The sequence below is a fragment of the Cypionkella sinensis genome (genome assembly GCF_042646385.1).
GTDB classification, from domain to species: domain Bacteria; phylum Pseudomonadota; class Alphaproteobacteria; order Rhodobacterales; family Rhodobacteraceae; genus Cypionkella; species Cypionkella sinensis.
The window spans coordinates 1,958,210-2,014,131 of the sequence record NZ_JBHRTO010000001.1 but is presented as its reverse complement, the minus strand read 5'-3'; the positions used below and the strand labels follow the sequence as shown (position 1 = coordinate 2,014,131).

51 protein-coding genes, 2 tRNA genes and 1 other RNA gene (2 of these 54 running past the window's edge) are annotated in these 55,922 nt (G+C 62.2%); 23 read left to right on the top strand and 31 right to left on the bottom strand.

The annotated features are described in order from the left end of the window. Positions 1-631: the 3' portion of a DUF1523 family protein gene (locus ACFOGH_RS10010; RefSeq protein ID WP_380072927.1), read on the top strand. The gene continues 44 nt to the left of window position 1, outside the view; only the last 631 of its 675 coding nucleotides appear in the window; its start codon lies beyond the left edge, outside the window; its stop codon occupies positions 629-631. Between the two features lie 39 nt (positions 632-670). Here the strand turns inward: ACFOGH_RS10010 and pheT are convergent, their stop codons facing one another. Further along, the gene (gene pheT / locus ACFOGH_RS10005; RefSeq protein ID WP_380072926.1) at positions 671-3,079 is read right to left on the bottom strand and encodes a phenylalanine--tRNA ligase subunit beta; all 2,409 of its coding nucleotides are present in this window, start codon (positions 3,077-3,079) and stop codon (positions 671-673) included. A 93-nt stretch (positions 3,080-3,172) separates the two neighbouring features. Between pheT and ACFOGH_RS10000 the strand changes: the two genes are divergently transcribed. Further along, on the top strand, positions 3,173-3,388 hold the full coding sequence (locus tag ACFOGH_RS10000) for a hypothetical protein (RefSeq protein ID WP_380072925.1): 216 nt from the start codon (positions 3,173-3,175) through the stop codon (positions 3,386-3,388). A 1-nt stretch (position 3,389) separates the two neighbouring features. On the opposite strand, the gene pheS is transcribed toward ACFOGH_RS10000, so the two are convergent. The 6 genes from pheS to pyk form a co-directional block, all read right to left on the bottom strand. After that, on the bottom strand, positions 3,390-4,472 hold the full coding sequence (pheS, locus tag ACFOGH_RS09995) for a phenylalanine--tRNA ligase subunit alpha (protein ID WP_380072924.1): 1,083 nt from the start codon (positions 4,470-4,472) through the stop codon (positions 3,390-3,392). 70 nt (positions 4,473-4,542) lie between these two features. Next, on the bottom strand, positions 4,543-5,559 hold the full coding sequence (locus ACFOGH_RS09990) for an acyltransferase family protein (protein WP_380072923.1): 1,017 nt from the start codon (positions 5,557-5,559) through the stop codon (positions 4,543-4,545). A gap of 124 nt (positions 5,560-5,683) precedes the next feature. Next, positions 5,684-6,049 carry a 50S ribosomal protein L20 gene (gene rplT / locus ACFOGH_RS09985; RefSeq protein WP_380072922.1) on the bottom strand — a complete coding sequence of 122 codons (366 nt, stop codon included), beginning with the start codon at positions 6,047-6,049 and terminating at the stop codon, positions 5,684-5,686. Positions 6,050-6,061: 12 nt separating this feature from the next. Beyond that, a complete protein-coding gene (rpmI, locus tag ACFOGH_RS09980; RefSeq protein ID WP_284325642.1) occupies positions 6,062-6,262 on the bottom strand; it encodes a 50S ribosomal protein L35 in 201 nt (66 codons plus the stop codon). Positions 6,263-6,379: 117 nt separating this feature from the next. After that, on the bottom strand, positions 6,380-6,604 hold the full coding sequence (locus tag ACFOGH_RS09975; RefSeq protein WP_380072921.1) for a hypothetical protein: 225 nt from the start codon (positions 6,602-6,604) through the stop codon (positions 6,380-6,382). Positions 6,605-6,648: 44 nt separating this feature from the next. Continuing rightward, positions 6,649-8,097, bottom strand: coding sequence for a pyruvate kinase (gene pyk / locus ACFOGH_RS09970; protein ID WP_380072920.1), 1,449 nt, complete (start codon positions 8,095-8,097; stop codon positions 6,649-6,651). A gap of 132 nt (positions 8,098-8,229) precedes the next feature. On the opposite strand from pyk, the gene ACFOGH_RS09965 reads away from it, so the two are divergent. Together ACFOGH_RS09965 and ACFOGH_RS09960 are read left to right on the top strand one after the other, a co-directional pair. Further along, positions 8,230-8,967, top strand: a complete 738-nt coding sequence (locus ACFOGH_RS09965) for an N-formylglutamate amidohydrolase (RefSeq protein WP_380072919.1) — start codon at positions 8,230-8,232, stop codon at positions 8,965-8,967. Between the two features lie 131 nt (positions 8,968-9,098). Next, on the top strand, positions 9,099-10,160 hold the full coding sequence (locus ACFOGH_RS09960) for a calcium-binding protein (RefSeq protein WP_380072918.1): 1,062 nt from the start codon (positions 9,099-9,101) through the stop codon (positions 10,158-10,160). A 39-nt stretch (positions 10,161-10,199) separates the two neighbouring features. Here the strand turns inward: ACFOGH_RS09960 and ACFOGH_RS09955 are convergent, their stop codons facing one another. Next, positions 10,200-11,060, bottom strand: coding sequence for a D-amino-acid transaminase (locus ACFOGH_RS09955; RefSeq protein ID WP_380072917.1), 861 nt, complete (start codon positions 11,058-11,060; stop codon positions 10,200-10,202). A 314-nt stretch (positions 11,061-11,374) separates the two neighbouring features. Between ACFOGH_RS09955 and ACFOGH_RS09950 the strand changes: the two genes are divergently transcribed. Further along, positions 11,375-12,334, top strand: a complete 960-nt coding sequence (locus ACFOGH_RS09950; protein WP_380072916.1) for an L-malyl-CoA/beta-methylmalyl-CoA lyase — start codon at positions 11,375-11,377, stop codon at positions 12,332-12,334. 207 nt (positions 12,335-12,541) lie between these two features. Here the strand turns inward: ACFOGH_RS09950 and ACFOGH_RS09945 are convergent, their stop codons facing one another. Then, positions 12,542-13,375 carry an AraC family transcriptional regulator gene (locus ACFOGH_RS09945; RefSeq protein ID WP_380072915.1) on the bottom strand — a complete coding sequence of 278 codons (834 nt, stop codon included), beginning with the start codon at positions 13,373-13,375 and terminating at the stop codon, positions 12,542-12,544. A 151-nt stretch (positions 13,376-13,526) separates the two neighbouring features. On the opposite strand from ACFOGH_RS09945, the gene ACFOGH_RS09940 reads away from it, so the two are divergent. Next, a complete protein-coding gene (locus ACFOGH_RS09940) occupies positions 13,527-14,486 on the top strand; it encodes an acetyl-CoA carboxylase carboxyltransferase subunit alpha (RefSeq protein ID WP_380072914.1) in 960 nt (319 codons plus the stop codon). Between the two features lie 95 nt (positions 14,487-14,581). Here ACFOGH_RS09940 and ACFOGH_RS09935 read toward each other — a convergent pair whose 3' ends face one another. The 6 genes from ACFOGH_RS09935 to ACFOGH_RS09910 all read right to left on the bottom strand — a co-directional run bounded on the left by ACFOGH_RS09935 (position 14,582) and on the right by ACFOGH_RS09910 (position 19,736). Next, the gene (locus tag ACFOGH_RS09935) at positions 14,582-16,285 is read right to left on the bottom strand and encodes a calcium-binding protein (RefSeq protein WP_380072913.1); all 1,704 of its coding nucleotides are present in this window, start codon (positions 16,283-16,285) and stop codon (positions 14,582-14,584) included. A gap of 142 nt (positions 16,286-16,427) precedes the next feature. Continuing rightward, positions 16,428-17,039 (bottom strand): MSMEG_1061 family FMN-dependent PPOX-type flavoprotein, encoded by a 612-nt coding sequence (locus ACFOGH_RS09930; RefSeq protein WP_380072912.1) that lies wholly within the window; start codon positions 17,037-17,039, stop codon positions 16,428-16,430. Positions 17,040-17,108: 69 nt separating this feature from the next. Then, positions 17,109-17,444 (bottom strand): TfoX/Sxy family protein, encoded by a 336-nt coding sequence (locus ACFOGH_RS09925; protein WP_380072911.1) that lies wholly within the window; start codon positions 17,442-17,444, stop codon positions 17,109-17,111. Beyond that, a complete protein-coding gene (locus ACFOGH_RS09920; RefSeq protein WP_380072910.1) occupies positions 17,441-18,166 on the bottom strand; it encodes a lysophospholipid acyltransferase family protein in 726 nt (241 codons plus the stop codon). Before ACFOGH_RS09920 ends, ACFOGH_RS09925 begins: the two co-directional genes overlap by 4 nt. Continuing rightward, positions 18,166-19,068, bottom strand: coding sequence for a cell division protein FtsX (locus tag ACFOGH_RS09915; protein WP_380072909.1), 903 nt, complete (start codon positions 19,066-19,068; stop codon positions 18,166-18,168). The genes ACFOGH_RS09920 and ACFOGH_RS09915 overlap by 1 nt, the downstream gene beginning before the upstream one ends. Further along, on the bottom strand, positions 19,065-19,736 hold the full coding sequence (locus tag ACFOGH_RS09910; RefSeq protein WP_380072908.1) for a cell division ATP-binding protein FtsE: 672 nt from the start codon (positions 19,734-19,736) through the stop codon (positions 19,065-19,067). The genes ACFOGH_RS09915 and ACFOGH_RS09910 overlap by 4 nt, the downstream gene beginning before the upstream one ends. A gap of 162 nt (positions 19,737-19,898) precedes the next feature. Here ACFOGH_RS09910 and ACFOGH_RS09905 point away from each other — a divergent pair, with 162 nt between their 5' ends. The 5 genes from ACFOGH_RS09905 to ACFOGH_RS09885 all read left to right on the top strand — a co-directional run bounded on the left by ACFOGH_RS09905 (position 19,899) and on the right by ACFOGH_RS09885 (position 23,830). Next, positions 19,899-20,735, top strand: a complete 837-nt coding sequence (locus ACFOGH_RS09905; RefSeq protein WP_380072907.1) for a zinc-ribbon domain-containing protein — start codon at positions 19,899-19,901, stop codon at positions 20,733-20,735. A gap of 63 nt (positions 20,736-20,798) precedes the next feature. Then, positions 20,799-20,896, top strand: an RNA gene (gene ffs, locus ACFOGH_RS09900) — signal recognition particle sRNA small type. 163 nt (positions 20,897-21,059) lie between these two features. Then, a complete protein-coding gene (locus tag ACFOGH_RS09895; RefSeq protein WP_380072906.1) occupies positions 21,060-22,055 on the top strand; it encodes a sugar phosphate isomerase/epimerase family protein in 996 nt (331 codons plus the stop codon). An 18-nt stretch (positions 22,056-22,073) separates the two neighbouring features. Then, a complete protein-coding gene (locus ACFOGH_RS09890; RefSeq protein ID WP_380072905.1) occupies positions 22,074-22,952 on the top strand; it encodes a MurR/RpiR family transcriptional regulator in 879 nt (292 codons plus the stop codon). An 11-nt stretch (positions 22,953-22,963) separates the two neighbouring features. After that, positions 22,964-23,830, top strand: coding sequence for a PfkB family carbohydrate kinase (locus tag ACFOGH_RS09885; protein ID WP_380072904.1), 867 nt, complete (start codon positions 22,964-22,966; stop codon positions 23,828-23,830). Between the two features lie 35 nt (positions 23,831-23,865). On the opposite strand, the gene ACFOGH_RS09880 is transcribed toward ACFOGH_RS09885, so the two are convergent. The 8 genes from ACFOGH_RS09880 to ACFOGH_RS09845 all read right to left on the bottom strand — a co-directional run bounded on the left by ACFOGH_RS09880 (position 23,866) and on the right by ACFOGH_RS09845 (position 32,831). After that, positions 23,866-24,567 (bottom strand): DUF3726 domain-containing protein, encoded by a 702-nt coding sequence (locus ACFOGH_RS09880; RefSeq protein WP_380072903.1) that lies wholly within the window; start codon positions 24,565-24,567, stop codon positions 23,866-23,868. Continuing rightward, on the bottom strand, positions 24,564-26,243 hold the full coding sequence (locus ACFOGH_RS09875) for a hypothetical protein (protein WP_380072902.1): 1,680 nt from the start codon (positions 26,241-26,243) through the stop codon (positions 24,564-24,566). The genes ACFOGH_RS09880 and ACFOGH_RS09875 overlap by 4 nt, the downstream gene beginning before the upstream one ends. Further along, entirely contained in the window at positions 26,240-27,256 is a 1,017-nt protein-coding gene (locus ACFOGH_RS09870) for a membrane dipeptidase (RefSeq protein ID WP_380072901.1), read from the bottom strand. The genes ACFOGH_RS09875 and ACFOGH_RS09870 overlap by 4 nt, the downstream gene beginning before the upstream one ends. Next, positions 27,253-28,704 (bottom strand): aldehyde dehydrogenase family protein, encoded by a 1,452-nt coding sequence (locus ACFOGH_RS09865; RefSeq protein WP_380072900.1) that lies wholly within the window; start codon positions 28,702-28,704, stop codon positions 27,253-27,255. The genes ACFOGH_RS09870 and ACFOGH_RS09865 overlap by 4 nt, the downstream gene beginning before the upstream one ends. Before the next feature lie 22 nt (positions 28,705-28,726). Next, entirely contained in the window at positions 28,727-29,743 is a 1,017-nt protein-coding gene (locus ACFOGH_RS09860; RefSeq protein WP_380072899.1) for a quaternary amine ABC transporter ATP-binding protein, read from the bottom strand. A gap of 3 nt (positions 29,744-29,746) precedes the next feature. Beyond that, complete coding sequence (locus ACFOGH_RS09855) at positions 29,747-30,619, bottom strand: ABC transporter permease (protein WP_380072898.1); 873 nt, start codon at positions 30,617-30,619, stop codon at positions 29,747-29,749. Between the two features lie 63 nt (positions 30,620-30,682). Beyond that, positions 30,683-31,690, bottom strand: coding sequence for an ABC transporter substrate-binding protein (locus tag ACFOGH_RS09850; protein ID WP_380072897.1), 1,008 nt, complete (start codon positions 31,688-31,690; stop codon positions 30,683-30,685). 112 nt (positions 31,691-31,802) lie between these two features. Next, a complete protein-coding gene (locus ACFOGH_RS09845) occupies positions 31,803-32,831 on the bottom strand; it encodes an Ldh family oxidoreductase (protein WP_380072896.1) in 1,029 nt (342 codons plus the stop codon). Positions 32,832-32,930: 99 nt separating this feature from the next. Between ACFOGH_RS09845 and ACFOGH_RS09840 the strand changes: the two genes are divergently transcribed. Then, the gene (locus tag ACFOGH_RS09840) at positions 32,931-33,839 is read left to right on the top strand and encodes a LysR family transcriptional regulator (RefSeq protein ID WP_380072895.1); all 909 of its coding nucleotides are present in this window, start codon (positions 32,931-32,933) and stop codon (positions 33,837-33,839) included. 141 nt (positions 33,840-33,980) lie between these two features. Here ACFOGH_RS09840 and ACFOGH_RS09835 read toward each other — a convergent pair. The 3 genes from ACFOGH_RS09835 to ychF form a co-directional block, all read right to left on the bottom strand. Further along, a tRNA-Ser gene (locus ACFOGH_RS09835) sits at positions 33,981-34,070 on the bottom strand. 301 nt (positions 34,071-34,371) lie between these two features. After that, positions 34,372-35,196, bottom strand: coding sequence for a formylglycine-generating enzyme family protein (locus ACFOGH_RS09830; RefSeq protein WP_380072894.1), 825 nt, complete (start codon positions 35,194-35,196; stop codon positions 34,372-34,374). Between the two features lie 234 nt (positions 35,197-35,430). After that, positions 35,431-36,528: a redox-regulated ATPase YchF gene (gene ychF, locus ACFOGH_RS09825; protein ID WP_380072893.1), complete on the bottom strand. Its 1,098-nt coding sequence runs from the start codon at positions 36,526-36,528 to the stop codon at positions 35,431-35,433. Between the two features lie 230 nt (positions 36,529-36,758). On the opposite strand from ychF, the gene trpA reads away from it, so the two are divergent. From trpA to ACFOGH_RS09805, 4 genes are all read left to right on the top strand, one after another. Beyond that, positions 36,759-37,550, top strand: a complete 792-nt coding sequence (trpA, locus tag ACFOGH_RS09820; RefSeq protein WP_380072892.1) for a tryptophan synthase subunit alpha — start codon at positions 36,759-36,761, stop codon at positions 37,548-37,550. Positions 37,551-37,678: 128 nt separating this feature from the next. Continuing rightward, positions 37,679-38,251: a TMEM175 family protein gene (locus tag ACFOGH_RS09815; protein WP_380072891.1), complete on the top strand. Its 573-nt coding sequence runs from the start codon at positions 37,679-37,681 to the stop codon at positions 38,249-38,251. Between the two features lie 358 nt (positions 38,252-38,609). Further along, complete coding sequence (locus tag ACFOGH_RS09810) at positions 38,610-39,776, top strand: alpha-hydroxy acid oxidase (RefSeq protein ID WP_380072890.1); 1,167 nt, start codon at positions 38,610-38,612, stop codon at positions 39,774-39,776. Between the two features lie 95 nt (positions 39,777-39,871). Further along, positions 39,872-42,076, top strand: a complete 2,205-nt coding sequence (locus ACFOGH_RS09805; RefSeq protein ID WP_380072889.1) for a calcium-binding protein — start codon at positions 39,872-39,874, stop codon at positions 42,074-42,076. Here the strand turns inward: ACFOGH_RS09805 and ACFOGH_RS09800 are convergent. Continuing rightward, on the bottom strand, positions 42,073-43,212 hold the full coding sequence (locus ACFOGH_RS09800) for an MFS transporter (protein WP_380072888.1): 1,140 nt from the start codon (positions 43,210-43,212) through the stop codon (positions 42,073-42,075). The genes ACFOGH_RS09805 and ACFOGH_RS09800 overlap by 4 nt on opposite strands. Before the next feature lie 223 nt (positions 43,213-43,435). Here ACFOGH_RS09800 and ACFOGH_RS09795 point away from each other — a divergent pair, with 223 nt between their 5' ends. Further along, positions 43,436-44,032, top strand: coding sequence for a 50S ribosomal protein L25/general stress protein Ctc (locus ACFOGH_RS09795; protein ID WP_380072887.1), 597 nt, complete (start codon positions 43,436-43,438; stop codon positions 44,030-44,032). Positions 44,033-44,574: 542 nt separating this feature from the next. Here ACFOGH_RS09795 and ACFOGH_RS09790 read toward each other — a convergent pair. Beyond that, entirely contained in the window at positions 44,575-45,609 is a 1,035-nt protein-coding gene (locus ACFOGH_RS09790; protein ID WP_380072886.1) for a glycosyltransferase family 2 protein, read from the bottom strand. 278 nt (positions 45,610-45,887) lie between these two features. Here ACFOGH_RS09790 and pth point away from each other — a divergent pair, with 278 nt between their 5' ends. Together pth and ACFOGH_RS09780 are read left to right on the top strand one after the other, a co-directional pair. Further along, a complete protein-coding gene (gene pth, locus ACFOGH_RS09785) occupies positions 45,888-46,571 on the top strand; it encodes an aminoacyl-tRNA hydrolase (protein ID WP_380072885.1) in 684 nt (227 codons plus the stop codon). After that, positions 46,568-47,623: a DUF2332 domain-containing protein gene (locus tag ACFOGH_RS09780; protein WP_380072884.1), complete on the top strand. Its 1,056-nt coding sequence runs from the start codon at positions 46,568-46,570 to the stop codon at positions 47,621-47,623. Before pth ends, ACFOGH_RS09780 begins: the two co-directional genes overlap by 4 nt. Here ACFOGH_RS09780 and ACFOGH_RS09775 read toward each other — a convergent pair. Then, positions 47,607-48,266, bottom strand: coding sequence for a DUF1287 domain-containing protein (locus tag ACFOGH_RS09775; protein ID WP_380072883.1), 660 nt, complete (start codon positions 48,264-48,266; stop codon positions 47,607-47,609). The two genes, ACFOGH_RS09780 and ACFOGH_RS09775, sit on opposite strands and share 17 nt — an antisense overlap. Before the next feature lie 35 nt (positions 48,267-48,301). Between ACFOGH_RS09775 and mnmH the strand changes: the two genes are divergently transcribed. Continuing rightward, complete coding sequence (mnmH, locus tag ACFOGH_RS09770) at positions 48,302-49,351, top strand: tRNA 2-selenouridine(34) synthase MnmH (protein ID WP_380072882.1); 1,050 nt, start codon at positions 48,302-48,304, stop codon at positions 49,349-49,351. A 118-nt stretch (positions 49,352-49,469) separates the two neighbouring features. Here the strand turns inward: mnmH and selD are convergent, their stop codons facing one another. Then, positions 49,470-51,629, bottom strand: coding sequence for a selenide, water dikinase SelD (gene selD, locus ACFOGH_RS09765; protein WP_380072881.1), 2,160 nt, complete (start codon positions 51,627-51,629; stop codon positions 49,470-49,472). A gap of 104 nt (positions 51,630-51,733) precedes the next feature. On the opposite strand from selD, the gene rpoN reads away from it, so the two are divergent. The 3 genes from rpoN (at position 51,734) to ACFOGH_RS09750 (ending at position 55,588) form a co-directional block, all read left to right on the top strand. Next, positions 51,734-53,065: an RNA polymerase factor sigma-54 gene (gene rpoN, locus ACFOGH_RS09760; RefSeq protein WP_380072880.1), complete on the top strand. Its 1,332-nt coding sequence runs from the start codon at positions 51,734-51,736 to the stop codon at positions 53,063-53,065. A 51-nt stretch (positions 53,066-53,116) separates the two neighbouring features. Continuing rightward, positions 53,117-55,141 carry a hydantoinase/oxoprolinase N-terminal domain-containing protein gene (locus tag ACFOGH_RS09755; protein ID WP_380072879.1) on the top strand — a complete coding sequence of 675 codons (2,025 nt, stop codon included), beginning with the start codon at positions 53,117-53,119 and terminating at the stop codon, positions 55,139-55,141. Positions 55,142-55,511: 370 nt separating this feature from the next. Continuing rightward, positions 55,512-55,588 (top strand) — tRNA-Met (locus ACFOGH_RS09750). Positions 55,589-55,644: 56 nt separating this feature from the next. On the opposite strand, the gene ACFOGH_RS09745 is transcribed toward ACFOGH_RS09750, so the two are convergent. Then, positions 55,645-55,922: the 3' end of a D-tagatose-bisphosphate aldolase, class II, non-catalytic subunit gene (locus tag ACFOGH_RS09745; RefSeq protein ID WP_380072878.1), read on the bottom strand. Its footprint extends 988 nt past the window's final position; the window shows 278 of its 1,266 coding nt (coding positions 989-1,266); its start codon lies beyond the right edge, outside the window; it ends in the stop codon at positions 55,645-55,647.

Below are 55,922 nucleotides of genomic sequence, written 5' to 3'. Positions count from 1 at the left end.
GCTGGTGGCGGGCTTTCTGCATTATACGTTGCCGCAGCATGATATTGTCAGGATTACGAACACTTATAACCGTTTGACCACGGTGGGGTCTGAAAATTCCTGGGCCTATGCTTCGCCCGATGTTGGCACTGGCGAAAGCACGGTAACGCGCGATATTCGCTTTATCGAGGCGGCGTTTGAGGATGGCTCGGTGATCGTTTACCGCAATGAGGATACCGGCTGGATTTGGCCGCCCTATTTCAAATACGACAGTTCCAACCTGCAAGCCGAGGCGGGCAATCTGAAATCCTCGCAAACCGCGCCGAAATGGGTGTCGGTGACGCATTACGGTTGGCGGCTGGCGTGGCTGTCAATCTATCCCAACGCAGTTTCGGTGAAGGAAGTCGCCGGGCCGGATGTGCGCATCATTCCTTACGTCAACATCATCGTGCTGTTGGCGCTGGCGTTCGGGGTGTTCATGCTGCGCCGGATGTGGCTGCAATTCTGGGAGCGGATGGTTGAACCCGCCGTCGCGGAAGTGGGCGAAACCTGGGATGGTGTCGAGGCGCAGGCTGGGGCCGCGCGGGCGCGGGCAGGCGGCTTTTTTGGGCGCATCGGTGCCTGGTTTGGCACTTGGCGCAAAAAGCCGTAATGGCGGCTGGGGGCGGCGCAACCGCCCCCGCCTGATACCTTAGCCGCGCAGCGTTCCGCCGGTGGCTTTGCTGACCTTGTCGATGATCTTGGCCGAGACGGCCTCGATATCGGCCTCGGTCAGGGTCTTGTCGGTGGGCTGCAGGCGCACCGTCAGGGCGATGGATTTCTTGCCCGCGCCCATTTGCGCCTCGGCTTTCTCGCCGGTGAACTGGTCAAACACCCGCACCGAGTCGATCAGCACTTTGTCGGCCCCGATGGCTGCGTTCACGGCGGTCAAAGCCTCAACACCCTTGTCCACCACGAAGGCGAAATCGCGGTCTACCGCTTGCAGATCCGACAGCGCCAGCGCTGGTTTGGTCGGGGTTTTCACCTTGGGCATCGGCACATTGGCCAAAAGGATGGTGAACGCCACCGCCGGACCTTTGACGCCCATTTCCGCCAGAACCTTGGGGTGGACCTCGCCAAAGGTGGCCATCATGTTCGGGCCCAGACCGATCACGCCGGAACGACCGGGATGCCACCAGCCCGCCGCCTTGCGGTTGATCTGCACGCGGGCAGGGGCACCGATGCTGGCCAGAACCGCCTCGACATCGGCCTTGGCGTCGAACACATCGACCGGGCGGCGGCTGCCGTAGGGGTCGCGCGGGGCGCTGGCACCCACCAGAAGCCCTGCGGCTTGCAGGTGCTGCTCGCCGGGCTCACCACCCTGAAATGCGGGGCCGACCTCGAACAAGGCCATATCTGCGAAACCGCGCGCCTGATTGCGGGCGGCGGCGCGCAATAGGCCCGGCAGCAGATCGGGGCGCAGATGCGACATTTCCGACGAGATCGGGTTATCGACCCGCACGGCATCGCTGCCACCGCCAAACAGCACCGCTGCCGCTTGGTCGATGAAGCTGTAGGTGACACATTCATTATAGCCAAGCGCCGCGATGCTGCGCCGCGCCGTGCGTTCGCGGACCTGCAACGGCGTCAGGATCGGGCGCGGCACGCCCGAGACGGTGCGCGGCAGCGGCTTGCCTTGCAGTTTGGTCAGCGATGCGATGCGCGCGACTTCCTCGATCAGATCGGCCTCGCCCAGCACGTCGGGCCGCCACGACGGCGGCGTCGCCATGTCGCCGTTCAGCACGAAACCCAAGGCTTCCAAGGTTTTGCGCTGCTCGGCTTCGGGGATTTCCATGCCGACAAGGCTGATCACCCGCGCGGGCTTCAACTGATAGGCGCGGGTGGTGTCGATGGGTGCGCCATCCTCGGCAATTTTGGATGCCTCGCCGCCGCAGAGATCAAGGATCATCTGGGTGGCAAGATTCAACCCCGGCAGCGTGAAAGCCGGATCAACGCCGCGCTCGAAGCGATAGCGGGCGTCCGAGTTGATCTTTAGCGCACGGCCCGTTGCCGCCACGGTGATCGGATCCCACCATGCCGATTCCAGAAACACATCGGTGGTTTCCGGCGTGCAGCCCGAAGCCTCGCCGCCCATGATCCCGGCAAGGCTTTCGACGCCTTGGTCATCCGAAATCGCCATCTGGCCTGCGCGCAAGGTGTAGGTCTTGCCATCCAGTGCGGCAAACTGCTCGCCCCCGGTGGCGGCATGGATGCGCAGTTTGCCCTGCACCTTGGCGGCGTCGAACACATGCAGCGGGCGGTTCAGGCCGAAGGTGAAGTAGTTGGTGATGTCGACAAGCGCGGTGATCGGCCGCAGCCCGATGGCTTTCAGGCGGTTGGCCAGCCATTCTGGCGACGGCCCGTTCTTCACCCCGCGAATGGTGCGGCCAGCGAAATGCGGGCAGCCCTTGGCCTTGAGGTCCGCCGAGATTTCGACCTGCACAGGGCTCGCGAATCCGCCCGTGATCGTCGGGATTGCCAAAGGCTTGAGCGTGCCAAGGCCGCGTGCCGCCAGATCGCGCGCAATGCCGCGCACACCCAAAGCATCGGGGCGGTTCGGAGTGACTTTGACGTTGATCATCGGATCGGCCAGACCGGGGCGGTTCACTGCCAGCCAGTCGGTGAATTTCTGGCCCACCTCACCCGAGGGCAATTCGATGATGCCGTTATGCTCATCCGAAAGCTCTAACTCGCGCTCGGATGCCATCATGCCGTGGCTTTCCACGCCGCGGATTTTGCCAACGCCCAGTGTCACGTCGATGCCGGGCACATAATCACCCGGTTTGCACAGCACCACGGTGATGCCTTCGCGGGCATTGGGCGCGCCACAAACAATCTGCTTTTCCCCCTCATCCGTCAGCACGCGGCACACCCGCAGCTTGTCGGCGTCGGGGTGCTTTTCGGCGTGGATGACCTTGGCCAGCGTGAAGGGCGCGAGTTTGGCCAGCGGATTCACCACCTCTTCGACCTCTAGCCCCAGATCGGTCAGCGCGTAGAGGATGTCGTCCAGCGAGGACGTGGTTTCGAGATGATCTTTCAACCAGGACAGGGTGAATTTCATGGCTTGGCCCTTCGGGAATTGTCGCCTGCGGGATTAGCGCATCGGGGGGCAAAGGGGAAGCGGGCGCGCGGAAGTTTCCCCTGTGGAAACGGCTTGTCGCCAGATCAAGTGTCGCGTTGCCATATTCTCAAGGCAAATATCGGCTATACGGGCGTGATGATGGACCCGATGTTTGAAATCCCCAAAGACCGCAAACGGCTAAGTGTCGGCAAGCTGTGCGTGCTGCTGGCGCTGACTGTGCTGCTTTACATGATGATCGCGCACGAGTTCGGCTTGGTAACGCAGGCGCTGACTGCGCCCACGTTTTAGATCAGGCGCTCAAGCCGCCTGCCAGATCCGGCATGTCCATTGCTGCAAAGCCGTAGTGGCGCAGCCAGCGCAGATCGCTCTCGAAGAACGCGCGCAGGTCGGGAATGCCGTATTTCAGCATCGCAATCCGGTCGATGCCCATGCCAAAGGCAAAGCCCTGCCATTCGTCCGGGTTCACGCCCGCCGCCGTCAGCACCTTGGGATGCACCATGCCGGAGCCCAGGATTTCCATCCATTTGTCGCCTTGGCCGATCTTCAACTGGCCGCCTTCCCACGAACAGCGGATATCGACCTCGGCCGAAGGTTCGGTGAAGGGGAAGTGGCTGGCACGGAAGCGCAACTCTACCGAGGGCACCTCGAAGAAGGCGCGGCAGAATTCTTCCAGCGTCCATTTCAGGTTCGCCATGCTTATGTCGCGGTCAATCGCCAGACCTTCAACCTGATGGAACATCGGGGTGTGGGTTTGATCCATATCCATGCGGTAAACCCGGCCCGGCGCGATCACGCGGATCGGTGCGCCTTGGGCGGCCATGGCGCGGATCTGCACGGGGCTGGTGTGGGTGCGCAGCACATGCGGCGGGCGAGTGTCGCCCTCGGCCCGGTTCATGAAGAACGTGTCATGCTCCTGCCGCGCCGGGTGCTCTGGCGGGATGTTCAGCGCATCGAAGTTATACCAATCGGATTCCACCTGCGGGCCTTCGGCGACGGCAAAGCCCATATCGGCGAAGATCGCGGTCAACTCTTCCATCACCTGAGACACCGGATGAATTGTGCCAACCCGGCGCGGACGCCCCGGCATGGTCACGTCCAACCATTCCGAGCGCAGTCGTTCGTTCAACGCGGCATCGCCCAAGGCGCCTTTCTTGGCGCGCAGGGCTGCGTCAATCTCGTCCTTCAAGACGTTCAGCATCGCACCGGCTGCCTTGCGCTGATCGGGCTCCATCTTGCCAAGACCCGACATCAGCGCCGAAATCTCACCCTTCTTGCCAAGGGCTGCGACGCGCAAATCTTCTAAGCCCGCCTCGTCGCCCACATTGGCAACGGCGGTCAGATATTTGGCCTTCAATGCGTCAAGCCCGTCCATGGCAATCTCCGGTATTCCTGCGGATTTCGTGCTAGCGGGAAGGGGGGGCGGATGCAAGTGGGGGCTGCGGCTATATCCCCAGCAGTCGCGTGATCCGCAGGCGCTTGGCAATCGTCAGCATCAGCAATGGCGCGAACAGGCCGATCAAGGTGCCGCCGATGACATGCAGGCTAATGTTGGTAATGCCGAGTTTGGTCAGCACCACGCGGAATGCGGGCGAAAAGATCGGGTGTGCCACATAGATCGCCAGCCACCCCAGACCAAAGCTGCGCAGCAAGGTTGGCCGTTGCAGGTTGATTTCGCGCATGAAATGGATCAAAGCAACCGAGGCGGTGAAGGCCACAACCAGATAGATCGTATGTTCAAAAAGATCGTAATGGTCCAGCGGTTTCAGCGGTGCCAGCACGGATGGAACAAAGATCAGGATGGCCACCACGATCCCCGGCCAGCCAAAGCGCGGCCAAGGCCTGCGCGCCAGCAGGATGCCCGCGACAAAATACGGGCTGAAGTGGAAGGCCAGCGCGAACCAGCCCGGATAAAGGCCAAACAGCGGGATATCCTTGGACAGATAGCAGGTGATCGCCAGCAGGATCAGCCACGGCCAAAGCGCCTTTGGATTGCGCAGCCAGAACGGGCGCATCGTGAAATAGGTCGCGAGGTGGATCAGAAAGAATGTCCACAGATCCCAGTAATGCACTTTCGGCGGCAGCGGGTTCAGGGGAAACTCGGACAGTGGGGTGGGTTCATTCGCCAGCGCGCCGATCAGGATTTTGACCACGAAGAACAGCCATGTCCACAGCGTCATCGGCCAGAACAACCGCGTCAGCCGCGACAGCACAAACGCGCCGGGCTGCATCGGCATCGCCCAGGACATAAACGTCATCCCGCCCAGCATGAACAGCATCGCCATGTGGAAGGCGTAGATCACACCATCGACGACGTAAAACCAGCCGTCAGCGGGCAACAGGCCGGATTTCACCAGCCCGTGCAGGCAGTTGCCTATCACCACCAGAACGATTGCGACGCCGGTGCAATCGGTGATCCAGTTCTGCCGGGCTTGGTCTGGGCTGTCGTTTGCCAACGTCATTGCATCACCGATAATTTCCTGGCGAGGTATATGCAACAAGCTGTCAAAATTACGACGGGCCGCCTCCCGCGCACATAAAAAAAGCCCCGCCAAAGCGGGGCCCTTTGATACGGTGTGCCGTAGATCAGGCTGCCAGAGCGGCCTTGGCTTGTGCCGCGATTGCGTTGAACGCTTCGGGCTCATGCACAGCCAGATCGGCCAGCACTTTGCGGTCCACTTCGATGCCAGCTTTCGCCAGACCGTTGATGAAACGCGAATAGGTCAGTTCCAGATCGAACAGACGCACAGCAGCGTTGATCCGCTGAATCCACAAAGCGCGGAAGTTGCGCTTGCGGGTCTTACGGTCGCGCGTTGCATATTGCTGCGCTTTGTCAACGGCTTGCGTTGCGGTTTTGAAGTTGGTCGAGCGGGCTGCATAATAGCCAGCCGCCTTCTTGATCACCTTGCGGTGACGGGCGTGGGTCACTACGCCGGATTTAACGCGGGACATCGGTTGCTCTCCTTACCGGTCGTAGGGCATGTATTTTTTGACGATCTTCGCGTCGGACGGGTTCAGCAACATGGTGCCGGACGCGTCACGAATGAATTTCGTCGTGCGTTTGATCATGCCGTGGCGTTTGCCGGCGACGCCAGCTTTCACCCGACCGGAGGCCGTGAAGCTGAAACGCTTCTTCGCCGCCGACTTGGTCTTCATCTTGGGCATTTCCATCTCCGTGGTTGCAGGCGAGACTCGGCATGCCACGTAGGCCGGTCTCGCGGGGTATTCGAGTGGCTGCTATAGGGGGGTGCTGCGCTGACCGCAAGGGGCAATCGGCGCGTATTACCTGATCACATCCGCGATGACCTGCACAAAGATATGCGGGATCTGATCAAACTTGTAGCCGCCGGTTTTTTGGGTGATGGCGATGGTCAACAGCACGCCGCCGATCAGCAGCATGATGGCCCCGGTGCGCGGCGGGCGGCTTTCAGAATAAGCCGCCAGCAGCGATGGAATGGAAAGCGCGCAGATAATGATACCGATGACAAGAATCTGGTCGTTGCTCATGCCAAATCACCTATGAAATGCGGGCGATCACGCCCGCACTCAGGTTACTCTGGCTCGCTGAAGGAAATCAACCGTTCGTCACAAGGCGCAACACGCAGGATGTTGGTGGTGCCCTTGACGTTGAACGGCACACCGGCGGTGACAACGATCATATCCTCGACCGCGGCAAAATTGTCATCCCGTGCCACTTTCACAGCCGCCAGAACGGCGCCCTTGAAGCGGTCTTGCGGTGGGGTGATGGCGCAATGCAGACCCCAAGTCAGCGACATCCGCCGTGCCGTGGACATCAGCGGCGTCAGCGCCAGAATCGGCACCTGCGGGCGTTCACGCGACACCAGCGACGCGGTGGTGCCGGTTTGGCTGAAGCAGGCAATCGCCTTGATGTTGGTGGCTTCGGCGATTTCTCGTGCTGCGGCCACGATGCCGTCGGCGGTGGTTTCGCGCCGCACCTGGCGCGAGGCCTCGATCACCTGACGGTAGGTCGGGTCTTTTTCGACCGACATTGCCACGTTGTTCATCGTGGTGACGGCTTCGATCGGATACTTGCCCGCCGCCGATTCGGCCGAAAGCATGATCGCATCCGCGCCTTCATAGATCGCGGTCGCCACGTCCGAGACTTCGGCGCGGGTCGGCACCGGCGCTTCGATCATCGATTCCAGCATTTGCGTTGCCACGATCACCGGCTTGGCCGCAGCGCGCGCGCCGCGCACAAGGCGTTTCTGGATCGGCGGCACCGAGGTGACGGGAAGTTCCACACCCAGATCGCCACGCGCCACCATGATGCCGTCCGACACTTGCAGGATCGCGTCATAGGCCTTCACCGCAGCGGGTTTTTCAATCTTCGACAGGATCGCCGCACGTCCCTTGGCCAGTTGCCTCGCCTCAAGCACGTCTTCGGGGCGCTGCACGAAGGACAATGCCAGCCAATCCACGCCCAACTCGCAGGCGAATTCCAGATCTTCGCGGTCTTTGGCCGACAAGGCGGCCAGCGGCAGCACCACGTCGGGCACGTTGACGCCCTTGCGGTTGGAGATCACGCCGCCGACTTCGACCACGCAATTGGCGTAATCCTTGCCGCAATCCTTGACGCGCACGCGGATCTTGCCGTCGTTCACCAGCAGGCTTGCGCCGGGTTCCAGCGCTGCAAAAATCTCGGGATGCGGCAGTTGCACGCGGGTTGCGTCACCGGGCGTGCTGCTGAGATCCATGCGGAAGGCCGCGCCTTCCACCAATTCTTCACCCGCCGGATTGGCAAAAGTGCCGACGCGCAGCTTTGGCCCCTGAAGGTCAGCCAGAATCGCAATCGGACGCCCGATGTCGCTTTCCACCTGACGGATGATGGCATGGCGGGCGGCTTGTTCGGCATGGCTGCCGTGGCTCATGTTCAGACGGAACACATCGGCCCCAGCTTCAAACAGCGCACGGATCATTTTATAGTCGCTGGAGGCCGGGCCCAGAGTGGCCACGATCTTTACGTTCCGAAGGCGTCTCATGCCTTGTTCCTTTTCGTCGCGTTCATTTTTTCGTGGTGGGCCGCGCGTCTTATGGATCAAACTGGCGCGCGGAGCAACTGGCGGATTTGGTAGCGGTAGCATAAATGTCGGAAGTTGATGGATTGTGACGGAATGAGCATGGCATTTACGATTTGGGGCGAAGACAGGCCGGGGCGTTGGCTGGTGACATGCGATCACGCGACCAACCGCGTGCCGGATGATCTGGGCGGCTCTCTGGGGATATCCGAGGCCGATATGGCGCGCCACATTGCTTATGATGTCGGGGCTTTGGGTCTGGCGCGTGCGTTGGGCGAGGCGCTGGACAGCCCGGTGATTGCTTCGGATTTTTCGCGGCTGGTGATTGATCCCAATCGCGGTGAGGACGACCCGACGTTGGTGATGAAGCTCTATGACGGCACGATCATTCCCGCCAACCGCCACGTTGATGCCGCCGAAACCGAACGGCGTCTGAACACGCTCTACCGCCCTTACCATGCCGCCTATGCCCGTTTGGCCGCGCGCCAGCCTGATACGGTGATTTTGGCGATCCATTCCTTCACGCCCTGCCTGAAAGGCCGCCCGCCGCGACCTTGGCATGTCGGCGTGCTGTATAGCCATCTGGATGAGCGGTTCTCGAAACCGCTGATTGCACGGCTGCATGCCGAGACCGATCTGTGCATCGGTGATAACGAGCCCTACGCGGGCCATCTTCCCGGCGATGCAATTGACAAGCACGCGTTGCAACGGGGGCGGCACAACACCTTGATCGAACTGCGCAATGATCTGATCGGCACAGAAGCCGAGCAGAAGGCATGGGCGCAGCGGCTGGCACCGATTCTGACCGAAGTCTTGGCTGGGCTGGTGGAATAGTGCTGCATTGGAAACAGTTCTGCCATCCTACTGAAATTGTGATCAATTTTACCCGAATTTTCCATAAAACTTGACGCGGATAGGCCTCCAGTTTCTTAGTCTGGTTCAGAGTGAATTTGATGGGTGCCCGGATGGAATTTCTGCTGTTGCTTGCTTTGCCGTTGTTGGGTTTTGCTTTCAGTGGTTCTGATCACGAAGACAAAACCGACGATCCCGAACCGCAGCATGAAATTAACGGCACGCAGGGTGATGACTCGCTATTTGGCACTGATGGTGCCGACACGATAAATGGCCAAGGCGGCAATGATTTCATCAACGGCTTTGGCGATAATGATGTGGTCAACTACGGCGAAGGCGATGATCGCGGCACTGGCGGCGGCGGGGATGATACGTTGGACGGTGGCGCTGGCAATGATCAGTTGACCGGCGGCGGCGGCAATGACCTGATCCATCTGGGCGATGGCGACGATTTCTCTGGCAATCTTGCGGTGCAAACGCCGCCTTTGTCATCTGGCGATGACACGATCCATGGCGACGGTGGCAACGATGTGATAATCGACGAGGATGGCGATAACTGGCTTTATGGCGAAACCGGTCGCGATGCTCTGACAGCAGGCGCAGGCAGCGATCATCTGTTCGGCGGCTATGGCCGCGACAGCCTAGACGGTGGTGCGGGCGACGACTCGCTGGATGGCTGCCAGGGTTATGACAGTCTGCTGGGCGGTGATGGCAATGACAGCCTGTTGGGTGGCGATGGCGATGACACGCTTGCAGGCGGCGCGGGCAACGATACTCTCAGCGATGATGTCGGCAATGACGTTTTGTTCGGGGGAACCGGCGACGATGAGCTTTCCGCGATAAATCCCAACGGTGAAAGCCAATCACAACTCTTCGGTGGCGACGGCGCAGATACATTGTCCGGGGACGCGGATGATAGCCTGACCGGAGATGCGGGCGCGGATACGTTTGAGGTGATCGACGGCTTTGGCGCGCCAACCATCACTGACTTCACCCCTGCCGATGACGTATTGCAGGTGCATATCGACAGTGCGTCGCAAGAAACTATTCGCTTTGAGGCGGATACAACGGGTGACAACACATTGGTTTATGTTGGCGCGGATATTGTTGCGCGACTGATGAATGTCGCGCAAGACCAGCTTGGTGCTGACAATATTGTCAGAGTAGCCGATTAAAGCGCGTTGCCTTCATTTGAAGGCAACGCGCCGCAAACGCTAAACCGCCGCCTTGCGCATCTCGTCCAGATAAATCTCGCGCAGCCGGGCTACGATGTGGCCCGGCTTGCCCGTCCCAACGCTTGCGCCGTCGATCTCGACCACCGGCATCACAAAAGCGCTGGCCGAGGTGATGAAGGCCTCATCCGCCGCTTGCGCCTCGGCAATCGAGAAGGCGCGTTCTTCGACCTCCATCTGGGCTTCTACCGCGAACCGCAGAACGGCTGCGCGGGTGATGCCGTGCAGAATGTCCGACGACAGCGCGCGCGTGATGATCTTGTTGCCCTTGACGATATAGGCGTTGTTCGAGGTGCCCTCTGTCACCACGCCTTCTTCGACAAACCAGCTGTCATCCACCCCGGCCTTTTTCGCCGCCATCTTCCCCATCGACGGATAGAGAAGCTGCACCGTCTTGATGTCGCGCCGTCCCCAGCGAATATCGGGGATCGAGATCACCTTGAAGCCGACCTTCGCCACCGGATTGTCGGCAAGTCCCGGCTTGTTCTGCGTAAACAGAACCACCGTCGGCGTCACATCCTCGGACGGATAGGCGAAATCGCGGTCGCCGGGGTTGCCGCGCGTCACTTGCAGATAGACCATGCCGTCCGTGATGGCGTTCTTTGCCACCAATTCGCGATGGATCGCCAGCCATTCGGCATCCGAGTGCGGGTTCTGCATCTCCAGCTCCGACAGGCTGCGCGCCAGACGCACACAATGGCCACCAAAGTCGATCAGCTTGCCATCCAGCACCGATGTCACCTCGTAGACGCCATCCGCCATCAGGAAACCCCGGTCAAAGATCGAGATTTTCGCTTCGGTTTCCGGCAGATAGTCGCCATTCAGGTAAACGGTTCTGGTCATGTCATTCCCCTTATTCCGCGCGCAGCCTTCCGGCAGAAGCCGGTGAAGGTCAAGATCGCGGCGCAACTTTGCAAGGATTGCGCGGGAAAATGGCGGTAGTTGGAATATTGTTCTGTATATTATCTATCTCGCGATGAATATATCGGCCAGTTGCGGTATTGACCTGAACTTTTCGCAGAAAATTCGAATGTTGGCGCGGCAATGCTCTGCGCCGCCGCAGCGAAAATGCTGCGCCTGCAAATTCACCTTGCGACTGGTGGCGCAACAATATACCAAACGTGTGACTTATATGGAAATATCCTTGCGAGGCCGAAATGTCCTTCCGTTTGCAACCCAGCCCCCCTGCGCGCCCTAATCGTTGCCAGTTGTTCGGCCCCGGATCGCGGCCCCCGCTGTTTGCGAAGATGGCGGCTTCGGCTGCGGATGTGATCAACCTTGATCTGGAAGATTCCGTCGCCCCCACCGACAAAGACCAAGCCCGCGCCAATATCATTGAAGCCGTGAACACGCTCGACTGGGGCAAGAAAACCCTGTCGGTGCGAATCAACGGCCTCGACACCCCGTTCTGGTATCGCGATGTGGTGGACCTGTTGGAACAATGCGGCCCGCGTCTGGACCAGATCATGATCCCCAAGGTGGGCTGTGCCGCAGATGTCTATGCGGTGGATGCGCTGGTGACAGCCATTGAGCGCGCAAAGGGCCGCGTAAAGCCAATTGCGTTCGAGGTGATCATCGAATCCGCCGCGGGCATCGCCCATGTCGAAGAAATCGCCGCCTCCAGCCCGCGTTTGCAGGCGATGAGCCTTGGCGCTGCCGATTTCGCCGCCAGCATGGGGATGCAGACCACCGGCATCGGTGGCACGCAGGAAAATTACTACATGCTGCGCGAAGGTGTGAAGCACTGGTCCGACCCATGGCATTGGGCGCAGGCATCCATCGTCGCCGCCTGCCGCACGCATGGTATTCTGCCCGTCGATGGCCCGTTCGGCGATTTCTCGGATGACGACGGCTTCCGCGCGCAGGCGCTGCGCTCGGCCACATTGGGGATGGTTGGCAAGTGGGCGATCCATCCGAAACAGGTGGCCTTGTCGAACGAGGTTTTCACACCGTCTGAAACGGCAGTCACGGAGGCGCGTGAGATTCTGGCTGCCATGGCAGCCGCCAAGGCGCGCGGTGAGGGGGCCACGGTTTACAAGGGCCGTCTGGTGGACATTGCCTCGATCAAACAAGCCGAAGTGATCGTGAAACAAGCAGAAATGATCGCTGCCGCCTAATGTTTCAGCGCGCTAAAGATAGTGTTGACTCGCTGGATATGTGACGCCAATGTGACGCTGCGGCATGCGACAGTATGCCCTGAAATACCCGTGCGGCAGTGGGAGAGGAGGCCCAATGTCGCAACAGCGGGAGGATGCACGCCCCGTGGTCAGCCACGGGGCTGTGCTGTTTTTGGGGCCCTGCGCAATCGGGCCGCTATGGGTTGATCAAGCCAGCGGCAGGCAGATTTCTGTCAGCAACTCCTCGGGGGGCACGTCCATTGGCGTGTTCAGATAAACCTCGAACACCGGGCTATTGGCAGGCGTTTCGCCGGATGCGGGCAGCCAGTCACAGTAAAGCTGGGTGTAGGCGGCGCTCAGGCCGGAATACGGCCCTTTGAACCGCAGCACGGCATGACGACCGGCTGGCAGGTTGACTTCCTCCATCGGCGCCTCAATCGCGCCCGCGCCGATTTCAAACCCGGCATGGCTGCGCAAGTCGTTTGGGCTCACCGCCGAGGGATCATCGTAATACACCCCGACCATGCCGCCACAGGCAGCCATCAATTTGCGCGCGGCCAACACCGCGCCGCCCTTCTCAAACGCGCGACCGATCTCGGTATAGGCACCCTTGTGCGGCATTGCGGCCAGCCTGCGGGCGGGGTCATGGCGGATTTCCACATCATACATCAAAGCTTCTCCTGTTCTGAACAGCGGTGGCAGGGGACGCAGCTCGCCCTTGGCGCGAAAGCTTGCCGGGGGTGTGCCATAAATCTCGGCAAAGCTGCGGGTGAAGGATGCAAGGTTGGGGTAACCCACGGCGCGGGCGATCTTGGCCAAAGGGGCCTTGGTCTGCACCAAGGCGACCGAGGCGCGATACATCCGCATCCGCCGCACTGCCATCGCCGCTGTCTCCCCCATCAGGGCATGAAACACCCGGTGAAAGTGAAACCGCGACAGCGCTGCCACATCGGCCAAAGTATCCAGCGACAGATCGCCTGCGGGGTTGTCGTGGATGTAATCCAACACCCGGATCATTCTGGCTTCATAGGTCTGCGTCATCGTATCCGCCCTTGCATCACCCAGCCCTGATGCCATGCCAGCGTATTGCAAATCTTGCGGATGTGCAGCCTGTGGCCGAAGCCCGCCAGCTTGGTTGCATTTTCTCTGCTACACGGCCATATAGAGGGCCTTGCCCGGCATGGAGTGCGCGATGAACTACCTCGAATTCGAGAAGCCCTTGGCAGAAATCGAAGGCAAGGCCGAAGAATTGCGCGCGATGGCGCGCAGCAACACCGGGATGGATGTCACCAAAGAGGCCGAGCAGTTGGACCGCAAGGCGGATCAGTTGCTGAAGGATCTCTACAAGGATCTGACGCCGTGGCGGAAATGTCAGGTCGCCCGCCACCCCGAACGGCCACATTCCAAGGATTATATCGAGGCGCTGTTCTCGGAATACACCCCCTTGGCTGGGGATCGCGGGTTTTCTGACGATCATGCGGTGATGGGCGGCCTTGCCCGCTTCAACGATCAGCCGGTGATGGTGATCGGGCATGAGAAGGGCAACGACACCAAATCCCGTATCGAGCGGAATTTCGGCATGGCCCGCCCGGAAGGCTATCGCAAAGCGGTCCGCCTGATGGATATGGCGCATCGCTTCCGCTTGCCGGTGATCACGCTGATCGACACCCCCGGTGCCTATCCGGGCAAGGGCGCCGAAGAGCGCGGGCAGGCCGAGGCCATTGCGCGGTCCACCGCAAAATGTCTGGAGATTGGCGTGCCGCTGATCTCGGTGGTGATCGGTGAAGGTGGCTCTGGTGGGGCGGTGGCTTTTGCCACGGCGAACCGGATCGCGATGCTGGAACATTCGGTCTATTCGGTGATCAGCCCGGAGGGTTGTGCTTCGATCCTGTGGAAAGACGCCGAAAAGATGCGTGAGGCCGCCGAGGCTTTGCGGCTGACAGCGCAGGATTTGCAGAAACTGGGCGTGATCGACCGCATCGTGAAAGAACCCTTGGGTGGGGCGCAGCGCGGGCGGAAAGAGACCATCGAGGCGGTCGGCAAGGCCATCGAGACCATGCTGAAGGAATTGTCCGGCAAGAAGCCCGAGGCTTTGATCAAGGATCGTCGGCAGAAATTCCTCGATATGGGCAGCAAGGGTCTGGCTGCATAAGCTGAGGTCCCGGCTCGGGACCATTGCGAACTGACGCTAAATCAAAGGGTTAAGGTTGCGCGTTCACGTCGCCTTAACCCTTTTTCCATGTTGCGCTACAGGAACAGGTCGCCCGCGGCCAAAACAGTGCCCACGCCAAGGCTGATTTCGTAATCGGCGCGTCCGTCGCCGTTGACATCGCCCTGCAAAAGCCCGGTCGCCGCATCATAACGCACCTGACCGGCATGACCTTCAAACGGATCGCTGGCGATAAAGGATTGTCCTGCCGCGATAGCCCGCAGGTTCAGGCGATCTTCATGGCTGACAAAGCCGATGATGCGGTCGCGCTGCGCGCCCAACCCGGCCTCGGCGGCGCTGGCGAAGATGAAGCGATCCGCCCCGGCCCCGCCATACAGCAGATCGCTGCCCAGCCCGCCCTGCAACAGATCGGCGTCATTGCCGCCCTGAAGCGTATCCAGCCCCGCGCCGCCATAGAGGATATCATTGCCCACATCGCCGGTCAGAAAATCGTTGCCCGCACTACCGTAAACCCTGTCAATGCCGCTGCCGCCGCTAACCCGATCATTTCCGAGACCACCATCCACAAAGTCGTTGCCCGCACCGCCCGACACCGTGTCATTGCCCGCCGCCCCCAACAGCCGATTGTCAAAGCCATTGCCGAGAATGGTGTTTGCCAGCGCATTGCCCGTGCCACCTGAAGCCCCCGCAGCCGTCAGCAAGGAGAGGTTTTCGAAATCCTGCAAAAGCGTGTAGGTGGTCAGGTAGTTGATCTGCACAAGATCAATGCCTTCATCCGTATGTTCCAGCGGGATTGCCTCGCCATCCAGCACATAGGTGTCATTGCCCACGCCGCCATAGAGAAAATCGGTCAGGCCGTTGCTGACCGTGCCGCTGCCGCTGCGCAGCGTGTCATTGCCGGTGCCGCCATAAATCAGATCCTGCGCATTGCCGCCATAAAGTTTGTCGTTGCCGGCCAGCCCCTCAATCCACATCGTCGGCGGGAACAGCACCGAGGCCGGTGCCTGCGCATAGATCACGTCGTCTCCCGCGGTCAGCATCACATGCTCGAACCCCGAAACCGTTTGCGTGCCATAGACTGAGGTCGTCAGATCAAAAGTGTCAGTGCCATATACCGTGCCGACGCCGGTGGTCAGGTTTACGGTGACGCGGTAGCTGGTGTTGCCAAAATCGTCGAAAAAACCGGAGTAGTTCAGAAAATCATAGCCGATGCCACCGTCCAGCGTGTCGGCCCCTTGATCGACGTTCAATGTATCATCGCCAGAGCCGCCATACACCTGATCGGACCCGGTGGCGAAGTTGCCTTGATCTTGTGCTGTCAGATCCCAATCGCCGAAAAGCACATCATTGCCATCGCCGCCGTAAATTGTATCCGAGCCACCCGTGCCAAGCAGCGTGTCGTTGCCGCCTTTGCCGTCGATCCAGTCGTTGCCGCCTGCATCGAAAATATCATCGCCCTGAATGTAGTTGCCAACCGCGCCGCCACCATGGCCGATGATCTGATCACCGCCCGCGCTGCCGATGACGTTATCGATGTAGCCGGTGTAGTTGATGCTGAACAAGGTGGATTTCAGGTTGCCCGACCATGCGCTGAGCGTCACAATCGAGTGGTTCGGCGCGGCGCCGGGGCTGAAATCCTCCAACGAAATCGTCAGGGCAAATTGCCCGGCGGGGGCGGTGTAGGCGCTGCCGGTGATGATCAGCCAATCGACGATGTTGGGATCTGCATTGCCGACAAAAAGCCCGCGTGTGCTGTCGGTGTTCAAGGTGAAAGTCACCATGAGATCTATACCTTTTGAAAATATGCGATGAAAAAAATCAATAAAGACAGGCTAGCACAGAAGTGGCCTGCTGCAAACAAGTTCGCGAATGCGTTCCGGGCCGTGGCAGATCGGCCCGTGATGGATCAGGGATGCTGAGGGATCACCACCAACCCAGATGCGCGCGGGTTGCGCGTTCGGCGTCGTATTCGGCACCGTTGATCGCGCCTGCAGTGGCGTCTTGTAGCATCTGCCCCGGTGTAGGCAGGTTTTCGGCATGCGGCGTTGTCCAAAGGGCCGAGCGTTGCAGCGCTCGGGCGCATTGCGAATAGACCTCAGCCACGCGGATCACGATGACGCTGCGCGGTTGCACACCGCCCCGATCAAACCGCGCGCGCAGATCGGCGTCGGCGGTGAGTTTCGCATGGCCGTTGACGCGGACGGCGGTGGTCGAGCCTGCGACCAGAAAGATCAGGCTGACGCGGCCATCACGGATGATGTTGCGCAGGCTGTCGATACGCTCATTGCCCTTCCAGTCGGGCATCAGCAGGGTTTCGGCATCGAGTGGCACCACCACCGGCCCCTCATCGCCACGCGGGGAGCCATCTGTGCCCTCGGGTCCGACTGTGGACAGGATGCAGAACCGCGAGGCGGCTATGAAGGCAGCATAGGCGGGGGTCAGATGTGCGGTGACTTTCGCCAGCGCGGGTTTGCCGGGGGTGCCGTAATGGGTGTGCAGATCGTCGAGGGTGTTGATCCAGGTGGGGGCAGACATGGCAGGCCTTTGGATATGGGGCCGGGTATGGAAGCCTCCGGCGGGGATATTTGGGCAGAGAGGATGACCTTAGGTGGGTTTTTTGGCGGCTTTCGGTTTCTTTGGTTTGGGCGGAGGCGCGTCGGCGGCGACGGCACGCAGGGCACGGGCGCAAAGATCTGGGTCGTCGAGGGCTTCGGAGCCGATGATGTAATCCTTGCTGCCGGGGTAGGCGGGGCCACGCTCGGCATCGGGCAGGATCGCATTGGCACCGGGGGTGGGTTTGATGAACAAAGTGTCGTCGCAGACAAAGGCCACGACGATGCCATCAAGATAGAGCGCATATTCGCCAAACATCTTCTTGACCGTCAGTCGCAGTGGGATGGTGTCAAGCAGATGGTCGATGGTGGCGGCAGAGGTGCTCATTTATAGCCCGCTTCTGCCATCAGCGCGTCAGACGAGGATTCAACCCGTGCCTCCAGCAGCGCCATGAATTCGGCATTGCCCAGGCCCGGCGGGATGGCGGGCAGGAAATCGACCACCGCCAGCCCGCGATGGCGCAGGATGCCGCGTTTGGGCCAGAACAGGCCGACATTGGTGCCGACCGGCACGCAGGGTTGGCCCAACTGACTGTAAAGCGCTGCGGTGCCGATCTTGTAGGGCAGCACCTCGCCGGGGGCGACGCGGGTGCCTTGCGGGTAGATGATCAACTGACCGGGGCGGGCGAGGCCCGATTTCACATCCGCCATCATCTTGGTGATCGCAGCGCCGCGCTTGCCGCGATTGACCGGAACGCAGCCGATGCGCAGCGCATACCAGCCAAGGATCGGGGCAAAGCGCAATTCGGCCTTCATGATGAACTTGGCGCGGGGCAGGGCGCCATAGATCAGGATGATGTCAAGAAAGCTTTGGTGTTTCGGCGCGATCAACACCTCACCCTGAGGCACCGCCCCCCGCACTTCGGTGCGCAGGCCACATATCGCACGCAGGCTGAAGCGCACCCAAGTGCAGAACGCATGGCAGGCGGCGACCGCGCCGTCACGGTGCAGCAGAGCATAGGGTAGATAGACGATGCCCAGCACAAGCATCGCGAGATACATCTGCACGATAAACACCAGCGACAGCAGCCATTGGATCGGTTTCGGCATCAGGTCAGCTCCCGAAGTTTGCGGAACGCGGCGGCGCGGGTGGCTGCAAAGGCAACAACGGCGACAAGCGGCGGCAGCGCCAGCGGGTAAAACCACGCCCAACCCTGAAAGCCAAGCCCGGTCAGAAATCCGCCTGCGGTATCGGTGGAAGGCAGCAGCGCCACGCCGATCATGCCCAGCACCGTGCCAACCGCCGCGCCTGAGATCGCGCGCAGGGTAAAGCGGCGCACGAAGGCGCGGGCGATATAGGCATCGCGCGCGCCGACTTGCCGCAGCACCCGCACCACTTGCGCATTGGCGGCCAGCGCGGCAGAGGCCGCCAGCGTGATCATCGCCGCCGTCGCCGTGCCGATCAGCCCGATCGACAAAAGGCCCAGCAGCCGCAGCCGCCCCGCCGCCACCGCCAGCGGCCTGCGCCAGCGGGTGTGATCATCCAGCACAGCACCAGGGGCCTCTGCCGCCAGCCGTTGCCGCAAGCCTTCGCCATCATAGCCCGCGCCGCTTTCGGTGATCTCGACCAGCCGGGGCAGCGGCAGCGCATCCACCGGCAGATCGGGGCCAAACCACGGCTCCAGCAGGGCGCGCTGTTCGGCATCGGTCATCGCGCGGGCCGAGGCGATGCCGGGGGTGGTGGACAGGATCGCCAGCACAGCCTTGGTTTGCAGATCCATCTGGTCTTCGGGGGCAGACAGCCGCACCGTCGCCGTGCGCTCCAGCGCGTCTGACCAGCGATCCGCCAACCGCCCTGCAGCCAGCGACAGCGCCAGCGCGAACACCGCCAGAAATGCCATCGCGCCTGCGGTGAATGAAGTCAGCCATGCGGTGTGACCGGATGGTGGAACGACGCGGTCGGCCTGCCTGTCTGCCTTGCGGTCGGGTTTTACCAGCGCCAGCAGGTTCATAGATCGGCCCCGGCGAGTTGCACCCGGCGTTTGGAAATCCGCAGCACCCTTGCTGCCACCAACGATTTCGCTTGCCGGATCAGGTTCAGATCATGGGTGGCGATCAGCACGGTCTTACCCATGCGGTTCAACTCGACCAGCAGCGTCAGCAGCCGCAGCGACATCTCCCAATCCAGATTGCCGGTGGGTTCATCCGCCAGCACCACATCGGGGCCGATGATGATGGCACGGGCAAGGGCGGCGCGTTGCCGCTCGCCCCCTGACAGCGAAGGCGGTAGCGCATCGGCCAACTGGCCAAGCCCCACCCAACTGAGCAGATCACTCAGATCCTGCGGGACCGATGCTTTGCCCGCCACCGTCAGCGGCAGCGCCACATTTGCCGCCAGCGGCAGATGATCGAGAAATTGGCAATCCTGCTGCACCATGCCAATCCGGCGGCGGGTCAGCGCGATGTCATCGCGCGTGAGCGACCGCACCTCGCGGTCAAACAACGTGATGCGGCCGGCGCTGGGCATCAACTCGCCATAGCACAGCTTCAGAAAGGTGGATTTTCCCGCTCCCGACGGCCCGGTCAGAAAGTGGAACGAGCCGGGTGCCAAGCGCAACGTGATCTCGGACAGCAATTCGCCCCCGCCGTAGCTGTAGGCCACATTGTCGAAGGCAATCACCGGGTTTCATCCTGTCTGGGGCATATTGCGTTGCACCATTGCCCAAGGTGGCAACGGATTCAATCGGTTCGGCCCAAGATTTGCCACAAAGGCTTCCAGAATGGTTGCTTCGTTGCTACAAGTTCCCTGCGCTCCACAGTGAAATGACCCCGGACCCCAAAAATGCGTCTTGTTTGCCCGAATTGCGATGCGGAATACGAGGTTGATGCGGCGGCAATCCCCGATGGGGGGCGTGATGTGCAATGCTCGAACTGCGGGCATGCGTGGTTTCAGCTTTCGCCGGATGTCGAGGCTGAACTGGCCGCCGAAGAAGCGTTGTTTGACGCGCCGCCGCCCATAGCTGCGGTTGCCGCGGTGCCCGCATCTGTCGTCGCAGACCCCGCACCGCACGACATGGCTGACGACGCGGATGAGAGTGATCCACCGCCGCATCCCGAGTTGGAACCCGCCCCGGAACCTGCTTTGCGCAGTATTGACGAAAGTGTGCTGGCAGTGTTGCGCGAGGAAGCCGCGCGCGAGGTTGAGGCCCGCAAGATCGAAGCCCCGGTGGTGGAGACACAGCCCGAACTGGGGCTGGAACAACCGGCTGCCGGTGTGGGTGCGGTCGCGCGGCGGCTGGCACGGCTGAAGGGCGAGCCCGAGGTGGTGGCCAAGCCACAGACCCGGCGCGAGATGTTGCCCGAGATCGAAGAAATCAACTCGACCCTGCGCGCCAGCAGCGAAAAGCGCAGCGGTCCATCTGCGGCGATCGCGGAAAGCATGGATGACACCGGGGCGCGGAAATCCGGCTTCCGCTCGGGCTTTGTGCTGATGCTGGTGGTGGCGGTGGCCCTGCTGGCGGCCTATGTGATGGCCCCCAAATTGCAGCAGCAATTCCCGGCAGCGGCAGGCGTGTTGCAGGCCTATGTCGCGGCGGTGGATGCGGGGCGGGTCTGGCTGGATGGCGCGCTGAAATCGGCCATCGGCTTTCTGAAAGGGCTGGCGGGCAGCAAGGCCTGATCCTTTGGTATCAGCTTTGCGCGAAGCCTTGCGAATCCTGCGGCGCAGCCCTATATGCAGCCTTGAGAGGTTGGCGCGGGTAAGCGCCTCGCCAACCCGGTCAGGTCCGGAAGGAAGCAGCCGTAACGAGCCCCGCTTGGGTCGTTGTCAGCCTCTCACCCTATTCCCCTAAATACTTGTTATGCAGGCCATCGCTCGGCGCGGCGGTTGCGTTGGACTTTGGCCCTGCACGCGCGCGCGGTGTAATCTGCTGTGCTATGCGCGCATAACGACTCCTTTACTTTACAAGTTTGTTCGTTATTGTGAAGTAAATAGGAGATCACCATGCTTGGAAGCCGTTTCGCCACCCGGATCAATTCCTTCGCCTCTGGCGCGGGCAGCTATTGGCCGGGGCAGGCGGGCAAGCCGACGCTGGAGCAGATGATCCGGCGCGCCGCCACGGTGGAGGGCCTGACCGAGCTGGACCTGAACTATCCCGATCATGTCGGCGAAGATCCGGTTGCGGTCGGGCGGATGGTGCGCGATTGCGGGCTGAATGTCTCGGGTCTGGCGATGCGCTACTACACTAACCCCGGTTTCAAGCTGGGGGCCTTCACCCATCCCGATCCGGCGATCCGGCGCGAAGCGATTGATCTGACCAAGCGCGGCATCGACGCAGCCCGTGCGATGGGCGCGCCGATGATGACGCTGTGGTTGGGGCAGGATGGCTATGATTACGCCTTTCAGTGCGACTATGCAGCACTCTGGCAGGCCGAGATTGACGGCATCGCCGAGGTCTGCGCGCATGATCCTGACTGTATGATCTCGATTGAATATAAGCCCAATGAACCAAGGGCTTACAGCATCCTGAACGATGCCGCCACGACGCTGCTGGCGATTGCCGAAGTGGGCGCAAGCAACCTTGGCGTGACGATCGACTTTGCGCATTCGCTTTACGCCGATGAACAGCCCGCCTTTGCCGCCGCGCTGATTGCGCGCAAATCAAAGCTGCTGGGCCTGCATCTGAACGATGGTTACGCCAAGCGCGATGATGGGCTGATGGTGGCCTCGGTGCATGAATTTGCCACGCTGGAACTGCTGCGCGAAGTGCATCGCGCGGGCTTTGAGGGTGCGATCTATTTTGACACCTTCCCCGATGCCTCGGGCCTTGATCCGGTGGCGGAATGTGCTGCCAATATCCGCACCGTCCGCCGATTGCTTGCAGGGGTTACGGCGATGGCGGGCGATAACGCTTTGGCAGAAGCGCAGGCGCAGCAAGATCCGGTTGTGGCGCAGAACATCGCACGGTTGGCGGCGGCCAAGGGCGCGCTGGCGGTTTGACTTTACGGAATCATACAGATGCGTGTTGAGGGTGGCGGCAATATGGCAGATGCACGCGCGGTTGGGGCGCAGATACGGATGCGCTTGCCCAGCCTGACTCCGTTGGAGGGTAAGGTCGCCGCCGATATTTTGGCGCGTAAGGATATCGACGCCGCCACGCCACTGCGCGATGTGGCGCAGGGTTCGGGCGTGTCCGAGGCGATGGTGGTCAAGGTCGCGAAAAAGCTGGGTTTTGCGGGTTTTCGCGATTTCCGGCAGGGGTTGATCGCCTATTACAGTTCCGACACCGCGGCGTTGCATTCGGAAATCGGGCCTGCGGATACCGCAGGCGAGATCGTGCAGAAGGTGTTTCGCACCGCAATGCAGGCGCTGGAAGAAACCTTTGCCATTCTGGACCTTGCCGCGTTTGAGCGCGCCGCCGATTTCCTGCACCGCGCGCGTGTGCGCGACTTTTACGGCCTTGGCGGCTCGGCCCAGATCGCCCGTGATGTCAGCCACAAGTTTCTGCGCATCGGCATCCGCACGCAGGTGTTCGATGATGCGCATATGATGGCAATGTCGGCGTCCTTGCTGGGGCAAGGCGATGTGGCACTGGCGTTTTCGCATTCCGGCACCACCTCGGCGGTGATCGACGCGGTGGAACTGGCGCGCAGCAATGGCGCCTGGACCATTGCCGTGACCAACTATGCCGACAGCCCGCTGGCGCGGATGGTGGATGTGGTGCTGTGTTCTACGGCGCAGAACAACCCGCTCCTGGGCGAAAACGCCACCGCGCGGATTGCGCAACTGAACCTGCTGGATGCGCTTTTCGTCGCCGTGGCGCAACGCGACCGCGCCGCCGCAGATGCCAATCTGTCCCGCACCATGCGCGCGGTGCAGGCGAAACGAAAGCTGTAGGGATACCGCATATGACCACTGGAATCGTTCTTGTCGTCGGCAGTCTGCATTATGACATCATGGTCGAGGCCGATCATTTGCCGCGCCGGGATGAGACTGCCGTAGGCCACCGCTGGTATCCGAAATTCGGCGGCAAGGGTGGCAATCAGGCAGTGTCTTGCGCCCGGCAAGGTGCGAGCGCGCGGTTTCTGGGGGCTGTGGGGAATGATGATTTTGGCCGCTTTCTGACCGCAGGCCTGATCGCAGGCGGCGTCGATGCCCGCGCTGTGCGCTTAGTTGAAGGCGCAGGCTCGGGCATGAGCGTGGCGCTGCAAGACAGCGCGGGGGACTATGCGGCGACCATCGTTTCCGGGGCGAACGCGCTGATTGATCCGGCTTGGGCCGCAGATGATGCGCTGTGGGCGGGAGTCAACTTGCTGATCTTGCAGAACGAAGTGCCCGAGGCCGTCAACCTTGCCGCCGCAACCGAGGCCCGCCGTCGCGGCATCCGCACAGTCCTGAACGCCGCCCCCTTCCGCCCTTTGTCGCGCAGCTTTGCCGCGCTGATCGACATTCTGGTGGTGAATGCGGTTGAGGCCGAGATGATGGGCGCGGCCGAGGTCTGCTGCCTTGCCAGCGCCTGCGAGGCCGCCCAGCAACTCGCCGCGCGGTTTGACTGTGTGATCGTCACCGCCGGATCAAAGGGCCTTGCGGTTTGGACGCCCGAAGATACCTGCCTTCAGATCGCTGCCGAAAAGGTGTCAATGGTCAGCAGCCACGGCGCGGGCGATGCCTTTATCGGCGCTCTGGCCGCATCACTGTGCCGGGGTGCCAACATCGCCGAGGCCAGCGCGACCGCATCGCAAGCCGCCGCGCGGCATGTGGCGGGGCAAAGCTAGCGGCCAAGGCTTGCGCCACTTTTCGCCCCTTGGCCCTAGTCATTGTCCGTCGTGGCGCTTCCCGCACCCCGGCGGGATTCGTCCGTGGCCGGCACCGTTGTTTTCAGCGCGAAGGCGTTAAGGCCATCCAGCACGCTCTGGGAAACCATCGGCAATCCGCATGGCTGCGGCTGCGGCACATCCAATGCGATGGCAGTGCTGATCGTCACCGCAAGTTGGGTGTGCCCGCGCCATTCATGCGCAGCTTGGCGATCAAAGCTGCCGTCTGGGGCGATCTGCAACCGCCCCTCTGGCCAGACCGCCGCCAGGGACTTGCCGCAGATTTGTGCGGCGCGGGCCAGAAACGGCAGCAGCAAGATCGGCGCGGCGACAGGATCAAGCCGGGTATCACGGCTGAACGGGCCATCGGCCAGCCGCGCGCTATCTGTCAGCGCCGCGCCCAAAGTGATCGGGCAAAGCGGCATTTGCCCCGCGCTGCGCCAATGGCCGGGTTGCGGCACGGGCCTGCCCCAATCCTCTGCTTGCGACCTTTGGGTTAGATACGCCAACAGGTTCGGGGTGGCGTCCAGCCCGCGCGCGGCCAGCCAGCCCGCCGCAACACCGGCTTCCTCGGCCAGCCCCCAACTAAAGCCTGCCCCGCGCGCGGCCTTCATGCACAGGCTTTCGGTTTCGTTCTGCGACAGGATCACGGCTTTCGCGTCACCGCTATCCTGCGTGCACATCATCTGGCGGGTCATTGCTCGTTATCGCTTGCGGGGGTCAGATCATCGGGAAAGACTTCGCCCTTATACAGGCTGATCCGCACCCATTTGTCTGATCGTGGATCAAAATGGCTGGCACCGAAAAACGCCAATTTGCAGCGCAAAAGATCAATCGGCAGCATATCGGCGGCCAGCAGATTGTCTTGAATTTCGGCGTAGGGGCAGGGGGTGGCCTGCTGCACCCGGCGCGCCATCAAGCGATGCTCGGGATGTGCCAACAGGAAGGTCGCCAGCGGCAGCGCACCGGGCCAGCGCCCAAGGTCTTGGGCCATGGCGACGGCCATTTGCGCGATGCCCAAAGGCTGTTCCAACGCAGCCCCCGGCTCGTCGAACCGCGCGCCGATGCGGGGTTCCAGCTTTTCTTCCGAGACATACCAGAACCGGGTGATGTCGCGGGGGGCTGTGTCGTCCGTGGCCAGCGCCCAGGCATAGTACTGCGTGAACGCCGCGCGGAACGCATCCACCGAAATGCTGCCGTCAAGGGTAAAGCGCGCGGCTTCATCCGCGCTCATCGTTTCGGCAAGATCGTCGATCAGAGCGCCATGCGGTTCCAGCATCATCGCCAGCAGCGCCTCTTGCCCCTCGAGCGACAGGGCGGTTTCGCCCCAAAGCCAAAGCTGGTTCCAAGGCTGCGCGCCGGTGGGGAAATGCTGCAACGCGGCCGCGATGTGCGACAGATCTTGGCGCAGATCGGCCAGTTTGGCTTGCTGGATCGGATGGTCAGAATGCCAGGTGGCGGCGTTTTGGTGCGCCTGTGTCAGCGCGCCCTGCAGCCCGGCGATGGCTTGTGATGTGGCAGAGGCTTGGGCGCGCACCCGTGCCAGTGCGTGCTCTCGCGCTTGCATCCAGTTGTTCAACAGCACCGGATGGCGCACCAGAAACGGTGCCATGCCCAGCCCGGTCGAATTGCCAACGCCAAAGCGTTTGCGCAAGTTGCGATCGAGCCGCACCGCCTGATCGCCACCTTTGATGGCAGCGATATGCTCCACCAGATCAACGGTAAAGGCACGGGTCAGCCAGACCGACAGCATCTCGGCCCGAAACGGCCCGCTCAGTTCCGGGCGATCTGCGATCAGGGTGCGGTCGGCGGCACCGAACTTGCCCGAGCCATAGACGGCTGTTGTGCGCATCAGATAGCCCACGGCATCAATCTCGGCGGCGTCGGGTTGCTGGCCTTGCGCAAGACGGTCCACCACATGCTGAAACAGCCGCACCGAACGGTTGGCGCGGCTCAGCGACAGCTCTCGCGATGAAACCCGGCCCGCCTCTTGCAGCGGCACGTTGGCGGCAAGCCGATCAAGGTCAGCGGCATCGGGGGTGCCATCAAACAGCGCAAAGGTCGCATCCCACGCGGTTGCAATCACCCGATCTGATCGCATGTGATCAGGCAGATCATGGCCAAAAGCCACCAGACTATAGGTGCGGTCCGGGCCGATGGCGCGGTAGACGGCACGGCCCACGCCTTTGGCATCCATGTCCCAGACCGGGCGGTCAAACCGCCAGCCCTCGGCAACCATCCGTCGCAGCACCGCGCGCAGAAACGACAACCGCGTCGGGTGCGCACTGCCCATCCGCGCCAGCCGCATCACTTGGGCGGGCGGGCGCATGTAGGCGGAAAGATCAGGCGTGGTGGCATGCGGATGCGGGATCATTCAGCGGCCCTTTCCTGTCTTGTCGCGACAGAGCTAAAACTGCGCGCGAAGAAATCGAGCCAGTTACCGCCCATGATTGCCGCTACCTCTGCCTGCGACATGCCAACCTCCAACAGCCCCGCCTCAATGGCGCCAAAGTGGCGGTTGTCTTGAAACCAGACCGGCATGGCCGGAAAGCCGGGGGCGCTGGCGCTGCCTTCGCCGTAATCCACGGCTTTGGTCCAGCGGCCCGAGCGCATCCATTCCACCACGGAATCCGGCTGATCCTGACACAGATCGCTGCCAATCGCCAAAGCCCTGATGCCAAACTTGTCCGCAGTGCGCGCGATCATCTGGCAGAAATCCTGCACCGAACAGGCCGAGCCGCCTTTCAAATGGTGCGGGTAAAGCGAAAAGCCAAAGATGCCGCCACTTTCTGCCAAGGCCTGCAATACCTTGTCGGATTTGTTGCGCAGCGCGGGGTGCCAAGCGGCGGGGTTGGCGTGGGTGATCGCAATCGGGCGGGTGGAATGGGCGATCGCCTCCAGGGTGGAGCGTACGGCAGAATGGCTCATGTCCACCACCATGCCCACCCGGTTCATCTCGGCCACCACGGCGCGGCCCATCCGGGTCAGGCCGGAATCCTCGGCCTCATAGCAGCCGGTCGCCAGCAGCGATTGGTTGTTGTAGGTCAGTTGCATAAAGCGCAGGCCCAGCGTGTGCAGCACCTCGACCAAGCCGATGTCATCCTCGATGCAACTGGGGTTCTGGCTGCCAAAGAAGATCGCAGTGCGCCCGGTCGCGCGGGCCAGTTGCACATCGGCAGCCGTGCGGCCCTGAAAGATCAGGTCGGGAAACCGCTCAAACCAGCGGTTCCAGGTCTCGATATTCAGCACCGTTTCGCGGAAGGTTTCGTGATAGGTGATGGTGACATGCACCGCATCCACCCCACCGCTGCGCAACTGCCGGAAGATTTTCTCGGACCAGTTGGCATATTGCAGGCCGTCAATGCGGGGTGCGGGGCGCAGGTTCATTCCGGCACCCCCGCCGCCACATAGGCAGTCTTGACCGAGGTATAAAATTCCGCCGCATAAGACCCCTGCTCGCGCGGGCCAAAGCTCGACGCACCCCGCCCGCCAAATGGCACATGGTAATCGGTGCCCGCGGTGGGCAGGTTGACCATCACACAGCCCGCCCGCATGTTGGCGCGGAAGTGGTTGGCGCGGGCAAGGCTGCGGGTGATGATCCCTGCGGTCAGGCCGAATTCGCTGTCATTGGCCACGGCCAACGCCTCGGCATAGCTGTCTACCTTGATGACACAGGTGATCGGCGCGAACATTTCTTCGCGGTTTACCCGCATATCGTTGCGCGTGGCGGCAAACACGGTGGGGGCCATGAAATAGCCCTCGGTCGCGCGCTGCAATCTGGTGCCACCGCACAGCAGTTCAGCCCCCTCGGCGCGACCAACCGCGACATAATCCAGATTCTGCGCCAGTTGCGCTTCGCTGACCACCGGGCCGATCTGCACGCCATCTTCCAACGCATGCCCCACCTTGAACGCTGCCGCCGCCGCCACCAGCTTTTCGACAAAGGCGTCATGGACGCCCGCATGCACAATCAGGCGCGAGGCTGCGGTGCATTTCTGCCCGGTGCCGCCAAAGGCAGCACCTGCCGCGTGGGCCACCGCCAGATCAAGATCGGCGTCGTCCATGATCAGCATCGGGTTTTTCGACCCCATCTCCATCTGCACCTTGGTCATGTTGGCAATCGCCGCCGCGGCGATACCACGCCCAACGGGAACCGAGCCGGTGAAGCTGATCGCATCTATGCCGCGATGTTCGACCAGCTTTTGCCCCACATCACGCCCCGGCCCTGCCACCAGATTGAACAGCCCCGGCGGGATGTCTTGCCGGGTGATGATCTCGGTCAATGCCACGGCGCTGGCGGGTGTCAGGTTGGCAGGTTTCCACACCACCGCATTGCCATAGGCCAATGCAGGCGCGATCTTCCACGCAGGTGTCGCCACCGGGAAATTCCAAGGGCTGATGATCGCCACCACGCCCACCGCCTCGCGCCGCACATCGATTTCGATGCCGGGGCGCACGCTTTGGGCATGATCGCCGATCACCCGCAACGCCTCGGCGGCATAGTAGGTAAAGAACTGCCCCGCGCGGTAAACCTCACCCTTGCCCTCGGCCAAGGTCTTGCCTTCCTCGCGGGCCAAAAGCGTGCCGATCTCGGCCGCGCGCGCCATCAACTCGGTGCCAATCGCCATCAGCACGTCATGCCGCTTCTGAATCCCCGCCGCCCACCAGATCGGCTGGGCCGCGCGGGCGGCTGCAATCGCCTCATCCAGTTGCGCGGCACTGGCTTGGGCAAAATGGCCGATCACATCGCCCAGATCAGACGGATTGCGGTTCTCGACGGTGCTTGCGCCGTCTTGCCAGCGGCCCGCAATACGGTTGCGCGTTTCAATCGTCATGGGTCTTCCTTTTTGCATCGCCTCAGGCCCGGGCCAAAGCGTCAAACACCTGTTGGCGGGTCAGCACGCCCGCCAGATCGCCATTTGCCTGCCGAACTGTAAGCGGAGCATCGGTTTGCGCCAATGCAGCATAGGCGGATTCGATGGTCTGATCAGCGGAAAGCTCGATATCTCCACCGGCTTGCCCCGGCACAGCCAGCGCCCCACAGGTCACGATCCGCGCCCGGTTCACATCGCGCACGAACCGCGCCACGTAATCATCCGCAGGGGCGACCAGAATTTCCGGCCCGGTGCCAACCTGCCGCAAAACGCCATCTTTCAGAATGGCGATGTGATCGCCCAGCAGCAAAGCCTCGTCCAGATCATGCGTGATAAACACGATCGTCTTGTGCAGCCGCGCCTGAATCTCGCGCAGTTGCAACTGCATGTCATGGCGGATCAGCGGATCGAGTGCCGAAAACGCCTCGTCCATCAGCAGGATTTCGGCATCGGTGGCAAGCGCGCGGGCCAGCCCCACCCGTTGCTGCATCCCGCCCGATAGCTGGCCAGGATAGTGGTTTTCAAACCCGGCAAGGCCCACCAAGGCGACCTGTTCGGCGCCTTTAGCGCGCGCTTGCGGCTTTGGCATCCCGTCGATCACCAGCCCATAAATCACGTTTTCCAGCACGGTCTTGTGCGGCAGCAAGGCAAAACGCTGAAACACCATCGAGATTTTCTTGCGCCGGAAACTGCGTAGATCAGCGGCATTGAGGCTTAGAACATCGGTGTCATCCACCAGAATCCGCCCCGCCGTAGGCTCGATCAAGCGGTTGAAATGCCGGATCAGCGTGGATTTTCCCGAACCCGACAGCCCCATAATCACAAAGGTTTCCCCGGCGCGGATGTTCAGGTTGATGTTGTGCAGCCCCAGCACATGATTGCTCTGCGCCAGCAACGCGGCCTTGCCCATCCCGGCATTCACCGCAGCCATCGCCGTTTTCGGATCAGGGCCAAAGATTTTCGACACCTGTTCGACACGAATTTTGAACGGAGTGGTCATGGCTTAGTGATCCAGTTTCAAGGATTTCTGCATCCGCTTGCCATAGGATTGGGCAATACGGTCAAAGATGATCGCCAGCAGCACGATGCCTAGGCCCGCCATCAGCCCCGAACTGATCTGCAGCCGCTGGATGCCCTGCAACACCTGATAGCCCAGACCGCCCGCACCGATCATCGAGGCAATCACCACCATCGACAGCGCCATCATCGTAGTCTGGTTGATGCCCGCCAGAATGGTTGGCAGCGCCAAGGGGATCTGCACCGACAGCAGGATTTGCGCGGGCGATGCACCAAAGGCACGGGTGGCTTCGACGATTTCGGGATCAACGCCGCGGATACCCAGATTGGTCAACCGGATCACCGGCGGGATGGCAAAGACAATCGTGGCCAGCAGGGCAGGGATTTTTCCGGGGCCAAACAGCATCACAAACGGGATCAGATAAACAAAGATCGGCATGGTCTGCATCACATCCAGCACCGGCAAGGTGATGGACTGCATCCGCTTTGAGCGCGACATCGCAACGCCAATCGGCAGGCCGACAACCACCGCCAGCAGCGTGGCCACGACCATCAGCGCAATCGTCGCCATCGCCGCATCCCAGACGCCGATCAGCCCGATGGCAAAGGTCATCACCGCCACCGCCAAAGCAATCCCCCAGCGGCGCGACGCCGCATAGGCCAAAGCCGCCAGCACCAGAATAACCACCCACCACGGCAACCATTGCAGGATTTTTTCCATCGCCAGCAACAGCTTGAGGATGGGCAGAAAGATCGCCTCCAGCGTCGCCCCATAGTCTGCGACGATCTGGTTGAAGCCTGTGTCAATGGCGCGACCCAAAGCGCGGACATCGAAAATTTCGGGAAAGCCTTGGGCCACGGGGTTTGCTCCAATCACCAGAGGAGGGAAGGGGGCAGCACAAAGCGCTGCCCCAGTTTGCGTTTACAGCGACGCGCGCACCTTGTCGGCTACATCGGCGGGCACCCATTGGGTCCAGATCGCCTCGTAGTTTTTCAGGAAATAGGTCGCAACTTCATCCGTTGTGGCACCATTGTCGTCGCCCCAGGCCAGCACAGCGCTGATGTCATTGTTCGGCACCTGCATCTTGCCCAAGAATGTCGCTACATCCGGCGCGCGCTCTTTCAACGACGTGACCACCGCCACCGCAACTTCACCCTTGGCCCAGCCGCTGACTTTCGGATCGGCGCAGTTGATATCCACCAGACATTTGTAGTTTTCAGCATCAAACGGCGGGGTTTCCATCCGCACCATATGATATTTGCCGATCACGTCGGTCGGCCCCCAGTAATAGCCGATGAACGGCTCTTTGCGCGAAACGGCCTTGGCAATCGAGGCTTTCAGCGTCTCGCCCGAACCCGAAGGGAACAGCTCCCAAGTCTCTTCCAGACCCAGCGCCTTGAACAGATTGTTGGTGATCGGCTCGCAGCCCCAGCCCGGAGGGCAGCCGTAAAGCCGGCCCTTTTCGGGGTTAGAGGCATCGGCGAACACCGCCCAGTTGGCCTTCAGGTCTTCAATCGACTTGATCTCGGGATGTTCTGCGGCAACGTAATCCGGCACCCACCAGCCTTCTTCACCGCCCGAGGCAAAAATGTCCGAGGCTTTGTAAACATTGCCCTTGGCCTGCATCTCATCCCAGATCGACTGCGCAGTCGAGACCCACAATTCGGGGGCCACATCGGGCTGATCCTTGCTCAGCATCGATGTGGCGGTGGGCACAGTATCGCCCGGAATAAGCTGCGCATCGCAGCCATAGCCCGCCGACATGATCTTTTGCGCGACATGCGCCAGCGTCCCCGCTGACAGCCAGGTCATTTCGGCAATCGTGATCGGCCCTGCAGTGCCGCAATCAGCGGCTTTGGCAGAACTTGTGCCCGCAACGGCCAAAAGCCCCGCAACGGCTGCGGCGGTAAGGTTGGATGTGATTTTCATGCTGACTCCCCGTTTTTGATTAGATTCGCCGCAGATGCACGCCATGCTGGGCCCGCCATGAAGGCTAGGTCGCGGCTTTGCTTCAATCAAACGAATATAAATTAAGTGAATTTCAATTAACTTGAAGTATTGATTCAATGCGCGCCAGCAGCGCCGCATCGACAAACACGCCTGCAGCTTCGATCTGCGCCCGGTTGGCCTTGCGCCGCGCCCCCGGCAGCCGCGCGCTGGGTTGGTCGGTGATGGATCCTGCCAGACGGTGCAGACTTTGCTGGAACACAGCGCCGGAAAATCCTGCGGGGTCCAACGCAATAAAACATTGCCCCGTGCCGGGCGGGCCGCCAGCGGTGCCTGAAAACGGGCTGGCCTCGCGGCTCAGGTTCGCGCCACTCAGCGCCGCCGCCAGGATTTCCACCATCAGCCCCAAGCCGAACCCCTTTTGCCCACCCGCGGGCAGCATGGACCCCAGCAGCGCTTCTTCCGCCACCGTCGTCGGCCTGCCGTCGGCATCTAGAGCCCAGTTTGGCTCAATCGGCTCACCCTTGCGGGCGCGCAGCAGGATTTCGGATTTCGCCACCACACTGGCCGATTGGTCGATCACCAGCAGCGCCCCACCCGCGCCATCCGGCACCGCAATTGCAAACGGGTTGGTGCCGATCACGGGCAATTTGCCGCCCATCGGCGCGATAGAGGCCGGAGCATGCGTAAAGCACAGCCCGACCAGCCCATCCTCGGCCAGCCGTTCGGCATGATGCCCCAACACGCCGCAGTTATAGGAATTGTGCAGGCTCAGCGCGGCGATACCGTTCTGCCGCGCCGCTGCGGTGAAATCACCCCATCCGGCATCTATCGCGGTATGGGCAAAGCCGTGCGCGGCATCTACGCGGATGCTGCCCGGCTTTGGCCGTGTGACCACAGGCGCAGCCATGCCCAGCACTTTGCCACAGCGCAGATGCTCGGCGTAGATCGGCAAGTACAGCAGACCATGGCTGCGGATGCCGTCACGTTCGGCCAGACGGATCGACCGCGCCACCGCTTGCGCAGCCGCATCAGAGGCCCCCGCCGCAACAAGGGCCCGCTGCGCCAAAGCCTCGACCTCCTCCAAACCCATCTGCTTGCCCGTCTGCACTCCGTCCGTCATCATCTGCTCCCGATCTGATCGCCGGGCAGTTTCCCCATTTGACCCGCTTCAGCCAAACGACTATTCTTTGATCCAGTTTCAATAAACCTGAAGTTCGCGATGATCCGCACCGAAGCCCTGCGCGTGTTTGCCACCGTCGCCGAATGTGGCAACATCCGCGATGCGGCGGATCGGTTGTTTCGCACGCAATCGGCGATCTCGATGACCCTGAAGCAGGTCGAAGACCAACTCGGCGCGCCGCTGTTTGAATCAGACCGCAAGCACAGCCTGACCGATCTGGGCAGCTTTGTGCTGGGCGTGGCCAAGGTGCTGCTGCGCGACCACGACACTGCCATTGATCTGATCAAGGAATACGCCTCGGGGGCCAGTGGGCGGTTGCGCATTGCCTCAGTGCCGTCGGTTGCGGCGCTGTTGATCCCGGACATGCTCGCCAGTTTTCTCGCCAGCCGCCCGAGTGCCGAGATTGATCTGGTCGATACCGACAGCGCCGATGTGCGCAAGCTGATCACCAGCGGGCAGGCCGATCTCGGCATCGCCAGCATTGGCGCAACCGAGGCCGGCCTGCTGACCACGCCGATCTTTGAGGACAACATGAAGCTGGTGTGCCGCGCGGATTCGCCCCTGGCACAGCACACCAAACCGCTGGCCTGGCAGGATCTGGAAGCTGTGCCGCTGATCCTTAATGAAACCACGCGCGGCATTCAGGCGGCCGAGTTTCAGGCCATCGCCGCCAGAACCAAACTGCGCGTGCGCAATGTGACTTCGCTGCTGGCGATGGTGCGCGCGGGCATCGGTGTCACCCTGCTGCCCGGCCTTGCCACGGTCGGCCTGCCGCCGCCTTTGGTAGAGCGCCCCTTGCGCGACGAAAGCTGCCGCCGTCAGGTCTGCCTTCTGCGCCGCGAAGGCCGCGTGCAAAGCCCGCTGGCCATCGCCTTCGAGCAACATTTCGTCTCGGCGATCAGCGCAAAAGCAGAACAACCCGGCATGATGTCAATTTTCAAATGCTAAGCTTGGCGGCCGCAACGCAATCGCGCCGCCTTCCGCAGATCGGAAACTTGCAAGATATGGTCAGCGGCCAAACCACTGCCCATTCATCGTCTATACCCAGCAACCCGGTCAGGCGAAGTGGATGTTGATCGCGATGAAATGTGGCGGAAGCGGTGGGATTCGAACCCACGGTAGGGTTCCCCCTACGCTCAGTTAGCAACCGAGTGCTTTCGGCCTCTCAGCCACGCTTCCGACGGTTTTTATTTAGCGAGGCGGGGGGGCGGGGGCAAGAGGGAAAGCGGGGCAGGTGGCAGTTTTGCTGGGATGTGTTGGAGCAGACGGCGGGCTTGCCCACACGTGGACAATGCTGGGGGCTTTAATTTATCAAAGGGTTAGAGACGAGTGTTAAGGAGTTGTTAGTATAGTGAGTGGCTGAGAACGGATGTCGGTCTTTGTATTTGCGCTACAGTTTCAGCAAAGGTGTATTTTCAAGGCCGCACAGAAAAACGATTGGCGGCCAAGCTTGGGTTGAGCCTGATTCATGATCCGCGGCCTATTCCAAGCTTTTGATCACGCGAAATCCGATCCAACTGATGCGATGATTTGGATCAAGCAACTTTCCGCGCCATGCAGATCGCGCCAAGTCGATAGACGATATATAGGACCCTCCGCGCATGGCGGAGTTTGCGCAAACCTTGCTTGCTGCTGCCCGCCATTCACTGGTCAGCGTCCATTGCTCCAAATATTTTGTGTAACACGACGCCGTCAGTTCCATCGCGTTACCGACCATGTGGCGCAGCCCCCACGCGTTCGTTGCGTCCATTGCACCGACCTTAACCGGAGCTTCGCGGGCAACAAGCTCTGGCATTTTCCGCAGCATCACAAATTCGGTCATCTGTTTGGAAAAATTGGCTTGCTCAGAGGTGAGCGTATCGCCTTGCGGAAAGGTCGTTTGCGTGCCCGCGCGGGCGGCATATTCCCATTCCGCTTCTGTGGGCAGGCGATAAGCATCTGAGCCCGTCTTTTTGTTCAACCATTCGACGTAGGCCAAAGCGTCGAAGTATGAGATGCGCAGAACCGGATATGTGCCGGTGACGTTCATTTTGACCGGATTGGGCCCCTGCCTGAACACTGTTTCCTCGGGGATATAGCTGCCGCAGCCGCCGTCCTGCACGCAGGCGATCCACTGATCATAGGTTGTCTCATCGCGCGCCATGGCGAAGGGTATGTCAACCGTTACCGGGTGTTGCGGGCCTTCATCTTCCTTGCGATATGGGTTCGCCGGATCGCCAGTGTAATTTGCCTTTTCCGTCAGGATGCGTCGAAACTCATCCTGCGGCGCACCCATCATGAAAGTTCCCAACGGTAGCTCGACCATTACGGGACAGGCGGCGCAGTCACGGAAACTGTCCAACGGCGCTGCGAGGGCGGGTAAGGCCGAGGATACACAAAGGCCCCAAGCCAAAGCCCACAGAAGACAAGATGGTCTAGGTTGGGTCATCATAATGCCTGCCAGTCAGAATGGCGTGATCGCAACACGATCATCCCAATCAGAAGAGGCCGGCAATTTTGTGGCGCCCCAACTGAAAACACGGCCGGCCGGGATCGGATCTCACCCATTAAACAAAAAGTGCAGCACGTCCCCATCTTTGACCTCGTAGGTCTTGCCTTCAACCCGGAACTTTCCGGCCTCTTTCGCCCCGGCCTCGCCCTTGCCTGCAATGTAATCGTCATAGGCCACGGTCTCAGCCCGAATGAAACCCTTCTCGAAATCACCATGGATCACGCCTGCCGCCTGCGGCGCGAGCATCCCCTTATGAATCGTCCAGGCGCGGGCCTCTTTCGGGCCGACGGTGAAATAGGTGGACAGGCCCAGCAATTTGTATCCGGCCCGGATCAGGCGGTCGAGGCCCGCTTCGTGCAGGCCCATTTCCTCTAGGAACATCGCGGCTTCGTCATCGGCAAGCTGGCTGATTTCTTCTTCGATCTTGGCCGAGATCACCACCGTGCCAGCCCCCTGCTTGGCCGCCATCTCGGCGACGCGGGCGGATTGGCTGTTGCCCTCGGCAGCCGCGGATTCCTCGACGTTGCAGACGTAAAGCACCGGCTTTGAGGTCAGCAATTGCAGCATCCGCCACTGACGCTGATCTTCCTCGGCGATCTGTAGATTGCGCGCGGGCTGCCCGGCTTCGAGCAGTTTCAACGCCGCGCGCAGCAAACGGTCCTGATCCAGCGTGTCCTGATCACCGCCGCGCAGCTTTTTCGCAAGGCCGGTCAGGCGACGCTCGATGCTTTCCATATCGGCGATCATCAACTCGGTCTCGATGGTCTCGGCATCTGCCACCGGATCAATCTTGCCTTCGACATGGGTGATGTCGCCGTCTTCAAAGCAGCGCAGCACGTGCGCTACGGCATCGCATTCGCGGATATTGGCGAGGAACTGGTTGCCCAAACCCTCGCCCTTGCTGGCCCCACGCACAAGGCCCGCGATATCGACAAAGGTCATCCGGGTCGGGATGATCTGCTTGCTGCCCGCAATCGCTGCCAGCTTGTCGAGCCGCGCATCCGGCACTGCCACCTCGCCGACGTTCGGCTCGATGGTGCAGAACGGGAAGTTCGCCGCTTGCGCCGCCGCCGTCCGGGTCAGTGCATTGAACAGGGTGGATTTGCCGACATTCGGCAGACCAACGATACCCATTTTGAAACCCATAGCGCCACCCCATTGTCCAGACCGCTTGCGGCATAGGCAGGAGTGGCGGTGCGGTCAAGGCTTTCGCTTGGGAAAGCAGCGCAGGCGGGGCTGTGGAACCCTCCGGGGGGAGTATTTTTGCCAAGATGAAGCCGCAAGGCAGGGTCAGGGCGCGGCGCGGTCAAGGGGCATTGATTTTCCGGGGTTTCCCGTGCAAACCCGGTGCGGGATTTGCAGGGATGGGCCGGGCTATGAGCAGAATCGACGACACTTTCGCGCGGCTGAAGTCGCAGCAGAAAAAGGCCTTCGTCGCCTATATCATGGCGGGTGATCCCGATGTCGCACGTTCGCTTGAGGTGATGCGGGGCTTGCCGGGGGCGGGTGTCGATGTGATCGAGCTGGGCCTGCCCTTCACCGATCCGATGGCGGATGGCCCGACCATTCAACTGGCCGGCCAGCGCGCGCTGGAAGGTGGCATGACGCTGGACCGCACCTTGCAGATGGTGCGCGATTTCCGCAGCGCCGATAAAACCACCCCGATCGTGCTGATGGGCTACTACAACCCGATCTATTCCCGTGGCGTCGATCTGTTCCTGACCCAAGCCACCGAGGCCGGGATTGATGGCTTGATCATCGTCGACCTTCCGCCCGAGGAAGACAGCGAACTCTGCCTGCCCGCGCAAGCGGCTGGGCTGAACTTCATTCGCCTCGCGACCCCGACCACCGATGCCAAACGCCTGCCGAAGGTGCTGCAAAACACGTCCGGTTTTGTCTATTACGTCTCTGTCACCGGCATCACCGGCGCGGCTGCGGCGCAGGCGGGCGATGTTGGGCCGGAAGTGGCGCGGATCAAACGCTCGACCGATCTGCCGGTGATCGTCGGCTTTGGTATCAACACCCCCGAGGCTGCGCAAGCGATTGCAGGCGTGGCGGATGGCTGCGTGGTAGGCTCGGCCATCGTCAAGGAAATCAGCACCGGCAAACCCGTGGCCGAGGTGCTGGAGTTTGTGGCCAAACTCGCCGCCGGTGCCCATGCGGCGTAAGCGTCTAAAATTTGACTAAAATTGTCATCCTCTCTGCTTAAATATCCCACGGGGGTTTGGGGGTGTGAAACCCCCAAGACACCCCCACAGTCACCACAGTAACCCGTAACCTCCCGGAGATTTTCCCCATGCAAAAAGGTCGGATTGAAGCATTCTCGGATGGCGTGCTGGCCATCATCATCACCATCATGGTACTGGAACTGAAAGTGCCGCATGGCCATGATATTGAGGCGCTTTGGCCGCTATTGCCGATCTTTTTCAGCTATGTGCTGTCGTTTGTGAATGTCGGCATCTACTGGAACAATCACCACCATATGTTCCAGGCCGTCAAACATGTCGGCGGCTGGGTGTTATGGGCCAATCTGCATCTGCTGTTCTGGTTGTCGCTGATGCCATTTGCCACCGGCTTCATGGGCGAGAACGGCTTTACCGCGCCAACCGTGGCGATCTATGCCTTTGATCTGCTGATGTGTTCCATCTCTTACGCCTTGCTGGTCAAGGCTTTGATGGCCGAGCATGGCGCGGAGTCCGATTTCGCCCGCGCGCTGGGATCGGATCGCAAGGGCAATATTTCGACCCTGATCTATGCGCTGGCGATTCCGCTGGCCTTTGTGCAACCGCTGCTGGCTTTGGCGCTGCTGGCGCTGGTTGCGGCGATCTGGATCGTGCCGGACCGGCGCTTTTCGCGCATGCCGCATTAGGGCCGGATCGACATACCTATCGACACAATGGCGAAGGCCATCGCCTTCGCCATGCGGTGCAGGTGCCGCTGAAACCGCCGGGCCTCCAAGGCCCGGCCAGCGCCCGACCCGCCGATGGCGGGCGCTTCTCGCCCGCCGGGTCGGGTGCTGGCCTCTACGGGTTTCTCGCTGATCCGACTACAGGGTGTGACCGCGCGCACGGGCGGGGAAACGCGATGCGTTTCCTTTTTCCGCCCGATGTTGATGACCCAAACGCAAGCGCACCTCCATCCTGCGGCGCACCACCGCAGATTGGCATTGCACATAACCCTTGAAATTGGTAATCATCCATTACCAATTTCAAGGAAAGGGCCTTGCCATGGCTCCGGTGATCACCTGCATCGACGATCTGAAGCAGCTTTACAAAAAGCGCACGCCCCGGATGTTTTACGACTACTGCGAAAGCGGGTCGTATACCGAGCAGACCTTTCGCGACAACAGCTCGGATTTCGCCCAGATCCGCCTGCGGCAACGCGTGGCGCGCGATCTGACCGGGCGCAGCACCGAAGTCACCATGCTGGGCAATCCTGTGGCGATGCCAGTGGCGCTGTCGCCGGTGGGCTCGACGGGCATGCAATGGCCGGATGGTGAGATCCTCGCCGCCCGCGCCGCCGCCGCCTTTGGGGTGCCGTTCACGCTGTCGACCATGTCGATCTGCTCGATCGAGGATGTTGCCGCCCACAGCCCCACGCCATTCTGGTTCCAGCTTTACGTCATGAAGGACGAAGATTTTGTCGATGCCGCGATTGAACGCGCGCGGGCGGCGAAATGCTCGGCCTTGGTGCTGACGCTCGATCTGCAAATCCTTGGCCAGCGCCACAAGGATCTGAAAAACGGCCTGACCAGCCCGCCGCGACTGACCCTGCCGAACATCATCAACATGGCCACCAAGCCGGCATGGTCGACGGCGATGCTGAAAACCCCGCGTCGCCAGTTCCGCAATATCGTCGGCCATGTGAAAGGCGTCACCGATCTTGCCGACCTGACGCGCTGGGCGAATGAGCAGTTCGACCCGCAGCTTGATTGGGGCAAAGTCAAGCGTATCCGCGATCAATGGGGCGGTAAGCTGATCCTGAAGGGCATTCTGGATGCCGACGATGCCCGCATGGCCGCCGATGTCGGCGCCGATGCGATGATCGTCTCGAACCACGGCGGGCGGCAGTTGGACGGCGCGCTGTCGTCGATCCGCGTGCTGCCCTCCATCGTCAAGGCGGTGGGCGATCAGACCGAGATCTACATGGACAGCGGCATCCGCTCGGGCCAGGACGTGCTGAAGGCACTGGCCCTTGGCGCAAAATCCACCTTCATCGGTCGCAGCTTCATCTACGGTCTGGGGGCTGCGGGGCAGGCTGGCGTGACCAAGGCGCTCGAGGTGATCCACAAGGAACTCGACATCTCGATGGCCCTGTGCGGCGTGCAAAAAGCCCGCGACATCAGCCGCGAACATGTTCTGGTGCCAAAGGACTTTGAGGGCGATTGGGCGTAACGGCGCTTTCGCAGATTGACCGCGCGTTGTGATCTAGTGTTCTGTTCCCAAGAAAGTGCGGTGTCGCGTAACGGGTGCATACAAAGGATTGTGTAATGGGTGGCGTTGTTGAACCTGTCGTTGAACCTGTGCCGGTGACGGCCACCATCTCGGGCACGTCTGGCAACGATACGCTTACCGGAACATCGGGCGCGGATACCATCATAGGCCTTGCCGGGAATGATGTGCTGTTCGGCGGTGGTGGTGGCGATAGCCTTTATGGGGGTGATGGGGACGACTATCTGGTCTATCGGCCCGGGGGTCGTCTGTTTGGCGGCGCAGGCATAGACACCGCTTATTTCGATCTCAGCGCGCGCAATGCCGGCATCAAGTTGAACAGCGTTACGGTTGGCAGCCCTCTGGCAGGCTTTGAAGCACTTTCCGGAAAATTGACGGCCTTCGACGACACTCTGTTCGCGGGGGCCTTGGGTGGCCCGGATGCCCGCGGCCCGTCCTATATCTATTCAGGTCCAAGCCTCTATGCCGGTGCAGGGCAAGACAGTCTGGTGTTGAATTACAGCAGCTTGACCATCGCCGAGCGTGTGGTTTTCGTCACGTCTAGTAGCATTGTCACAGCCGGGGTTTTTACAAATACGAACCGACTTGGGTCGGCCAATTTGTATGATTTTGAAATTCTTACCCTCTATGGCAGCCGCGGCAATGATTATGTCGACCTGTCTAACTGGGTGGGTGGCACGCGGTCGCGGCTGTATGGTGGCGCGGGCGATGACGATCTGCGGGCCGGTGCCATTGACAGCAACCTGCTGTATGGTGGCGACGGCAATGATACGTTTGTGGCAAAGTCTGGCAATGGGGCCGCAGATCGCCTTTTTGGTGGCGCTGGAAATGATGCGTTCTGGTCTGTCACCGGGCAGGATCAGGTCTTCGGTGGCGCGGGCGTGGACGAGGTCATTCTTGACCTGTCAGCTTCGACAACTGGCGTAAGCATCGGCAAGAACATAGGGGCGCTCTATAGCGACGTTGAAAACTACTATGGCAAGTTGACCAAACATGCCGACACGGTCCGATTGGTGTGGGCCGCGACGGCTTTCACGGGCAGCAGCGGCCTTTTGGATGCCGGTGCAGGCACCGACACGCTGGTGCTGGATTTTGGCCACATCACTTCGCTGGGCTATGCGGGGGTTTCCAGTAGTGGCACTGGGGGCGGTGGCAACTTTGACGTGACATTGTTTGGCTCCAATGGCGGATTGTCTGACAGCCTAAACTTTGTGGGGTTTGAGCATATCTCGCTGCTCGGCAGCGGCGGCAATGACAGCCTGCACGGCGTCGATCTGGCCGAAACCTTGCGCGGGCGCGACGGAGACGACTGGATCACCGGCGGTCGTTTCGGCGATCTCTTGGATGGCGGTGCGGGCAATGACACGCTTCAGGGCGATTCAAGTGGTAGTCCCGGTGCGGGCGATACGCTTTATGGTGGTAGCGGCGATGGCCAGTTGGACGGTGAGGCTGGCAACGATCTTCTGTTTGGCGGTGACGGCAATGATGGCCTGTTTGGCGGCTCTGGCGACGTTCGTGCCTACGGCGGCAGCGGTGACGATACGCTTGCAGGTTGGGACGGCAATGATCTGCTGAGCGGTGGCAGTGGCAACGACAGCATCGACGCCGATGTCGGCAGGGACACTTTGCTTGGCGGGCTGGGCGATGACTGGTTGGGGGGTGGTTTTGGTTCCGATTGGCTCGCGGGCGTAGAAGGCAACGACAGTCTCTACGGCGATACTGGATTTGATGAGGGCGGCGGGGCGGACAGCCTTTATGGCGGCTATGGTGATGATTTGCTGTCGGGCGATGGCGGCTCGGATCTGCTTTATGGCGGATATGGCAATGACGTGCTGATTGGCGGCAGCGAGTTTGCGATTTCCATTGACGATGACAGCCTGTTCGGCGGCAGCGGCGATGACAAACTGTTTGGCTTTGACGGCAAGGACAGTTTGTCGGGCGGGAGTGGCAATGACATTCTGCGCGGAGGCAATGGCGATGACGTGATGACAGGCGGAACCGGCGTTGATCGCTTTGTATTTGATTTCGATAACTATTCTTCAGAGGATCATGACACGATCACCGATTACACTGCGCAGGATGTCATCAGCTTTGCAAATCATGTTACGTTAAACGTCGACGATCTGACGATCACCCAAGACGGAGCGGATAAACTAATCAGTTGGAGCAATGGTTCGCTGACATTGCTCAACTACAGTGGCGCTGTGACTTTTGCATTCAGCGTCGACCAACCATTTTCCTAACGCCGCAGCAACACCCTTGCCAGCACCGGAATGCCCGCCAGCATCACCGCTGCACAGACAAACGCGAAGCGCAGGCCGAAATGCCCGGCGACAAAGCCAATCGCGGGCGGGCCGAAGAAATAGCCGAAATAGCCGATCAGCGTCGCCCGTGCGACAGCCCGCGCGCGGGCGGCGGGGTCGGCCAGCTGGCCCACCAGAGAAAACACCGTGGGCGCGATCACCGATGATCCGATGCCCATCACGATGAACCCGGCATAGGCCATCGCGGGCGTGACTGCCAAAGCCGCCCCCAGCGCGCCACTGGCCGAGATCACCGCCCCGCCGGTCAGCAGCCATACCGCGGGAAACCGGCTGGCCAGACCCTGCCCGAACAGCCGCGCCACCCCCATGGTGATCGCCATCACTGCGGGCCCCATCGCGCCATCGGCAGGCGAGCCGCCCAGATTTTTCTCGATATGCAGCGCCGACCAGTTCTCGGCGGCATTCTCGGTCAGAAACGCGATCAGCACCATCGCGCCGCCGATCATCGGCACCAGCCCCAGATGCGCCGCCGCCTTGCCCTTGGGTCGCGCCAGCCCCTCGATCCGGCCATCGCGCTCATAAGCGGCCAGGGCGAGCAGCCCCGCCAGCAGCGCCATGCTGCACAGCACCCAGGCCGGAGACCACCCGGCACTGCGCAACGCCCCGGTGGCAATCGCGCCACCCGCATAGCCAAAGCTATAGGCCGCATGGCACAGGTTCATCAGCGGCCGCCCGCTTTGCGTCTCGATCGTCGCCACCCGGGCGTTCATCAGCACATCGGTCAGCCCGGTGCCCGCACCGCAAGCCATCATTGCCAGCGGAAACAGCCACAGCGCACTCGTCTGCCCCGGCAGCGTGAACGCCACGCACATCAACAGGCACGAGATCAGCATCGCGCGGCGCCCGAACGCCACGCCCAAGCGCGGGGCCACCAGCATCGCACAAACCGCCGCAATTGGCGTCATGAACATCAACGCACCCAAATGCTGCTCGTCGATGTTCAGCATCGCCTTGATATCGGGCAAATCGGCGGCAAAAGACCCCCACAGCACGCCCATCGCAGCAAAAGCCGCCACGGCGGGCCGGGCGATGCGAAGGGTGATCAAGGCGGTCATGGCATTCTCCTGCAGCGTGCCTCCTCCTAGCCCACCGCACGACCCCTACGCCATCCCATGTCCGACACCGCAATGGTTGTTTTGATCAAATACCCGTTTCGATGCAGACCACCGCAGATCAAGCCCGAAAAACCAGCTTTCCTTCGCGGTGATTCCCCGCTATAGGCCCCCGGTCGCGCCATGCACCCTTGAACGTTGGCGGATATATATATGGAGAAATAACATGGCACGCGAGATCCTTGATCTTCACGCCGAAGTTCGTACGGGGACAGGCAAGGGGGCCGCTCGTCAATCACGTCGTGATGGCTTCGTTCCCGGCATCGTCTATGGCGATAACACGGCTCCCCAGCCGATCAAGATCCCTTACAACGCCCTGCTGAAGCGCCTGAAAGCCGGCCGCTTCCTGTCGTCGCTGTTCAACCTCAAGGTTGAAGGCCAGCCGGACGTGCATGTGATCTGCCGCGCTGTGCAGCGCGATGTCGTCAAAGACCTGCCGACCCACGTCGACCTGATGCGCCTGCACGACGAAAACCGCATCAACCTGTTCATCCACGTCACCTTCATCAACCACGAAGCAAGCCCCGGCCTGAAGCGTGGCGGTACCCTGACCGTGGTGCGCAACGATGTCGAACTGAACGTGCTGGCAGGCGATATCCCCGACCACATTACCGTCGACCTGACGGGCCGCAAAATCGGTGACGTCATCCACATCAATGACGTGGTCCTGCCGGAAGGCACCAAGGCCACCATCGACCGTAACTTCGTGATCGCCAACGTGGCGGCACCTGCTGGTTACGTCGAAGGCGCTGACGCCGAATAATCCGCAGCGGATTTGCAATCAGGGGCGCAGGGGGAAACCTCTGCGCCTTTTCTTTTGCGCAAGCGCTTGTTTCTCTTGCCCGATTTGTTCCCAAACAAATCGGGCCGCGCCTGCCTGCCCCCGGCAGGCGCGTTTCCGCGCCAGCCAGGCAGGCGCGTCCCGATTTCTTAACTGCATAGCCTGCTGCTCAACTCCCCTTGCGCAACGGCGTTCCGCCTTATGCACAACGCCCCGGAAAACTCTGCCCCGCAGAGTTTTCTTTCGGGGCGGGTCTAAGGCCGAATCGACATGCCTGCGCCTGCTTCGGGCGGAGATAGGAAACGCCTCGCGTTTCCCCGCCCGCGTGTGCGGTTTCCCCCTGTAAACAATCCCACGAGATACCCGTTGAGGCCAGCGCCCGACCCGGCGGGCGAGAAGCGCCCACCATCGGCGGGTCGGGCGCTGGCCGGGCCTTTGGGGCCCGGCGGTTTCAGCGGCATCGGTATCGCTTGGCGAAGGCGATGGCCTTCGCCACCTATCCTCAAGGGAAACCTCGATCCACGCTAGTCCCGTGATGGCGTTTGCGTCTCAGCCGCTTCACCGTCCGAGGTTGCAGCCGCCAACCCCTCTGCCTGCGCCAGAAACGCGCCGTATCGCGGATCATCCTCGGCCTTTCCGCCCGCCCTCTCGGCAATCGCCTTCACATGATCGGCGCAGCATAACGCGTGCAGCCGCGCCACATCCGGCAGCGCCATCACCTGCTCGTGCAAGGCATCAAACCGCGCCGAATAGCGAAAGGCCGACAGATCCACGCTGCGCCCGGCATCTGCATTGCGAAAATACTGCGCGCGATAGCGATCCCCCAAGGCCACAGGCGATTTCGTGCCGCGCTTCAGCCGATAGGTTTCCACCGACCGCAGCATGTAATGGTTGATCTGCGCCACCTCGTGACTGACCAGCGCCTGCGGCATCAGCGTCAGATGCGTGTCCAGCGGTGCCCAATGCGGCAGCTTTTCCCCCGCCGGATTCACCCAGATCCCCCCCGGCTTGCCCCGCTTTTGCGCGGCCTTGTCATAGTTGAACCCGCGCGGGGTATGCTCGCCCAGATGGCCGAAGAACTTCACCAGCCGAAAGATCGACTTCACAAACCGCGACGAACGGTGCTCGTCGTCATGGGCATAGGTGAATTGCCGATGCACCGGGCGATCTTCAAACACCTTGCGCCCCGAGGTGCCAAACACCCGCCAGTTGATCGACATGCCCAGATAGGGCGGCTCAGGCGCGGTCAGATCAATCAGATCGCCGATCAGCCCTTCGCCGCGGTGGATCACCAGAAACTCATCGACATCGCAGATCATCAGCCAATCGCAGCGCCGCACCGCCTTGTGCCCCACCGCTGCGTTCAGCTTGGCGCGGGTGATGCGCTGGCCGGGTTCGATATCATGGCGGATGTGATGCACCAGTCCCTGCGCTTGCAGCGCATCCAGCAACGCAGGCGAATGGTCGGTGCAGTTGTTGGTCACAACCACCACATCGGTAAAGCCCAGCATCCGATACCAGCAAAGCCATTCCACAATGAATGGGCCTTCGTTCCGCATCGAAGCTAAAACCGTTATCCGCACGCCTGCCTGTGTCTTTCTGATCTGGCCTCACCGGGTGGCCTGTGCCTGCAACGTGAAGGCGGGCGCGGGTCAAGTCAAGCCGGGCTCGGGTGTCGTGCATGGCCGAAAGGTTAAAAATTCGTTAAATCGGCATCGTCAAGACATTGAAATAAAATAAACTTTTTTGGTCCCGAATTGGGACCATCCGCCCCGCCTTGTATTGCAGACCCCGGCAGGGCATTTATAGCCCGCAGTCGGCAAAGCGGTGAGGCAGGATGAAACTCTTTGTAGGCCTCGGAAATCCGGGCGCGAAATATGCGGGCAACCGCCACAATATCGGCTTCATGGCGCTGGACCGGATCGCGGCAGATCACGGCTTTTCCCCGTGGCGGCGCGGCTATCAGGGGCTGGTGTCAGAGGGTCGGTTAGGGTCGGAAAAGGTCGTGCTGCTGAAACCCGAAACCTTCATGAATCTCTCGGGCCAATCGGTGCGCGCGGCGGTGGATTTCTTCAAGATTGACCTTGCCGACATCACCGTCTTTCACGACGAGCTAGACCTCGCCCCCGGCAAGTGCCGCGTGAAACAGGGCGGCGGTCATGCCGGACACAACGGCCTGCGCTCGATCCACGCCCATCTGGGCGAAGCCTACGGCCGCGTCCGCCTCGGCATCGGCCACCCCGGCCACAAGGATGCGGTGGCCGCTTACGTGCTGCATGATTTCGCCAAGGCCGATCAGGATTGGCTCGACGACCTGTTGCGCGGCATCTCTGACGGCGCGCAAGCCCTCGCCGAAGGCGACGGAGGCCGCTTCATGAACGCCGTCGCCCTGCGCACCGCGCCGCCACGATCTTCGACGGCTGCGGAGGACAAGCCCGCCAAGCCAGCCAAACCGCTCCCCCCCGCAGAACCGGCGGCAGAGACCAGCCCACTCGCGCGCCTGAAAGATTTCTTCAAGTGAGCGCAGCCGTGCGCGCGATGTTTCGCAACCAAGCCGCAGGCTGTGAAAGCCTCGGCTCGCCGCTGACCGCGCGCGTGTTGACCATTCTCGCCGCCGCGATGACGCCGGGCCACAGTGTCGAGGACAGGGTGTTGGGATGGCCCGGCGATCTTTCCCGCGCGGGGGATGCGCTGGCGCTGCGATTGGCCGGGGGCCTGCATGGTCTGGTGTTAAGCGGCGCTGCACCGGAACTGGCGGCGTTCTACCGCGCGCCCGAGGCTGTTGCCGATCCCCAAGCAACATCCCTTCTGCTGCACACCCTGCGCGCCCACCCCGCGATCCTGCATCAATGGTTGGATCATCCGCCGCAAACCAATGAAATCCGCCGCTCTGCCGTGTTGATCGCGGCGGGACAGTTGCTGACCGCGCGGCTGGGTCTGCCGTTGGTATTGTCGGAACTGGGGGCGAGTGCGGGTCTGAACCTGCTGTGGGATCGCTATGCGCTGGATATCGGCGCGCAGTTTGGCCCGAAAGATGCGGCGATCCGGCTGAACCCGGTCTGGCGCGGGGCTTTGCCGCCCGATGCAGTGCCGCAGGTGGCAGCGCGGGCCGGGGTTGATCTGCATCCGCTGGACCCGGTGCGGGATCGCCTGCGAGCGCTGTCCTATATCTGGGCCGACCAGACCGAGCGGTTGGCGCGGACGCGGAAGGGGCTAGAGGCTTTGGCGGCTTACGGCCCGGTGGTGCAGCAAGACGACGCGATTGACTGGCTGGAAAAGCGCCTTGCCCAACCGTATCCGGGGCGCCTGCATCTGGTGTATCATACCATCGCTTGGCAATATTTCCCCGCCGCCGCAAAGGCACGCGGGTTGGCTTTGCTGGAAGCTGCCGGGGCGCGTGCCACCGCTGATGCCCCGCTGGCGCATCTGGCGATGGAGGCGGATGCGCAAGACCATGGCGCGGCTTTGACACTGCGGCTGTGGTGCGGTGGTGCGGCGCAGGATATCGCGCTCGGGCGCGCGGATTTTCATGGCCGCTGGATAGAGTGGGCCGCGCCTAGCGCCCAAGCCTGACAAGCTGCGCGACTGCGTCCGGGCCAAGGCGATAGTGGCCAGTGATCGGGAAATCAAACAGGCGGTCTTCTTCCTGCGCGCCTGCGCCGATGTTGTGCAGCACCTGCGGGCGGGTGCCGTCAGCGCTGCGGCTGTCCGAGATCAGGCCGATATGCGGCAGGTTGCCGGGCAGCAGCCATGTCACCACATCGCCGGGTTGGTAATCGGCGGCATCGCTGGTCACGGGCAGCTCGGCCCCGATCCGGGTGAACAGAGTTTGCAGGTTTGGCACGCGGCGGTGGTCGATGTTGCGGTCGGTGGACTTCAGACCCCATTGCTGCGGATAGGCCGAGAAATGCGCCTTCATATCGCGATTGACCGCCAGTTGCAGATCAACGTCCCAAGCTTTGCGCAGCGCGCGGATGATCACATCGGTGCAGACCCCGCGGGCCGGGTCCACATCGCCGCCGGGAAAGTCCAGACGCTGATAGCTGGGATCATAGCTTGTGGTGACGCCCACCTGAGCACGGGCTGCGGTGATCAGCGCCGGTGCCTCTTGGGCGGCGGCGGGCAGGGCGAGAAACAGGCAGAACAGCAGGATACGCATGGCGCGATCTTGCCCGCGCGGCCGCACCCGCGCCAGACCGGGAAGATGCTTCGGCATCTATCCGCCAAAGCTTTGATCAGCTATCAGAAGGCATGGCGATCACCCTGACCTCATTGTCCGACCTTGCGGCGCTTGGCTTTGATGACATCATCGACGCGCGCGCCCCTGCCGAATACGCCGACGATCATCTGCCGGGGGCGATATCCTTGCCGGTGCTGGATGATACCGAACGCGCGCAGGTCGGCACGATCTACAAACAGGTCAGCCCGTTCACCGCGCGCAAGATTGGTGCCGCACTGGTGGCGCAGAACGTGGCGCGGCATTTGCAGGGGCCGTTGGCCGACAAGCCGGGGGGCTGGCGGCCTTTGGTGTATTGCTGGCGCGGCGGGCAACGGTCAGGCTCGTTTGCGCTGATCCTTGCCCAGGTTGGCTGGCGGGTCGAGACGATTGCGGGCGGCTACAAAGCGTGGCGGGCGCTGGTGGTGAAGGCGCTCTATGACACGCCGTTTCCCTGCCCGGTGGTGCTGCTGGATGGCAATACCGGCTCGGCCAAGACCGAAATCCTGAACCTGCTGCCCGCGCGGGGCGTGCAGGTGCTGGATCTGGAGGGGCTGGCGCATCATCGCGGATCAGTGTTTGGCCAGCGCGGGCGGCAGCCGTCGCAAAAGGCGTTTGAGGGCGCTTTGGCGCTGGCCATCGCCCGGCTCGACCCCGCGCGCCCGGTGGTGATCGAGGCGGAAAGCTCGAAAGTGGGCGAGCGGCGCTTGCCGCCGTGGCTGTGGAAGGCGATGGCGGCAGCGCCCCGGGTCGCGATTGCGGCAGAGGTCTCGGCGCGGGCGGCGTATCTGGTGCGGGCCTATGCCGATCTGGTCGAGGATGGCGCGCGGCTGGCGGGGGTGGTGGCGCAGTTGCGGCCCTTCCACGCAAGCGCGCAGATCGACGCATGGCAGGCGATGGCCGAGGCCGGGGCTTTTGTCGATCTGGCGGCGGGGCTGATGCAGCAGCATTACGATCCGCGCTATGCCAAGCACCGCGCGCGGCTGGCGGTGCGCTGCGTGGATGTCACGGCAGCGGGATTGCGCCCGGATGATCTGGCGGGCTTGGCCGATCAGGTGGCGCGCGCGGCTCAGACGGTGATCTAGCGGCGCGGCGTGCCGCCGCACGGGTTTTTCTCGCCTGCGCCCTGCGGCTTGGCTCGGGCCCTGCCGCGCGCGGCAGGGCGGGCCTCCGGCGGGAGTATTTGCGCCAAGGTGAACGGGCTTAGCGCAGATGGATGCGCGGCGGGCCTGCGGTGATTTCGCCGATGATCGCAGAACCGGGGATAGCCCTGATCAGGGCTGCGGCATGGTCGGCGGGCACGGCAGCGAGCAGGCCGCCTGCGGTTTGCGGATCAAACAGCAGCGCCTTGAGCGGCACATCGGGGCCGGTGATGCGGCCAATGGCTTGGGCGCGGTTGGCCGGCGCAAGGCTGGAGGCTTGACCGGCAGCAGCCAAGGCCAGCGCCCCCGGCAGCAGCGGGATGGCATCGCTGTGCAGGGTGGCGGCGGTGCCGGATGCGTCGAGGATTTCCAGCAGATGGCCCGCAAGGCCAAAGCCCGTCACATCGGTCATCGCATGGGCGTGCGGCGTCAGGTGGCTGGCCGCAGGGCCGCTCGGTTGGCACATCAGCGTCAGCGCATGGGCGACGGCTTCGCCGAGAATCAGGCCCGGCACCCGTGCCATCGCCATTTCGGCGGCCATGATCGTGCCAGTGCCGATGGCTTTGGTCAGGATCAGCCTGTCACCCGGCCTTGCGCCGGATTTGCGGATGGCCTGCGCGCCAAGCCCGGTGACGGTGAAGCCGATGCTGAGTTCCGACCCGATCGCGGTATGGCCACCCACCACATCTGCGCCTGCGCCGCGAAAGACCGCCGCGGCTTCGGCCATGATCTCGGCCAGCATCTCGGCGGCTTTGGCGCCAGACATCCGGGGCAGGGTGATCTGCGCAAGCGCCACCTGCGGCGCGGCCCCCATCGCCCATATATCGCCCAAGGCGTGAATGGCCGCGATGCGTGCCATGATGCGGGGATCATGGGTAAGGCTGCGCAGATGGTCGGTGGTGATCACCTGCACGCCGCTTGCGGTGTTCAGGATGGCAGCATCGTCGCCGGGGCCAGAGGCGACCTCGGGGCGCTGTGGTGCAGGCAGGGCGGACAAAGCGGTGGCGAGATCGCTTGAGCCCAGCTTGGCCCCGCAACCGCCGCACATCGGCTTGTCGCCCATCGCCTCATACAACCCCGGCACGGCGGGAGTGGGCAGGGCGCGCGGCATGGCGGGGTAGGCGGCAAATTTCGCCATGAAGGCGCGGTCAATGCGGTCTTTCCACGCCCAAAGCCAAGCGCCATCCAGCGGCAGGCCCCATTTGTCGGCCACCGCAGATTTATGCCCGGTCGAGATCAGCTTGAGGTAATCGCGCTGCGGCTTAAAGGCGCGCATCGCGCCGCCCAGCAGGCGGGCGCGCAGGTTGTGCAGCAGGAACGGCGCTGCCCGCACTGCGTAAACCCCGGCCTTGGGGCGCGGCGCAAAACCCAGGTGCACGCAGTCACCCGCCGCGAAGATATCGGGGTCTGACGTTTGCAAGGTGTTGCTGACGCTCAGAAACCCATCATGCAGCGCAAGGCCGCTTTCCGCCAGCCACGGCTGCGGGCGGCTGCCAGCCACGGCGAGGGTGAAATCGGCAGGCAGCACGGCACCGCTTTGCAGCGTGACGCTGCCCGCGTGGAACGCGGCAGGCGCAGCCCCGGTGCGCAGTGAAATCCCCGCGCGGTCAACATGCGCGAGCATGGCGTGGCGGGCGCGGGCCCCGAGCGCAGGCAGGGCGGTTGGCCCCTGTTCCAGCAGGGTGACATTGGCCTGCGGCAGGCGATGCTTGCAGGCCAGCGCAAGCTCTACCCCGCCCACGCCCGCGCCGATCACCACCACCTGCGGCGCGGGCAGCGCGCGGGCGACAAAGCTTTCCCATCCATCTGCAAACGCGCCCATCGGCTTGGCGGCATGGGCATGTTGGCTGAAACCCGGCAGGCTTGGCAGATCAGAGGTGATGCCGATGTCGATGCTGCACAAATCGTAGGTCAGCGGCGGGCGGTGTTGGAAATGCAAGGTGCGGTTGGCAGGATCAATGCCCGTGACGCGATCCAGTATAAGCCGCGCTTGGGCGAAGCGGGCAAGGCGGACAAGGTCGATCATGATCTCGTCACGGGCGTAATGTCCGGCGATCAGGCCCGGCAACATGCCGGTGTAGGGCGCGGCAGGGGCTGGGTTGATCAGGGTCAGCCGCACACCGGGCAGCGGGTCCATCGCCCACATCCGCGCGACAAGCGCATGGGCATGGCCGCCCCCCACCAGCACCAGATCTTTGACGATGGGAATGTCGGTTTGCATGACGCTCTCGGTTGCTTGGCCGCAGTGGTAGCGCCTTGGCGGCCGGATTGCCATGGCGCGATGCTGCGGTTGCGCGGGCGCGCGGCCGCGGTTAGCGTTGTGCCATGAGATCACCCCAGCAGCGGATCGGCCTGACCCAGACCCAGCGGCTTGCGCTGAACACCAGCCTGCAAGCCTCGATTGCGATTTTGCGCACCGATGCGGCGGGCCTGACCCGGTATCTCGAAGAGCAGGCGGCAGAAAACCCGCATCTGCGGCTGGAACCGCCGCCGCAACCCGCGTTGCAGGATTGGCTGCCGCGCTGGGCGAATGTTCTGGGCGGGACCAGTGGCGGGTTGGGCCTAGCCGCGGAAACCGCCGATACCAGCCCCAGCCTGATGGCGCATGTGATGGGCGAGATCGAGGCGATGAAATTCGCACCGAACGATCTGAAAATCGCCATTGCTCTGGCCGAGGTGCTGGAGCCTTCCGGTTGGCTTGGTGCCGAGTTGCGGCAGGTGGTGGCCGAGACGCGGGCAACGCAAGCTGAGGTCGAGGCCGTGTTGCACCGCTTGCAGCAGATGGAGCCGACGGGGATCTTCGCGCGCAATCTGGCCGAATGTCTGCGCCTGCAAGCCATCGAGGCCGGGGTGCTTGACCGCGAAATGGCCGCTGTGCTGGCACATCTCGATCTGCTGGCCACGGGCGATCTGGGCCGCTTGGCCAAGGCCTGCCACATCCCCGAAGCGGCGGTGTTGCAGCGCTTTCGCGCCATCCGGTCGATGAACCCCAAGCCGGGGGCGCAATTTGCCAGCATCAGCGCGGCGCAAATGCGCGAGCCTGATCTGGTGGTGAAAGCCACCGCAAACGGCTGGAGCATCGCGCTGAACCGCTCGGCCCTGCCGACGTTGCGGGTGACGAAATCGGATGCAGGCTCGGCAGCCGGTCTGACGCAGGCCAAGGCCATCGAGCGTATGGTCGAGGCGCGCAACACCACCCTTTTGCTGGTGGGCCGCGAAATTCTGGCGCGACAGCAAGAGGCGATCCGGCTGGGGCCGGTGGGCCTTGCGCCGATGACCATGGCCGATCTGGCCGAGGCCTTGGGCTTTCACGAAAGCACCATCAGCCGGGTGGTGGCGGGGGCCAGCCTTGACAGCCCGCGTGGCACCTGGTGGCTGCGGCAGATGTTCAGCCCGGCGCTGGGCGGCAATGGCCAGCCGCTCATTTCCGCGGCGGCGATGCGCGGGCGCTTGGCACGGCTGGTCGCGGCGGAAAACCCCGCACGGCCCCTGTCGGATGAGGCGCTGGCCATGGCGCTGACGATTGACACCGGCGTCACCATCGCCCGCCGCACCGTCGCGAAATATCGCGAGGCCGAGGGGATTCCTGTCGCATCCCGGCGCAAACGCAAGCCAGTTCTGCCGCGAATGGGCCGAAAAGGTCGCGCAGAGGGCTGACTTCGCCCCGCCGCCCCGTTATCGCTGGGGCGAAATCAAGCGGGAAGACAGATGGCGCATTTTTTGGGCGTGGATACGGGTGGCACCTACACCGATGCGGTGATCGTCGATGAGGCCGCCGATCTGGTGATCGGCAAGGCGAAATCGCTGACCACGCGGGCCGATCTCGCACTGGGCATTGGCCGCGCGGTGGATGCCGCCTTGGCGCAATCCGGGGTGGCCGCAGCCGATGTGGCGCTGGTGTCGCTGTCCACCACTTTGGCCACCAATGCCTTGGTCGAGGGCCAAGGTGGCCGCGTCGCGCTGATCTTTGTCGGCTTTGACGAGGGCGATCTGGAACGCGGCGGCCTGATCGAGGCGCTGAAGGGCGACCCCGTGGTGAAAATCGCAGGCGGTCACAGCCATGCTGGCGTTCAACTCGCCCCCCTCGACATCGCCGCGCTTGAGGCACATCTGCGCGATCTTGGCCCGCAGGTGATGGGCTTTGCCGTGGCCGCGCGCTTTGCCACCCGCAACCCCGCGCACGAAGTCGCCATCCGCGATCTGATCCGTCGCATCACAGGCCGCCCCGTTACCTGCTCGCACGAACTTTCCGCACAACTGAACGGGCCGAAACGCGCGCTGACCGCCGTTCTGAACGCGCGCCTGATCGGCATGATCGACCGGCTGGTTTCCGCATGCGAGCGGCATCTCGCCTCGGTCGGCATCACCGCCCCCCTGATGGTGGTGCGCGGCGATGGCGCGTTGATCTCGGCGGCAATGGTGCGCGAACGCCCGATTGAAACCATCCTCTCGGGCCCCGCCGCCAGCATCGTCGGCGCGCGTTGGCTGACCGGGGCCAAGGATGCGCTGGTGTCCGACATCGGCGGCACCACCACCGATGTCGCCCTGCTGCGCGATGGCCTGCCCGAGATTGATCCGCAAGGCGCCCGCGTCGGCGGTTTCCGCACCATGGTCGAGGCTGTGGCGATGCGCACCTCTGGCTTGGGCGGCGATTCCGAGGTGCATCTGATCACCGAAGGCCTGCTCGGCGGGATGCGCCTTGGCCCGCGCCGTCTGATCCCGGTATCGTTGCTGGCGTCCGAACATGGCCCGATGGTCCACGCCGCACTCGACAGGGCGCTCGCCTCTGACAAAGCGGGTGACATGGACGGGCGCTTTGTCGTGCCGATGGCCGGGCAAACCGGCGGGCTTTCCCCGCGCGAACTCACCGTGCTGGAACGGATCACCGCCCCAATGCCGATGGCGCAGGTGCTGACCACCCGGCTGGAAATCGCAGCCCTCGAACGCCTTGTCGCGCGCGGTCTGGTGATGATCTCTGGCGTCACACCTTCGGATGCCAGCCACGTGCTGGGCGGGCTGGATGCTTGGGATGCGTCCGCCGCCGAAAAGGCGCTGGAGATCTTGGGCCGCCGCCGCAATGGCGCGGGCGAGCGGTTTTCAACCGAACCGAAAGCCTTGGCGCAGGGCATTGTCGATCAATTGACGACGCAGACCGTCGAATGTCTGCTGGAAGCCGCCTTTGATGAAGACACCGCCTTTGCTGGCGAAAGCCCCGAGGTGCTGGCGCGGCATACCCTGACACGCGCGGCGCTGTCGCGGCATCGTGGTGTGATCGAATTCACCGCCCGGCTGGGCGTTCCGGTGATCGGGCTGGGGGCGTCTGCGCCCTATTATTACGGTGCGGTGGGCACAAGGCTGGGGTGCGAGATGATCTTGCCCGAACATGCCGGGGTCGCCAATGCCATCGGGGCGGTGGTGGGCCAAGTCAGCCAGCGCGCCACAGCGATGGTGACAAGCCCCGGCGTTGGCCGCTTTACCGCGCATCTGCCCGACGGCCTGCAAAGCTTTACTGACCCCGAGGCCGCGATGGTGGCCGCCGAGACCGCGCTGACACTGGAAGCCAGCCGCCGCGCCAAACTTGCAGGCGCGGAAGACCTGCGCATCACCACCGCCCGCGATCTGCGTTCCGCCTTGGTTGAAGGTCAGCCGATGTTTGTCGAGGCGACAATCTCTGTCACAGCCTCGGGCCGCCCCCGCGTCGCCCATGCCGTGCCGGAAGAGGTAGAGCTGTAACGCCTCCCACCTAGTCCCAAGGCGACCGCGCGGTATCCCTTCCAACGCCGCCCCGGACTTGATCCGGGGCCTCGTCTGATCACCGGAATCGCCGCTCGGTCGGGCTGGTTTGGGCCACGGCACTGCCAGACCAGATCACGGCAAAACGTGCTAAGAAACGGGTCAGAGCCCGACTTTTTCGGTTTTTACACAACATCTTGTGGTGATTGGTGTCGTGAGACACAAGTCATTCCCAGATGGGAAGAACGCCCGTTGTCGAAGCGGCCCCTGCCTGCCAGCCCAACCTGCGCTGAAATCCCACAAATCACCCCGATTACCCCCAGAATACCCCTTGACGCCCCCCGCCCCCCAAACTACTCACCGCGCCAGTGGCGAGGTAGCTCAGTTGGTTAGAGCACACGACTCATAATCGTGGGGTCGAGAGTTCAAGTCTCTCTCTCGCCACCAGCAAAATCCGAAAATAAAGTTTCCGTTTGCTGGTGGCAGCCATCGCTTTTTTGGCGTCAGGCATCGCTGACGCAGGCGTCGAAATACGGCACCAGCGCCCGCGCCACCGCCGCCCGCAACAGGGCAGGGGCGGTCCTGCCGGTTTGGCCCGTCATCACTTCCGCATAAGCCGCGCCAAGGTGCTGCGAGATCAGGGGTTCAGGAATATCCATATCGCCAAACAGCGCCATCAGATCGGCAACAGCGGTTTGCGCAGCCGGATAGGTCCAGTAATAGCGGATGCGGTCGGAATAGCTGTAATGGCGTTGCAGATGCTGGTGCAGGGGCGTGCCGT

Excerpts from the sequence above, each read along its gene's own strand:
- pheT (WP_380072926.1), bottom strand. The coding sequence starts at position 3,079 with ATGAAATTCACCCTGTCCTGGTTGAAAGATCATCTCGAAACCACGTCC.
- pheS (WP_380072924.1), bottom strand. The coding sequence starts at position 4,472 with ATGGACGGGCTTGACGCATTGAAGGCCAAATATCTGACCGCCGTTGCC.
- ACFOGH_RS09990 (WP_380072923.1), bottom strand. The coding sequence starts at position 5,559 with ATGACGTTGGCAAACGACAGCCCAGACCAAGCCCGGCAGAACTGGATC.
- rplT (WP_380072922.1), bottom strand. The coding sequence starts at position 6,049 with ATGTCCCGCGTTAAATCCGGCGTAGTGACCCACGCCCGTCACCGCAAG.
- rpmI (WP_284325642.1), bottom strand. The coding sequence starts at position 6,262 with ATGCCCAAGATGAAGACCAAGTCGGCGGCGAAGAAGCGTTTCAGCTTC.
- ACFOGH_RS09975 (WP_380072921.1), bottom strand. The coding sequence starts at position 6,604 with ATGAGCAACGACCAGATTCTTGTCATCGGTATCATTATCTGCGCGCTT.
- pyk (WP_380072920.1), bottom strand. The coding sequence starts at position 8,097 with ATGAGACGCCTTCGGAACGTAAAGATCGTGGCCACTCTGGGCCCGGCC.
- ACFOGH_RS09965 (WP_380072919.1), top strand. The coding sequence starts at position 8,230 with ATGAGCATGGCATTTACGATTTGGGGCGAAGACAGGCCGGGGCGTTGG.
- ACFOGH_RS09960 (WP_380072918.1), top strand. The coding sequence starts at position 9,099 with ATGGAATTTCTGCTGTTGCTTGCTTTGCCGTTGTTGGGTTTTGCTTTC.
- ACFOGH_RS09955 (WP_380072917.1), bottom strand. The coding sequence starts at position 11,060 with ATGACCAGAACCGTTTACCTGAATGGCGACTATCTGCCGGAAACCGAA.
- ACFOGH_RS09950 (WP_380072916.1), top strand. The coding sequence starts at position 11,375 with ATGTCCTTCCGTTTGCAACCCAGCCCCCCTGCGCGCCCTAATCGTTGC.
- ACFOGH_RS09945 (WP_380072915.1), bottom strand. The coding sequence starts at position 13,375 with ATGACGCAGACCTATGAAGCCAGAATGATCCGGGTGTTGGATTACATC.
- ACFOGH_RS09940 (WP_380072914.1), top strand. The coding sequence starts at position 13,527 with ATGAACTACCTCGAATTCGAGAAGCCCTTGGCAGAAATCGAAGGCAAG.
- ACFOGH_RS09935 (WP_380072913.1), bottom strand. The coding sequence starts at position 16,285 with ATGGTGACTTTCACCTTGAACACCGACAGCACACGCGGGCTTTTTGTC.
- ACFOGH_RS09930 (WP_380072912.1), bottom strand. The coding sequence starts at position 17,039 with ATGTCTGCCCCCACCTGGATCAACACCCTCGACGATCTGCACACCCAT.
- ACFOGH_RS09925 (WP_380072911.1), bottom strand. The coding sequence starts at position 17,444 with ATGAGCACCTCTGCCGCCACCATCGACCATCTGCTTGACACCATCCCA.
- ACFOGH_RS09920 (WP_380072910.1), bottom strand. The coding sequence starts at position 18,166 with ATGCCGAAACCGATCCAATGGCTGCTGTCGCTGGTGTTTATCGTGCAG.
- ACFOGH_RS09915 (WP_380072909.1), bottom strand. The coding sequence starts at position 19,068 with ATGAACCTGCTGGCGCTGGTAAAACCCGACCGCAAGGCAGACAGGCAG.
- ACFOGH_RS09905 (WP_380072907.1), top strand. The coding sequence starts at position 19,899 with ATGCGTCTTGTTTGCCCGAATTGCGATGCGGAATACGAGGTTGATGCG.
- ACFOGH_RS09895 (WP_380072906.1), top strand. The coding sequence starts at position 21,060 with ATGCTTGGAAGCCGTTTCGCCACCCGGATCAATTCCTTCGCCTCTGGC.
- ACFOGH_RS09890 (WP_380072905.1), top strand. The coding sequence starts at position 22,074 with ATGCGTGTTGAGGGTGGCGGCAATATGGCAGATGCACGCGCGGTTGGG.
- ACFOGH_RS09885 (WP_380072904.1), top strand. The coding sequence starts at position 22,964 with ATGACCACTGGAATCGTTCTTGTCGTCGGCAGTCTGCATTATGACATC.
- ACFOGH_RS09880 (WP_380072903.1), bottom strand. The coding sequence starts at position 24,567 with ATGACCCGCCAGATGATGTGCACGCAGGATAGCGGTGACGCGAAAGCC.
- ACFOGH_RS09875 (WP_380072902.1), bottom strand. The coding sequence starts at position 26,243 with ATGATCCCGCATCCGCATGCCACCACGCCTGATCTTTCCGCCTACATG.
- ACFOGH_RS09870 (WP_380072901.1), bottom strand. The coding sequence starts at position 27,256 with ATGAACCTGCGCCCCGCACCCCGCATTGACGGCCTGCAATATGCCAAC.
- ACFOGH_RS09865 (WP_380072900.1), bottom strand. The coding sequence starts at position 28,704 with ATGACGATTGAAACGCGCAACCGTATTGCGGGCCGCTGGCAAGACGGC.
- ACFOGH_RS09860 (WP_380072899.1), bottom strand. The coding sequence starts at position 29,743 with ATGACCACTCCGTTCAAAATTCGTGTCGAACAGGTGTCGAAAATCTTT.
- ACFOGH_RS09850 (WP_380072897.1), bottom strand. The coding sequence starts at position 31,690 with ATGAAAATCACATCCAACCTTACCGCCGCAGCCGTTGCGGGGCTTTTG.
- ACFOGH_RS09845 (WP_380072896.1), bottom strand. The coding sequence starts at position 32,831 with ATGACGGACGGAGTGCAGACGGGCAAGCAGATGGGTTTGGAGGAGGTC.
- ACFOGH_RS09840 (WP_380072895.1), top strand. The coding sequence starts at position 32,931 with ATGATCCGCACCGAAGCCCTGCGCGTGTTTGCCACCGTCGCCGAATGT.
- ACFOGH_RS09830 (WP_380072894.1), bottom strand. The coding sequence starts at position 35,196 with ATGGTCGAGCTACCGTTGGGAACTTTCATGATGGGTGCGCCGCAGGAT.
- ychF (WP_380072893.1), bottom strand. The coding sequence starts at position 36,528 with ATGGGTTTCAAAATGGGTATCGTTGGTCTGCCGAATGTCGGCAAATCC.
- trpA (WP_380072892.1), top strand. The coding sequence starts at position 36,759 with ATGAGCAGAATCGACGACACTTTCGCGCGGCTGAAGTCGCAGCAGAAA.
- ACFOGH_RS09815 (WP_380072891.1), top strand. The coding sequence starts at position 37,679 with ATGCAAAAAGGTCGGATTGAAGCATTCTCGGATGGCGTGCTGGCCATC.
- ACFOGH_RS09810 (WP_380072890.1), top strand. The coding sequence starts at position 38,610 with ATGGCTCCGGTGATCACCTGCATCGACGATCTGAAGCAGCTTTACAAA.
- ACFOGH_RS09805 (WP_380072889.1), top strand. The coding sequence starts at position 39,872 with ATGGGTGGCGTTGTTGAACCTGTCGTTGAACCTGTGCCGGTGACGGCC.
- ACFOGH_RS09800 (WP_380072888.1), bottom strand. The coding sequence starts at position 43,212 with ATGACCGCCTTGATCACCCTTCGCATCGCCCGGCCCGCCGTGGCGGCT.
- ACFOGH_RS09795 (WP_380072887.1), top strand. The coding sequence starts at position 43,436 with ATGGCACGCGAGATCCTTGATCTTCACGCCGAAGTTCGTACGGGGACA.
- ACFOGH_RS09790 (WP_380072886.1), bottom strand. The coding sequence starts at position 45,609 with ATGCGGAACGAAGGCCCATTCATTGTGGAATGGCTTTGCTGGTATCGG.
- pth (WP_380072885.1), top strand. The coding sequence starts at position 45,888 with ATGAAACTCTTTGTAGGCCTCGGAAATCCGGGCGCGAAATATGCGGGC.
- ACFOGH_RS09775 (WP_380072883.1), bottom strand. The coding sequence starts at position 48,266 with ATGCCGAAGCATCTTCCCGGTCTGGCGCGGGTGCGGCCGCGCGGGCAA.
- mnmH (WP_380072882.1), top strand. The coding sequence starts at position 48,302 with ATGGCGATCACCCTGACCTCATTGTCCGACCTTGCGGCGCTTGGCTTT.
- selD (WP_380072881.1), bottom strand. The coding sequence starts at position 51,629 with ATGCAAACCGACATTCCCATCGTCAAAGATCTGGTGCTGGTGGGGGGC.
- rpoN (WP_380072880.1), top strand. The coding sequence starts at position 51,734 with ATGAGATCACCCCAGCAGCGGATCGGCCTGACCCAGACCCAGCGGCTT.
- ACFOGH_RS09755 (WP_380072879.1), top strand. The coding sequence starts at position 53,117 with ATGGCGCATTTTTTGGGCGTGGATACGGGTGGCACCTACACCGATGCG.